Raw genomic sequence first — 52,763 nt, forward strand, 5'->3', positions numbered from 1 at the left:
GTATCGGAACCGAGGTACCAGCCGACATCGCCCATCGGGCCGAACAGCATCAGCTTGAACAGGTAGTTTTCGGCAACGGTCGTGCCGCCCGAACGGGACGGCTTGACCACCACCACCAGGTTGACGGCCGGATTGTCCAGCGCGTTCATCTTGGCGATGTTGTAGGGCGTGCGCTTGCGGTCGTATGGGACCAGCGCACCGCCCTCGGTCGTGCGGAACTTGCGGTACTGTTCCGCGCATTCGACCGTGGAAATCTTCTCCGGCGGGCGGAGTAGCGCCAAGCCTTCCGCGATAAGGTCTGCCGGGTTCTGGAGGAATTCACCTGCCGATAGCGCTTCGATCTCGCGAAGCAGACTAGCCGGACCGAGCAGCGCCTCCATTCATGTTCCTCAGACAGCGTTGCGCCGCCCGTTCCTGCGCCAGCAGAATCGAACGCGACACGTTTTCGACATTTTCGCGAACCTCGACCGGCCATTGCCCGGTCGGATCATGTTCCTGCACAGCCCGAAGCGCGGCCTGCTGCATCTCCGAGAACACCCGTCGCAGCATTTCGAGCAGACTGCCCGCCTCGACCAACTGGCCCTGGCGCTCCCGACTTTCCTGCACCCGCATCGAGAGTGCGAACATCTTGTTCATCTCGTCGATGCTGTAGTCGTCAGGGACCGCATCGAGCGCGGCCCCTGCAATAATCCGCTTGGTCCGGCGCGACCGGGCGGCGGCTGTATCCGCCAGCGTCTTGAAGTGCTTCAGCAGGTGATCGACCGTCTTGCGCGGCCGAAATGTGTATTCGATCCCGTTGGCCCCGCGTTCGAACGCGCCCGACTGCTCGAACCCTTCGACCTCGTCGCACCAGCCGCGCAGGACTGGCCAACTCACTCCCAAGAACTTGGCCATCGGTTGCGCGGTCATGGTTTCGCCGCGCTTGAGTGCTGCAGCGCGCTCTTTCGCCTTCTCAAGCGAGCGCAGGCGCGCGCGGGCCGATGTGGGAGAAAACTTCGCCACGTCAGGAATTCTGCCGGTTTGCGGAAACGAAAAACCCCGCGCGCGGCGGGGTTGCTTCCCTTCTCAGGGAACTATTACAGGCTCTCAGAATCGCATTGATATTTGTTCCCGTCAAGTCAGTCACCGCACGCCTGCCCAATCGCGACTGATGCGGAGCATGTCCACATCATTAATTTCGCAGAATTCTACAACTTCATCAATGACTTGCTTCAATCTTTGCAAGGCCTTTTCTCGGCGGCAACGAGCAAACCGTATGGCGCGGTAGATCGGGATATCGTCGACCACCACGGCATCGAAATACCGGATATAGAATGCCGTCATGTGCTTGCGGACATCGCGCCAGAGTTGGCGGGCCTCTGCTTCTTCCAGCGTCATGGCGATATGCCCGCCGACTCCGCCGGTGCGACGCGTCCCCGATGTCGGATTGGGGGCGCCGGCACGGCTGATCGAATAACGACCCTCAAGACCGGCGCGCTCGAACATCTTGCGATACCAGACGCAGGCCGCCGCCTGTGTCTCGTCAATCGCGCCCTTACGGTGAAGGCGCTCGATCATCGGTGTCACCACCCGCCGCACCGTGCGCACCTGCCGCACCGTCCCGTCCGGTTGCTTCGGCGTGAATCCGATCACATCACCTTTTTCCAGCCACTCCGGCGTGGGTTCGATCACCGTATCGGCCAGATTGACGAATACGCCGTCGCGCACCTGCAACTCGGCAGCCTTGCGGTCCCGTTCCTTGCTGGCGTCGGCCCGGTCGCGCTTCAGCATCGCTTTGACACGGGCGGCTTCGGCTTCGCTCGCGGTCAGCTTCCCGCCTGCCCGGATAAACGCCAGATCGAGATCCGAACCGATGCGCGCCGCCTCCCGCTCGTCGAAGGCCTTATTGAACTTGTCGTCTTCGTCCGTCATCGCGTCCCTCGCCGCCCGTAGTGTTTGTTGGCAAATGCCTCGGTCCATTCCTTGTCGAGCCCATGCACGTCGCCGGGAAACACGACGATGATCCCCATTTCGTGCCAGAGCGCACGGGCCGCGCGGAACTTCCCGGCCGGGTCGGGATCGCGCATCGATGCCGCGAAGCGCCCCAGAGAACTGCGGAAATCGCTCATTCTGGCCGCTCCACCATTTTGCTGCTCGGCTTGCGCACATCGACCAGTTCCATGCCCAGGCCGTGATCCTGCGCGTTCTTCCAGCGCCACCGGACATCGTTGCGCCCCTTGGCGGCCAGCGCTTCGTTGCGCTCCTGCACCAGATCGCGAAACAGGTCGTTCACGCCGCTTCCCCGAGATCGCGGTGAGAGGGAAAGCCCGCGGCCGTCCGCCCGGTGATGTCATGCATGGTCTCGTCTTCAGACACTGGCAGCGCTGGCCGGGCGCGCAGCGTGTAGGTTCCGTCAGCGTGCTTGCGCAGCAGCGATCGCGTCTCGAAGATATCCCGCCAGCGCTCCGGCAGCGCGTCGATTGCGGCCTGATCCATCGTCCCTGCGCGCAGGGCGGCGCCAGCATCGTCCATCCGCGCTTCGCGTTCACGGCGGGAAAGGCACTTGGCCAGATGGCGTGATTCAACCGCTGCGTCGAAGCGCTGCCATTTCCCGGCAATCGCGATGCATTCGGCCGGTGACGGGAGCCAGCGGCATGTGCGGATGGCCTCCGTCACCATGAATTCGATCTGGGGGCGCGGGAACTTACCCAGGACCATCGCGTATCCCTCGGCTTTCAAGGCACCATCCACGCCGCCGGCGGCCTGCTTGGGCAATGTTGACAGCAGCAGCAGCAGTTGTTCGTCCAGATCGCCACGATCAATCGGAGCCAGAGGGCGCAAGGGGGAGTTCGCCAGCGCATCCAGCCGAGCCAGCGTCTGATCGTCGATCCGCTCTGGCAGATTGCGCAGCTCGGTTAGCTTCGACTCTGCGAGCGAGGTGGGCGATTGCCCCGTCACCGTTGCGGGCAGGTTGGTGTTGCGATCCTGTTCCATTGCGCCGTCCCTTGAGTTCGAAAATTCCAGTCCAGTTGTTCATCGTGGATTCGTTGAGCACCGCGCCCGGATCGCAGCCGGAGCGTCGAAGCTTGTTGAGTTTCTTGATCAGCAGCTCGACAGCGTGAGCCGTGGGCCATGCGCCCTTCTCGTTCCTCATCGCGAGGAAGGCGTTCCACGGCTCAACGGGCACCCAGTCGGGGATCTCCGGCCAGCCGTCATCTCGGGTGTGCGAGGGGGCTGGATCAGCAGGCTCGTCATCGTCTGCGGGGGGTAGGGGGGAATCTACTATATCTATTGTTCCCTTGTTCCCTTGTTCTTTTATGTCCCGCTGCTGTCCCGCTGCTGTCCCGATAGGTGTCTCGCTACCTGTCCCGCTTTCGTCACCCGAAGATTGGTATTTCTCATAATTACATATGGTTATGATGAGGCGGCCTGTCCCGCTGTCTGTCTCGATCATTGTCTCGGTTTTTAAACGGGTGATGAATCGCTCGGTCGCGGACTTTTTCCACCCCCAAGCATCCGCCAACTCACGGATAGAACAGCAAAATTGGCCGCGATTGAGAGTGACGGTCTTGCCATGAACGTTGAACCGGGTGGGCTTCCAGCACGCCTTGGCAATCATCCAGAACCACGCGTAAAAGCGTGCAGGATCGCCACCAATGATATGGTGATCGAACGCATCACGATCGAGGCGAACGAAGCCGCTCACATTGCACCCCGCCAGCGTTTGCAGGTTGAGGCAGTGTGGCGGTCATACGGCACGCCACAGTTGAAGCAGGGATCGCGTTTCTCGATCCTGATTGCACTTGCCGCGATGTCCGCATCACGCTTCGCCTGAACGCGCGGAACGGTACGCACCGGATTGACGATCCGCTTGCGCGGTGTGGGCAGCGGGGCGGTCACTTTACCTGTGCTTAGGATGGTTACGATCCGGCCGTTTGTCCGGGTGTCAATGTCGATCCATCCCTTGCGAGCGATGGTCCCCATCACATTGCTGATATTGGTCGCGCTGTGGCCCAACCGGTCGGCAATCCTGGTGTTCGATGGGCATTTCGCGCCAACGTTGGCTGCCTCGACGAGTATCTCGAAGATTGCCGTCTCCGTGGCGCTGAGCGGCTTCCTGGTCACAGCGCGCACTCCTTCGCAGCGCGGCGCACACGCATACCGAACGTGGTGAGAAAGCGACCAGCAGGACCAGCTTCGACAAGGCCGAGCAATTGCAGGTCGCGGATGAGCGCACGGTCGGTAACGGCGAACACGCCGCGCATGTCGATGGCATCGCACAGCGCGATCAGGTGGCGACCGTCCAGAAACCGGGCGAACATGACCGGATCGGGGATGGCGCGGAGCGATCGCAGCGCATCTTCGTAGGCGCGCTGCCATTCCTCGGCCTCGCTGAGTGCTGGCGCAGGCTGCTGTTGCGGATTGGCAGATTGTGGGGCGGTCATGCGGCGACACTCCCAGCCTGAACCTCGTCCCAAGCCTTCGAGATGCGCTCCACAGCGGTCAGATAGTGGTGCTTCTGCCGCTCTATCCCGACGAAGCGCTTGCCCGCCTTGATCGCGGCAACGCCGGTGGAACCGGTGCCCATGAACGGATCGATGATGCTCTCGCCGTTCACGTTGCGGACGATCTTGTCCATCACCGCGTCGGGCTTGACCGTGGGGTGGCCGAATTTCAGTTCGCCGCGTGGAGAGAAAGCTTCAATCTGGCGATCGAGGTCGGCCAAGCTTCCGGCAGGATGGAACCCCTTGCTCCATGCATGGATGTAGAATTCGTTGACTGGGCGATAGTGCTTGTTCGCGACCGGCTGCGGGTTGGTCTTGCGCCATGAGCAGAGAGCAAACCGCTCAAAGTTACCGTCGATATAGGGTAGCAGCTTTGGCAATTGGTCGTTGTGGCAGAACACCACCACGGAACCGCAGAGCAGCGGATTGATAATCGCGTGCTCGAAACCATGGTGGAGACCTTCGTCTATGATCTGGTCCATGCCCTTTCGGGCCGCGCGATACATTCCGCCACCTTCCGCTCGGAATTCGTATGGCGGGTCCATCACATCCGCATCGAAGCGGCCGAGAGCAGGACGGATGACGTAGGCGTCGCCCAAGTAGAGCGTCGCCGGGCCGATGTGTGACATCGCTTCGATCATGCTGTGGCACTGCCGAACATCGGCCGAAGCGTCTCATTGGCGAGCCACGGCGGCATTATGTGGTTGAGTTGCAGCGCGTAAGTCAGGATGCCGATGGCATCGCCTTCGTCGTCCTTGCGGGGCGCCATGCCGAGCTGGCGGCACCGCTCCATCGTCAGCGCCTTGAGTTGGTCTCTAGCCGAGACCTTCTTGCCCAGAGCCTTGGCGCGCTTCCGGGCATCGGCAGAGGTTTGCCGCGCGATGTCCTCACCAATGAACGCTTTTCGCCATAGGCCGACATTGATCGCCTTGGTGCGGCAACCCATGGCATGGCCGAAGCTTTCGGCATGGGATGATAGGCCGGTAGCCAGGCGGATCGCGTGGATATTGGTCGCGCCGCTGAGATTGGCGGGATGGATCGGCTCTTCGAAGTAGATCCAGTCGAACCGGGCCATCATGCGCAGTTCGGACAAGCACTGGTGCAGCTTCGCGAATACGCCGCCATCCGTGGTGTATTCGCTGCCCAGCCGCCAGTGGCCGTACCGGGGACGATCGGTCTCGCCATCCCAATAACACCAGCCCGTCGATGCCTTGCTGAGGTCGAGTGACAGAAGCCGCATATCAGGCTTCCGAGTGAAAGCCGGAGATCACAAAGCGTCCGCGCCGCGTGATCCCGGTTGCGACGTAGAGGATCGTTGGCCCAAGACCGCCATAGATATGGCGAACCGCTTCGATGCGTTCGGCGCGCTTGCGTTCGATCGCTTCGGCCTGGCGCAATCGACGCGCGATCTCGCGCTTGCCCTGATGCGGCATATACCGGCCATCGCCGACATGTTTCCAGCCGGGGGCATAGCGAGTGCGGCCCATATGATGCGGGGTGCGAATGCCCATGCCGACCGAGGCTGCGGCTGCGGCGACGAGTTTTCCAAGGAAGCTCATGTATCCTCCAGATCCAGTGTCTATCCTCGGGGCGGCGGCTACGGGGCATGGGCCGCCGCCCTCCGGGAGAAACTGGAACGTCAGTGGGTTGACGCCTCGCTTCCCACAGCGCCGAGCCCGTCGCCCGGGCCATCCGGGATCAGGTCGGCGGTGTCACTGAAATCTTCGGGATCGGCGTCGTCATCGTCGAAATCGTCATCGTCTGGGGTGTTGAGTGTCGCCAACTGGCTGCGCGAACGCGATCCGATGGGAATGACGCTGCCGCCGTCCTGGCCCTGTGCTTTCGTGACCAGATCAGTTGGAAGTTCGACACCAGACACCTCAAACAGCATGTTGAGGGTCAAAAGCCGATGATCGCGTTTTGCGTCTTCTTCGTCGAGTAATCCAATTACGAATTCCAGGTCCTTTCGAAGCACGTTGCAATCGTCTTTGATGCGTTTGTATGGGTCCGACAGATCGCCTTTGATTGTCGCCATGTGCGTCTTTTTCGGCGCGATCTCGTTCTTGTAGATCTTGAGCGCGCCGGCGGCGTCAGGACGCTTGTACTCGCCGCTGATATCGCCGCTGTCTTCGAACTCTTCTTTATTCGCTCGGGCCATGTTGCCCTCCTTTTCTGTGGTGGTGAGGCGGGGGATGATTTCGCTGCGTGCGGTTGAATGGGGAGAGTTGCCCCCGCATCCGGATCAGCGTGCGGAGGCGTCAGCCAGCCCCATCATCCCTTTTTCGCAGCCGCCTTGGCCTGCGCCGGATTGGATTTTCGGCTGCCCGCACGGGCTTGCCGGGCCGCATTGGCCTTGCTCAGCGCGGAGGCACGCTGCGCCTTGATCGCTGCCAGTTCGTCGATTTGGGGCCGAAGCGATTGGATTTGCCGCATTAGGCTGAAGTTCGCTGCTTCGACGCTTTGCGCCCGCATCGAGGCCGCCGTCTGGGCTGTGGCCGCTTCACGCCGGGCCACCAGTGCCCAGGCCGTGACGGCCCAGGAAATGACGATGATCGCGATGATAAGAATATCCATTGTCCCGTCCTTATTCTGTGGTTTCAGGGGATGGCCCGCAGCCGCACTTCGTCGCGGCGCTGGCGGAGAAAGTCGGCGACCTTGAGAATGGTATCGATCGAGCCATTCGCTTCGAGGGCGCGCACGTCGCGGTCGCGGCAATCGCCATCGCACAACAGGTCGATAAGCTGGGGCAGGGTGGCGGCCAGTTCGGAGGGCACCCGCGCCACATCGAGCATCATCGCCGTGTCCTGCACCGCACGCATGCCGAGCAGCGCGAGCACGGTATTCAGGCCATCGGGCCCGAACCGTTTGCCCAGCTTGAGCCAGTTCATCAGCGATAGGTCGTGACGCTTGTTCTGGGCGTTGTTGACCGTCCCGGCGGAGACGCCCCATTCGTCGGCCATGTCCTGATCCGACCAACCGTTGCGCAGCGCGGCGACGGATGCGGCGACAGCAACCTGCACAGAGGTTTGATTGAGCGAGGGAATATCCCTCAACCCATTATTGACCGACATCGGTATCTCCGTTGGCATGGAACGTGGAATTGGAAACGGTGTGGGGCTTCGGCGCCCGGGCGTGGTGGTGCCGCCAGTGGGTCAGCGCCGCCGTGCGCAGAACGGCGCTGCGGGGGCGGCCGGCCGGCAGGGGGCGGATGCCGTCTTGTGTCACGCCGCCTCCGACGAGGGGGTGGGGGGGGATTCCAGCAATTCCTCAAGCCGCTCGGGAAGTTCGTTTCCAGAAGCTCTGGCTGCCAACCGGATGTGCGCCATCCGAGATGCGGGAATACCAATCGACCGCCAGCTATGGACGGTTGATGTGGGGGCCTCAATCATATTGGCAGTGGCAGTGGTGCCACCAAGATGATCGATAACGGCGTTCGCAATTCTATCCATGGAAATGGATATGCGATAATCGGAAGTTTATCGCAAGTCGAAACTTCCGATAATCGCGATTGCGAAAATCGGAAATGGCTCTTCAATAGGCGTATGGTTCAAGGATCGAAATTGCAGCCTGAGGTGGCAGATGTGTTCCGGCGTTTGGATGCTTTGAATCTCAAACAGAGATCGCTTGCAGAGGCGATTGGTATTGAGGAAAACAAGGTATCCAAGGCGCGGAGCGGAGAGCGCCAGCTCAAGGCGCCCGAACTGCTTGCGGCAATTTCTTGGCTCAGCGACATGGAGGCCCGGCGGCATCGTCCGGTCGCCGATCTGCCCGTTGCCCCACCCGAGCAAGCTTATGTGCCCGTCGAAGTGCTACCAACTTACGGTGGCGCTGGCGGTGGCGGAACTGGCGACGGGGACCGCGAAACAGCTTTGGTTCCACGCGCGCTGATTGTGGATGTCCTGCGCGGAAAGCCAGCGGATTTCCTGCTTATCAATGTGCGCGGAGACAGCATGGAGCCCGATTTCCATCACGGCGATCAGATATTGGTGGACCAGCGAGACAGAAGCCCCGCGCAGCCAGGTCCTTTCGCCCTTTGGGATGGCGAGTGGGGCGAATATGTCGTCAAGAATGTTGAACGTGCACAGGACGGACATGTCCGCATTTTCTCAAGTAATTCCAAATATCGCGAAGTGATTGTGGAGAGTGAGCAGACGCGCATCATCGGGCGGCCGGTGTGGTTTGGCCGGAGGCTGTAGGTCATTTGCAGTTGGGGGGCATATGAGTTTGAAACGTGCACTTCGAAAAATCGATTCACTTCACACTAAAATCTATCAAGAAATAGATCGCTTCGAGAATCTGGAAGATCGAATTGAGGATTGCGTAGATAACTGCGAAAATCTCGATTTAGATAAGATCCGGGATGTTGATTATATAGTTGCAGCCTCTGCGCACAAAGCTGCCTGCGATGCGTTGCGAAATATATCGCAAGCGCACGCTGAGATAGTGAGCAAGATGCAGGAAATCGCCTGGGCATTGGATGACGCCACCGATCATATTAATTCAATGACCGCGTAGTATCAGGAGACACGGAACATGCGTTGGCGCACACATGTTGCATTCGTTGTAGCTGCTTATGGGGTAGCGGCTCATGGGCAGGAACCAGTAACACTGTGGCGTGACATCCAGGTTGGGATGTCTGCAGCAAAGGTGTGGGAATTATATCCTGAACAAAAAGGTGCGGTTCATCACAAGCCCAAGTTGACCCTCATTGAGGGTGTGCAAGAAGTCGGCCGCTGCCATCCTGATGTGCATGTTGATCATCCGAATGGGGTTGTAGACAAGGTTATCATTTACAGCCGCTATCGAGGCTTCCCAAAAGAAACGTGCGGGGGCGAAGCCTACAAGGCTTTGCTCGGAAAATATGGCTCGCCTCACGGAGACGATGAGGCCGGGCGTCCGACCGGCGGCGTCGTGTCGTCCGGGCTATTCAGGGGGCTGGACACTCGCCGCATCCAGCGGGACACAAAGCAGACCTGGGTGAGCAATGGTGTGCTGATCACGTTTGAGCGTTGGGATGCTGGCGGCAATGATCGGTGGTTCATCACTTACGAAGCGTCGCGGGACATTGGGCTTTGAGGACACTGTGGCCGCGAGCGTCGATCCTGTCACGGTCCTAGGCAGTTTGGGCTGAACCAGCGGAGGGTAAATGGCAATCGAATGGAGTGCGGCAGCGCTTTTTGCGCTGGTATTCGTTGGGGCAGGCGTGGCGCTATCAATTGATAATCTGGCGCGGAAAAATGAGGGGGCCGCATGGCACGTCCTTCGGCGGATTGGCGTCTGGCTCTTCTGGATAGGCGTCGCCGTGTTCGCGTTGGCCTTCTTCATCCCTGATACCATCCCCGAAGCGCCGCGTAGCAGTTACGGAGAGTCGATCGATCTCGATGCTTACCGCGCACAATTGCAAACCGCGCAGAATTACGCCCGCATAAGCGCGCTGGCGAACTGGCTTGCGAACAAGGCGATTGCCGGCGGCTTTCTGATGTGGCTCGCTGGTCGCGTAATCGACGCGTTCCGCCATCCGGAACATTACTGAATGCGGCTCGGGCTGCTGGTGATCGCGCTCGCCGGGATCGTCTCAATTGGTGCGGCGCCAGTGTCACCACGGCAAGATGAACGCGCCGCCGAGCATGGAGAGCGCAAAGACTCCACCGGTGAGAAAGAGAAACCTCCCGTAGCGAGGTTCGGGATCGCCAACGTCCCCCAGCGTCCAGTCGAACCAGCGGGCGAAGATCGCAAAGGCGACAGCATTCAGGAACAATCCGAACGCGATACCGATCCAGCGTGGGTATCCGCTAAAGCCGCCCGTGATGCCGCTGATTATGCTTTCTGGATGAACTGCATCAGCCTCAGCGGTCTTGTTGTTGGCGGCCTCACACTCGCTGCTGCTTGGCGTGCCGCTCATTGGGCCAAGGTGGCCGCCAGTCATACCGAAATTGCTGCTGAGGAAGCGAGAAGGGCTGCCGATGAGGCGAGTGATGCCAATCGCATTACAGTTCAGTCGCAGCGCCCATGGATCGCGATCAGTTTCGAACCGATCTTCGCGGGTTGCCGGGATGGCATTTTTTCCGTCGAAGTTGCTGTAAAATTTCACAACGCGGGGATGAGTCCCGCCATCGCCACGTTTTTCGCTGCTGATCTTTTGCACACGACCGGCTCTTATCGTGATGAGATCGAAGCGTGGTTCAACAGCAACCGGAAGGTTGACTACAGTTCGGAAAGCGCAATTCTTCCCAACGAAACGGTCGAGCGACGCATCAGCTTTATGGAGAAGGTTGAAAATGTCTCTTACTTCCGGGATGCTCAAATGAGCGGCGTGTTCTTGGCGGCCCTTGCTTCGGTTGAATATGGCCCGGTCGGAGAAGGGATTGAAGGCAGAAGCGAGGCCGCTCGCGCTGCCATTCTTCAAAGGCGTGTTCGCATGAAGGGACGAGCGGATGAGGGCAATATTCTGTCCTCCTTTCCGGTAGGGGAGTTCACTTGCCAACGGGAGGAACTTGTAATCGACATGTTGGCCCACGATCGGATCGGTTGAATGACCAAGCGCAGCCATCGCGAGCGAGAGAAGGATAGAGAGCAGGGGCATGAACTGCTTCTTGCATGCTGACGGTCCATGATCGCAACATAAAATTCCGATAATCGCATTTTTAAGTTGTCAGACTTCCGATAATCGCACATAGCTTCTCCATCAACCGATGGAGAGCGGCGTGCCCGATTCCTCACAATCACAATCTCACCAGCGCTTCGACGGCAGCGTCGTTCGCAGTCTGGCGCCTTGCAAAGGCTGGTCGCTGTGGTCGTTCGACGACCAGGACAGCGATGGCTTTTGGACGAAGCGGTATTTCGCGCGCTCGGCGGAGCGGGACGAGCTGCTTGCCGTTGACCGGTTCGAATTCGATCCGACGCAGGAACGGTTCGATTGGCTCGTTCGCAGCGGGTTTCCGGCTCCCCGGTTAAGCCCGGTCACGGGCGCACAGTGCCCGTGGAACAACGTCACCATCGACGCACTGATCATCGACGCTGAGATTGAAGCGTCGAGGGCGGCAGCATGAGGCGCGCGCCCTTGGCCTACATCGTCATCGAGACGCGCGGCGAGCCGATCAAGCACGCGGTAGCCGACACGGTCTCTCAGGCACAGTTCGAAGCCGATCTGCGGATTCTGTCCGCCTACGACAAGGCGGCGGCGCTCGCCCGCATCCTCGATCGCGTGGCATTCTGGGGCTCGATCGTGCTGGCGGTTGCCGTCACGGCGTACCTCGGCGTCCACGCCATTCTCGGGCTCGCCCGGCAGGGGGTGCTCCCGTGGTGAGCCCGGTTTCCTTGACCCGCCGTCAGCAGGACTTGCTGCGCTTCATCGCTGGCTACCAGCGTGCGTATGACGGGATTTCTCCCAGCTATGCTGAAATGTGCGGCGCGTTGGGTCTTGCCAGCAGGCAGAATGTCATTCGCCTGATAAACGGCCTGCAGGAACGTGGCCACGTTCACCGACTGACGGGCCGGGCGCGCGCCATCCAGATATTGACGCCAGTTGCCGTGCCGTGCGCGCCAGACGGTGCGCCTCTCTTTGCCGTGCCTATGCCGGAGGCGCGCTGGTGAACGACAATGACCTCCAATCTGTCGTCGAGGACCATGTCTATACCTGTTGGTGCAACGGTCTGGGCATCAAGGCGACGATCATCGCGATCAAGCGCGTCTGCGGCGTTCCGCTCACATTCGATCAGATTCACCGGCGCTTTGTCGTCTTTTCCCGGAGCGAAGCCGCATGAACATTATCCAATCGATCACCGCCCCTGAACCTATGCGCGAAGGCGAATATCCAATCATGCATATCGTCGGGATGAAGTCCGGTGGCCACGTGGTCACCAATATCGAGTACCGCGTGGAAAACTACGGCGACCATGGTTTGGCTTGGTATGATGTTTTCGCCGGAGACATCCTGATCGAAAGCATGGCCGCCCGCGATGTCGGCTCGATCAGCTATCAGACTCCGCAGGTGCCAGAATGACGGCACTTCTCATCCATCATCATGGCGCGCCCGAAACCATGTTCGGTCATCGCCGTTTCATCGGTTCACCGTCTCCCCGCAGTGCAGCCATCCCTCCGGCTGCACCCGGCCACCGCTCGCGCATGGGCGGTGGCCGGACATCCCCGGCGATCGACAATCAGGCGGCGCTGGTGCCGCAGGTCATTGCGGAAAGAGTGCGGAGGCATGCGGCGGCCAATCCCGATCTGGTGCGCGACCTCTACGCCAACTGCGAGCGCGCGCCGCTCGGGTGGGAGACACGGTGATGACCGAAGAACTAAAATTCGCCGTTCGCATAGCAATCGAAGGTTGCGATGACAGGACCGTCATCGACTTGGAAGTGTCCGCATCTGAGCGGGATTTCCTTGAGCGCCTGTCGGGTCTTTCAAAGGAAGCCAGCACCTACATTTGCCAGCCAACGCTGGGGCTCGCCCACCGCCAAGCCGGTGATGTAGCGTGATGCTGTTCGCCTCGATCGTTGGTGCCATCATGGCCGTCACATCCGCAATCTGTGCCATCCCGGCCATGTTGAGGCTCGTCCTGTGACTGGCCGCAAGTCCATCATCTACGGCGAAACCGAAGTTCGGCCAGTCCATGTTCCCGGTGCCGTCGATGTCACGACGCCGGTGGCCGGATACTACCGCTACCGGCTGCGCGCAGGCGCGGTTAAGGGCGGCGTCAAGCTTTGGTACGGCCCGCCGCTCGATCCCGTCACCGGCGAGGAACTGGACCGTTCGTGGCGGTGGCAGGCTCAGTTTGAGGGCGAATACGTCGACTTCGACCGAGTCTGGCCCGCCTGCGCTGGCGATCCGATCACGCCCGCCGAATACGATCAATACATCTCGCGCAAGCGCTGGGCCGAGAAGCACGCGCCCGGCAGCGCCTACGCGAACCGCGCCAAGCGGATCGACCTTCTTTCCCCTGACGAACCCCTGCCTTTTTAGGAGCCGACACAATGCAAACCAACACGGCCAACCCGCCCATTCTTCTTAGCAAGATCGACGCGCTCTCATTTGCAGCGCAGCAATTGGACGAAATGGTGATGAGGATCGGTGTGGCATCCCAAATGCTTGATCTCATCGAATCTATAGCGGCGCAAGCGCCGGGCAAATCCGACGAAGCGTCCAAGCTGCTCGATCTGCGGTCCAAGATTCCCGAGCCTGAAATCCAGCGCAGGGCGATCGGTGATGCTGCGAAGGCGATCCGTGATCTCGTCCTTGAAGAGCGCCTGATCGCTGCTCACGCGATGTCCACTCTCTGAAAGGATCGTCATGCCCATCACGACCAAATCGAAGCCCGAGGCGGAAACCGCTCGTCTGCCAGGCGAAGCGCCTGCCAGCATGGGCCACAACAGGCCTCCCCTGGATGAGCAGGTGAAGGCAGAGTTTCGCGAGGAATTGCTGCGCGATCACCCGCAGTTCATGGATACGTATTCGGCGCTGATCGCAGCCGCTGAGCGAGCCACCGCGACCGATGACGAAACGCTCGGCAAATGTGGCGACCTGGTCCGGCGGTGTCGCGCGCTGATCACGCACATCAATGACACGCATAAGCTTGTGAAACAGCCGTATCTCGATGGCGGCCGTGCGGCCGATGCCGAAAAGAATGCGCTGATCGTTGATGTCGAAGCCGCGAAACGCACGGTGGAAGGCGTCGGCAACGCTTTCGTTGCGAAGCGAGACGCGGAGCGCCGGGCCGAGCAAGAGCGTATCGCCGCCGAACAGCGCAAGGCGGCCGAGGCGGCAGCGGCTGCCGAGCGAGAAGCCGAACGGGCCGAACAGGCGCGGATCGAGGCTCAGCGCAATGCCGCCAACGATGAAGAGCGCAGGGCTGCGGAAGAAGCTGCCGATGCAGCAGCTATTGCTGCCGAAGAGGCGATGTCGGCTGCTGCTCTTGCTCCGGCTGCCGCGACCACGCCCGAGCCGGTGCGTTCCGATGCTGGTGCTGTCGTGTCGGGCAAGAAGGAATGGAAATCCGAAGTCACGGATTACGAAACCGCGTTCATCGCCGCCGATCTGGCGAACGATGAGAACGTCCGCGACGCCATAGACAAAGCCATCGCACGCCGCGTCCGCGCCGGCACCCGCGAGATTGCCGGTTGCCGCATCTGGCCTGTCGCCAAAGCCAATTTTCGCTGAATTTCGCAGAAGGATACACATTGATGAATACCGCTCGCAGCCGCGCCATCGCCAACGAGAGCGCGCAGATCGAAGCCAGCCAGTCACGCGCCATCGCCGCGCGCGAAGAGAACCGCAGGCCGCGCAATGCGCTTGAAGCGATGGCCCAGCGCCTCAACATCTCTGCTGCCGGATTGAAGAACACGCTGAGTTCGACTGTGTTCAGTGCTTGCCGCTCGGAAGAAGAGTTCATGGCGCTGATCGTCGTGGCGAACGAGTACGGCCTGAATCCGATGCTGAAGGAAATCTATGCCTTCCCAGCGAAGGGAAGCGGCATCGTCCCTATGGTTTCGGTCGATGGCTGGATTCGCATTATGAATGAGCATCCTGCCTTCGACGGGATCGAGTTCGAATACACGAACGACGAAGACGGCAATACCGAGGCGATCGAATCCATCATCTATCGCAAGGATCGCGCCCATCCGATCAAGACGATCGAATACATGGACGAATGTGAGCGCAACACTGATCCGTGGAAGAAGTCTCCACGCCGAATGCTGCGCCATCGTGCACTGATGCAGGGCGCGCGAATTGCGTTCGGCTTCTCTGGCATCGCTGCAGAAGGCGATGAGGAAGAGTTGGGCCAGGTAATCGATATTACGCCGCAACAACCGAAATCGCTGCCGACTCAGGCGCAATTGGCAGCAGAGCAGGGGGATCAGGCTGCACGCGTCGATGAAACGACCGGCGAGGTGTTCGAAACTGACGAGCGCGGCATGTCGCAGGTCGATGAGGAAACTGCACGCGCTCTGGATGCAGGCGAACAGCAAACCTATCACCCCGACGCCACATACACCGGTGCGAAGCCTGCGAACGCCGAGGCTGGCGAGACGTGGTTCAACCCGGACGATGGCAACTTGCGCTACGCCCATCAGACGGCGCACGGCATCAAGTGGTATCTCAAGCCGCAGCAGCCCAGCGAAGCGGAGATCGCCGAGCAGACCGCGAAGGACATCGACGGGCCGCTGGACGATAAACCCGCCGAGGATGCCCCGGCATGGCAACCGCATGTCGACCGAATCCGCAATCTGATCGCCGACGCGCAGGACAGGAAGGCCCTGAACGCGGCCGACAGCGAATTCGTGAAGATCAGTGTTGGCCTGCCGGATGATGTTGCCGATCAGATCGAAGGCGAGCTTCGCGAAGCACGCCGGGCCCTTGCTGCCGGAAACGGGGAGGGCTGAGCGATGTCGGTCGGTCCGTTCATCGTCTGGTCGCCCGATGGCCAGAGCAACCCGTCGAAGCAGCACACCAGCCACAAGGCGGCGTGTCACGCGGCTTGGGAGATGGCCAAGGCCAACCCGGGCACCGAGTTCTTCATCATGCAGCGCAAGGGAAAGTCTGCGCTAGTGCCTGCGGATGCCGCTCAAGATGCGGAGTCAGCGAATGTCTGAACAAGAAACCATCGCGGCGGGTGCCATGCCCGATGGCGAATATGCCATCGTAGAAGCCCTCGGGCACCGGACGCTTGTCGGCCGCGTTTGTGAAATCGAACGCTTTGGCACCAAAATGCTCCAGGTAGAGCCGTTGTTTGGCAGCGTGATGCTGGGGCCGGTCCTGCTCGGCGGGGGATCGATCTACCAATTCACCCCGTGCTCGGCCGAAATAGCATTCTCCCGCCGTCCGCAGGCGACCTACCAGCTTCCGGCGACCGTTGCAGCGACGATTCCGCCCTTTGTTTTGCCGTCGAACGAAGAATTACCGACTTTTCTGGTCGAAGGCGGTGAATATTTGGATGCCGAAGATGCCAAGAGGCCGTTCTGATGCCCGGCGGCGATCTTTACACCCTCGCGGGCAAGCAGGTTCTGTGCGGAGGCGAGCACTATGCCGACGCCGCGAACGAGCTGGCCGCGGAGATCATCGTGGGCGCTTTGAACTGCGACGGCAGCGGGATCGTTTCGGTCCTACGCCGGAATGAAGCCGAAACGGTCGCTGCGGATATGCGCGCCAAGCTGCCGACGCTGACCGGGGCGAAGGGTTTACCGCTGCGGGACGATGATCCGGCTTGGGCAGACGTGGTGCAGCACATCGTGCGGCGTGCGGCCGAAGTGGTCGGGGCGAGGGGGCAATCATGACCGATAAGCCCGTGCTCGATACGATCGTGATCGAGAAAACGAAGACGTACCAGCAGACCCGCGCGCAACTTGGGCGGATTGGTCCAATCGTGATGGAAACGCCTCGCGGTCCTGTTGAAGTCGAGGATGCGCCCGGCTTTCTTACGATGCAGGTCGATCGTGAGGGTGCGCCGCATAGCATCGCCGTGCTCGTTTACGAGCCACGGCCCGGGAAGGGCAGGGGGCTCGTTGTCCAGATGGATGCCAACTCTGCGAGGGCTGTAGCGGCTTCGCTAATGATGATGGCTGATCGTCTCGAAGCGGTGGACCTGGACTCATGACATGGCTTGGCAACCCAACCCCGGCCATTGCCCGCCAGAAGCTGACGGCACCGCTGAAGGCAAAGACTTCCGCGTTCATGTCCGGCTGCGCTGTGGCTACGACACCAGGCGCAAAGAGCCCGCTGGCTGGCCCGCAACAGGTCGCGGCGCGTGCCGCTGGACGCTCACGGGCCACCGCTGCGATATCGTTGAATGGGAATTGATCGGATGACAGACCGCCCCGTCACCCCCCCGACCCCCGAAGAACTGGCGCTGGCGAGGAAGATCGTAGGTCGCCAACTCCGCATGGAACCCGAGGACACCACTTGGTGGAATGAACTTCCGGAGGTCCAAGCAGCCCTAGCCGCCATCCAGCAGACAACGGAACTGGCTGTGAAGCTTGCCGAGCAACAGCAGCAGGATTTCCTCTCACCGGAGTATGCGACTGGGCAGCCGCTGTCATCGTTTCAGGAACGGTTTGCCTGTGGCCAGATTGCCGAAGCCCTCCGCACCAACGCCCACCTGAAAGGCGAAGCAGATGACGCCCCTTCCGGGAAGGAGGCTGTGTGATGCGATCGATCCGCTGCCTGTTCGGCTTTCACGATTGGAAGCTGTCGAAGTTCTTCGTTCTTGGAAGCCTGAATCCTTCATTCGCCTGCACACGATGCGGGAAGCACAGGGAGGCTCACCATGCAGACGCCTGAGCAGATCGCTGAGGGGCTGAGCGAGGCGCAGCGCGAAGCCGTCATGTCCGCGTCAGAGACGATCGGTGGTCAGATGGTACTTTGGCACGCGCATCGCGGAACAATGAAGTCTTTGTATCGCAAAGGCATTTGCTGCGAGCCCTGTTGGAGAGGCAACGCAGTCGAAACGCCCCTCGGCCTCTCCGTCCGCGAAATTCTCATCACAAAGGAGGCCCGCCGTGGTCATGACTGACAATAAAACGTCTTGGACAGCAGAGCAGCAGGTCAAACACCTGATCGCTTTGAAGGCTATCAAGTTTGGCAGTGAAATACCCGCCGACCTCCTGTCTGATCCTGATGCCGCATACGAATACCTTGTCGAGAACGACGAGCATTGGGACGCGGTGAGCGAAACCCGTTGCGGTGAGGTGGAGACGGACATCCCTGCCGGTTGGTCGCGACACTATGAAAGCAAGTCTGTGGCGGCCTTGTGCCCAGATGGTTCATGGGTTGGCTGGACCTATTGGTACGGAGGCGGAAAACACGCAGATCCGGAGGCCATAGACTGGATCGATCAGGCATACGCTCTCGACTGCACCGAAGAGCAGAAAACGGTCACGGTACGGACCTTCACGAAGACTGGGGAGGCCCCCCTCCAATGACTGACAACAACGCGCTGGAGCTTGAACGATGGCCGGGTTACACCGAGCAATCTTGGTCAGAGCGGTTTGTTGTTCTGGACCGTCTTTATTCCAATAGCATCGAGATCACGAACGGCTTGGTTCGCCAGATTGCCGCTCTCCGCACCCCAGCGCCTGCCCCTGTGGGTGGTGATGAGCCTGTGGCGTGGATGTACAAAACGCATCTAGGTCAAGATTTCGTCTCGCTATTCCGCCGCACTCATTATGATGGCTTTCCCATCACAGAGGAGGCCCCGCTCTACGCCTCACCCCAATCCCCTCCCGCGCCTGAGACTGTGCTGCATATCTCGGACGATGTGAGGGCTTCCACTGATCGTTTAGCGAAACGGATGGGCGGTCGCTTTGTCTATCATTCGGAGCAAGATGCGGTGGAGCGGCTTGATGGCATAGCCAAGGATGGGATTGAGAAAGCATCTAGTGCGCCTGATGGCTTAAAGGCCGCAATCCTAGCCCAAACTATTGGTGAAATCCGCGCTGCCCTCGCAGCGATGCCGCCGAAGGTGCCGTTTCAGCATCGCGTTGGCGACTGGATGGAGCAGTGCTTCACGCCTGAAATCGTAGCTGACAAGTTGGAGCGTTCTGACCGGTTCGTTGAAGAAGCCTTGGAACTGCTACAGGCTTGTGGGTACGACGCAGCCCGCGCCCATGCGCTTGTCGATTACGTTTTCAGCAGGCCGGTAGGCGAACCATCGCAGGAAGTTGGCGGCGTCATGGTTACGCTGGCCGCGCTCTGCAATCCGCACGGTCTGGACATGGAGCAGGCAGCGGAAACCGAACTGGCTCGCATCCTCCAACCGGAGGTCATTGAGAAAATTCGTGCCAAGCAGGCCAGCAAGCCCACCGGCAGCGCACTGCCTATCCCGGTGGCGAAGGTGGAGGCTCCCGCAGCATTCACTCGCCCCAACGATCCCGACGATAAAGCTTGGAACGAATGGACCCCGCCCTCTCCCGCAGCGGATGAGGTTCGGGAGTTGGTGGAGGCGTTTCGGGCCCTCGGCGGACCAGATCAGGGAATGAACTTTTCCTCGGCTCGTTCCAGTGAGCGGCTATATGACATGCTTACCGGAAAACCTATCAGCGCAAGTGCCCGCCCGGCCGAATTGACCGTGTATGGCAAGCGTGCGCTGTTCCTGAAATCCCTGATCGACGGAAAAGGCCGGAAGTTGGCCGACATGCTCGAACGCTTCTCCCACCCGACAGCAGATGCCGTGGCGGTGGAGCGGGAACGGTGCGCGGGTCTGCTGGATGCGCTGCTAGACAGTCAGACACTCAAGCTATTGGCCGGGGAAATGACGGCACAGGAAGTGCGGACCGTGAAGGCCGTGCTTGCCAACATTGCCGCCGCCATCCGTTCGGGAGGCGCGTCATGAGCGCAAACGAACTGATCGAGCGGTATGCCAAGAAGGCTTTGCAAGCATGGAAATCCCTTCCTGGCGAACAGCGGGAAGAAGAACGCTCATTCATCATGGGCTTCAACGCAGGCTGGGAAGAACATGCCGCCCAGAATGGCGATATGAACAACCGCCTTGAATCCCAAGCAGCCGAGATCGAGAAGCACACCGCCGAGATAGCGGCATTGAAGCTGCCATTGCAGCCAACCGTTGGAGATCGCCATTTGGCGGCGGCTCTACGCGATGGTTTGCTCGATGAAATGGAAACAGAGCTTGCAGCACAGCGCATCGAGCAGGGCCAGTATTACGATTGCGGCGATTTTGGATTGGTCATCGAAAATCAGCGCCTTGAGGCTGAAATCGAGAGGCTGGCGAGCGACGACGCGATAGAGGCCGCCGCCAAAGCGCATTGCGATTATTTCGGAGGCGAAGGCTGGTGGGATTCCGGTTTACTCGCAGACACGAAGCCACGCGCCATAGAGGCAATGCGGATCGCTCTCCAAGCCCTCAAAGGAACAGGAGCCGATCATGGTTGAGAACACGAGCGCGGGCGTCAACGTTGCCGATCTGCGTGAGCGCGTTCGTCAATTCCAAACGATGGAACTGCCCGGACAGCCCATGATGTTGCACATGGGCACGAGCTATCTCGTCAATGATCTGTGGTCAGCCGTCAAACTCCTAGCCGAGCGGCAGAAAGGCGGTGACGCGTGAGCAGGTACGCCGAAAACACGTCCGTATCGGTCTCCAACAGCAAGGCCGAAATTGAACGACTGATCGAGCGCTATGGCGCATCCGGCTTCATGTCGGGCTGGGATGCTACCCGCGCCGTGATCGCGTTCGCGATGAACGAGCGGCAGGTCAAGTTTGTGCTGCCGATGCCAGCGCGCGATGAAAAGCGGTTCACGCACCATAGCCGAGGCATGCGCACAGCGGACGCGGCGCTAAAGGAATGGGAGCAGGCCTGCCGCCAACGGTGGCGGGCGCTGGCGCTGGTGATCAAAGCCAAGATGGAAGCCATCGAAAGCGGGATCAGCGAGTTTGACGACGAATTCATGGCGCACATCGTCCTGCCGAACGGTCGCACAGTCAGCGAAGAAGCTAAGCCGCGCATCGCGCATGCATACAAGACTAGGGAAATGCCCGCGCTGCTACCTGATTATTCGGGGGATTCCACATGACCAAAGCAGACCTCATTGCGCTCGCAGAACGGGTAGAGAGGGCCGAGGGGCCAAGCTTCACGCTCGAACTGGAAATATTCAGGGCAATCAACCCGCAGGCCACAAGTCACAGCATCCCGAACAATTACACCGCCTCGCTCGACGCGGCGATGACGTTGGTGCCGGAGGGCCATCGAATCTGCACGATCAGCCAAGCCATGTCAGGCCGAGAGTGGTTCGCTAAACTGGCATTCATTGGCCGTGAAGGCGGGCTGCCAGCATCTGGCGCGTCGTCCCCATCCCTCGCCCTCACAGCCGCCAGCCTCAGGGCTATCGCAGCCGAAACCTACACCCACATTGCCCAGGCGATACAACATGACGAATGATGACACCCCCTGCGAATCGCTCGTTCGGCTCGATCGAAAGGTATCGCGGGCTTTGAGCAACGGCCGTGGAATAAAGTTCACGGCTGAGGAACTGGCGTTGCTGGCCTCGCTCGGAATGATCGAGCAGCTCTCCGAAGCGAAGGCCAAGGCATTAAAGGAGCAAGCAAGGTGTCAGCAGTTAAGGGTGGTGTCTATCAACGAGGGCCATACTGGCTCGATCTCGTACGAGGCGCAGATGGGAAGCCCGTCAGCGACCGGTGGTACATCTGGTGGTATGATTCCGCCGCCGGACGGCAGCAGAGGCGAAGCACGCGCACAGCAGATGTTCGGCTAGCCTGCGATAAACTCGATGAGCACTACTTGGCTAACCATCGAGCGACGCCAAGCGAACAAGAAACCTACGGCGTAGCCGATGCCATGGCAGACTATTGGATCGAGCACGGCCAACATCTCCCCAGCGCAGATCCGATCAAGGCCCGCCTGGCATTGTTCAACCGCTTTCGCGTGATCGAACAGGGCGCCGGCAGGATGCCGCAGCCACTTTTGCCGGACCATTTGGACGATCGAATGATGGATCGTTTCCGCAAGTGGGGCATCGCAGATCCGATTGTCGCCCGGAAAAAGGATGCCAACGGCAATTGGGTCGAGGGAAAGAAGCGACAGCGCGCCGCATCGACCGTGGAAGAAAGCGTCATTCAGCTTAAGGCGGCACTCAACTTTGCCTACAAGGCTCGCCGAACCCGCTATGTGCCTCCGTTGGCTCATAAGTCGCGCGACCAAGTCTCAGTTCAACGGACCTTCCGCCTGTCCGTCGCGGGTCTTGGAGAGTTGCTGGACTACAGCATCCGCGGCGCCGGAAACTATGCTGGCCATGCGGATAGACTACTGCCGCTCCGTCGCTATGTCATTGCGGCCATCTGCACGCTCGCACGCCCAGACGCTATCTTCGATATGAGCGTGGCGCCTCAGCGTGAGCAATGGATGCAGAACGCAGGACTGTTTGCTTTGAACTACGCTGGCCGCGTCCAGACGAAGAAGGTGAGGCCAATTGTCCCTGTCGTTGGCCTGCTACAGTCATGGCTTGAGGCGACCGACGAATGGTTCGTCTGCAAGGAGCGGACCAAGTTCGACTCTGAGCAAAAGGTCGATGTCGTCGAACAGATTGGTGTGGGCGGGATTCGCTCAGCCTGGGACGGTGCGCGGGACCAACTTGGCATCCCGGAGGGTTTTGGGCCGAAACTGATTCGCCACAGCATGTCGACCATCCTGGCAAACCGCGGCGTGGATCTCGTCCAGTTGGAAATCGCACTCGGGCACCGGCCGCTCAAGAAGACAACAAGCCGCTACGCCATCTTCGATCCATCATACCTGAACACGATCAAGAGCGGCATTGAAGACGTGGTGGCAGACCTGACCAAGGCTGCCGGGCCAGCAATTCACCCAAAACTCACGCAAAAGGACGCGAACGTTGCCGTACTACGAGCATGAAAAAACCTGCCGTATCCGTTTGGAAAGGCGGGCTTTTCGAATGGTGGGCGTAGCAAGGATTGAACTTGCGACCCCTACGATGTCAACATAGTGCTCTACCACTGAGCTATACGCCCGCACCATTCGATGTGCCGCGCCCTGCGGCGGCGGCTGGGGGCCATGTAGCGACAGGCCCGTTGCCTTGCAAGACGGATTTCGTGAATTTTTGAAACCCCGGAAAACGCCCCCCGCGATCAGACTTTGATGCTGATCTGGGTGTCGAACAGAGCCTCTATCTCGCGCACCAGTTCGCGCAGGTGAAACGGCTTTGAGAGGATCTTGCTATACGGCTGTTCGCGGCTGCCACGCATGGCCACGGCGGCGAAACCGGTGATGAAAATGATGTTGGTGCGCGGCGAGATTTCGGCGCAGCGCTGGGCCAGCTCGATCCCGTCCATGCCGGGCATGACGATATCGGAGAGCAGCAGATCGTAATCGCTGTCTTCCAGCAGCGGCACCGCATCGAGGCCGGTACCCACGGCGTCCACCTCATAGCCCGAATTTTCGAGCGCAAGGGCCAGATAGTTGCGCATCGCGTCATCGTCTTCGGCGAGGAGAATACGGATCATGAGCGGGGCCTTTCTTTCTGGTGCCCCGGGCCTAGAGCGAATCGTAAACAAATTCTTGCTGCGTTTCCGGCCTGCCCTGCTTTGACACAGCTCGTTTCCAAGGCCAGCTTGGCACGATGGAGCGCACGACGCGGACGAGGGGCGATTCGCAGCCCGAAACAGGCGGAAAAATTCCGGGCAGCGATGGCCATGCGGCCTTTTCGCTCGACGCGCGGGAGCCTTCGCTTCTGCCGATATTGCTCGCCGTGCCGCATGCCGGGCAGGTCTATCCTTCTTCCTTGCTGGCGATGATGCGCGATCCCCGGCGCAACGCGGTGCGGCTGGAAGATCGCCATATCGATCGGGTTGCCCGGTATGCGGCGGCGGAAACCGGGGCGGGGCTGCTGGTCGCCCACGCGCCGCGTGCGATGATCGATCTGAACCGGTCGCCCGACGATGTCGATCACGACATGATCCGATATGGACGCGATTCCGCGCCGCGCCGCACGCCGCCCGGCTGGCGCACGCGCAACGGCCTCGGGCTGGTGCCACGCCGCTTGCCGGATGTGGGGGAATTGTGGACCGGCCAACTGGGGGAAGCCGATCTGGCCGCGCGACTCGACGGGATACACACCCCCTATCATGAGGCGCTGGGCGCGGTTCTGCGCCGGATGCGCGATCGCTGGGGGATGGCGCTGCTGCTCGACATTCATTCGATGCCGCCGCTGACCCCGCGCCCGGCAGGAACGCCCGCGCCGGTCTGCGTGCTGGGGGACCGCTTCGGAGCAAGCTGCGATGCCGGGCTGGCCAACGCCGCGCAGGAACATCTGCGCGATGCCGGGCTGACGGTTGCCGCCAACCGCCCTTATGCCGGGGGCTATGTGCTCGACCGTCATGCCGCGCCGCGCCAGGGCATTCACGCATTGCAGATAGAATTCTGCCGTTCGCTCTATCTCGATTCCCGACTCATGGAGCCGACGGAGGGGGTGGCTGCGACAGGCGCTATTCTCGCTGGCCTGATCCGGCGGCTGAGCGATGAGGTGGCTCTGATCGGGCAGGGGCGGCGCTGGGATCTGGCGGCGGAATAGGCCGGAAATCCGGCATTCCACACCCCCAATGAAAAAACCACCCCGTGCGGAACACGGGGTGGCCAAGGTTCAGGGAGGAGGTGCATTCGCATGCACCTGCTCAGCAGGCCATGAGGGAAAACCTGCCGAACCTCTGTAAGGTAAGTATTCCTCGCCAATCTTGCAAGCTTTTCGCAGGCTTTGCGGCAACCGGCGAGGAAATCGCGCCGGAGTGTTCCGGTTCTGCCTGAACCGGCTCCACTTCCGGATCATCTTTTGTTTGGCGCGATTTCCAGGTCGGCAGGTTTCCACCTGCTTCGAAATCGCACCAGGCGATCAGGCCGGAAGCTGCGGACCCTTGCCTTGCGCCACCTGGCGCGAGAACACCGCACGGATCAGATCGAGCGAAAACAGGTGGGCATAGACCAGAGGCAGGAAGCCGTTGCGGTTCCAGGTGCGCAGCTTGTCGCCGCGCACTTCACGCAGCTTTTCCTCGTTGATCATCTGGAACCCGCGATAGACGAACGGCTTGTCTTCCGCGCCTTCCTGACGGATCGCGACTTCGCCTTCCATCAGCAGATCGTTTTCCTGCAGTTCCTTGATGAACGCGCCCGTGCGTGCGCCGGCTTCTTCGAAGCGCTGGCAGAACGTCAGCATTTCCTGTGTCACTTCGCTGGGCTGGCCGTCTTCGAACAGGGCGTTGCCTTCCTTGAATTCGCCGACGAGGCCGCTCGACGGATCGAAGCACAGCGAGAGTTCTTCGCTTTCGCGGCTCAGCTTGGCGAGCAGGAAAGGATAGCGGCGGGCATAAGCGGGCAGGTAGAGCCCTTCTTCCACCGTGCCGTCATCGCCGACAAAGGCGTTCACGCCTTCGTTCAGGCCCATCAGCGCCAGCGGAACGGGGGTGTCGCCGCTGCTGAACACGATCGGGAAATGGCGCTGCGTCATCGGGAATTCTTCGACCGTCAGCGGAATCGCGTGCTGGCCGGCGAGCCAGGAAGCCTTGTCGGCGGCGCGGGCATGCCACGTGCCGTGGTCGCGGCTGTTGAGCGGCATGAGGTCGTTGTAAAACAGGGGCAGGGAAGCTTGCGGCGCGCTGGCCATGGATCACTCTCCGAAATTGCGGCAACTTGCCGGGGCATATGCCCGAAAAGACGAGGGGCGGGCTTTAAGGCGTCGAACGGACGGGTGCAAGCGGCACAAGCTTGCCGGGATTGAGCAGATTGGACGGATCCAGAGCTTTCTTCACCGCCTGCATCATGTGCAGGCGGACCGGATCGGTCAGCCGGGCCAGTTCCGCCAGCTTCGCCTGCCCGATCCCGTGTTCGGCGCTGATCGACCCATCCCAGGCGACCACGCAATCGTAGATCAAGGCACTGATCTTCTTGCCGGTGGTCTGTTGCCATTCGCCCGGAACCGCCCCCGCCGGAGCGAGAATATGGAGATGGACATTGCCATCGCCGAGATGGCCGTAAGCGATCGCCCGGGTGCCGGGGAAGCGCGCTTCGACTTCGGGCATGACGAAATCGATGAACGCGGGCATGCGTTCCACCGCCACGGATATGTCATGCTGGACGGCGGGGCCGCGCGCCCGCTCCGCCGCGGAAATCGATTCGCGCAGCAGCCAGAAGGCTTCGGCCTGCGATTCGCTGGCGGCGATCGTGGCGTTTTCGATCAGCCCCGCCGCGAACGCGGATGTGAGCAGGTCTTCCGCCTGTGCTGGCAGCGCGTCCGCCGCGCCCAACGGGGCGGCCAGTTCGATCAGCACATGCCAGACGTGTTCCGTATCGAGCGGGGCCCGGCTGCCGGGCAGGTGATGGAGAACGGCGGCCAGACTGTAGGCGGGAATGATTTCGAACCCTTCCATCGCCGTGCCCGCCCGCGCTTCGCAATGGAGCAGCAGCGCGCGGGCCTGTTGCAGCGACGCGACCCCGGCCCAGAGCACCGCCCGCCCGCCCAGCGCGGGGGCAAGACGCAATGTCGCGGCGGTGACGATGCCCAGCGTGCCTTCCGAACCGATCAGCAATTGCTTGAGATCGAACCCGCGATTGTCCTTTTTCAGCGGCGCCAGCGCATCGAACCGGCTGCCGTCGGCCAGCACCGCTTCCAGCCCCAGAACCTGCGCGCGCATGGTGCCGTGGCGCAGCACCTGCGTGCCGCCCGCATTGGTGGAAATCAGCCCGCCCACCGTCGCCGAGCCTTTGCCGCCGAGCGTGAGCGGAAAGCGCAGGCCCTGCGCCGCAACCGCTTCGTGCAGCGTTTGCAACACCACGCCCGCATCGCAGGTGATCTGCATCGCTTCGGCATCGAGAGCGCGGATCGCGTTCATCCGGCGGAGCGAGAGAATCACCTGCTGCCCGCTCGCATCCGGTGTCGCGCCGCCGCACATGCCGCTGTTGCCGCCCTGCGGCACGATGGCGATGCCATGGCGCGCGCACAGCCGGACAAGAGCGCTGACGTCTTCGGTCGAGGCCGGCGAGGCGAGCGCCAGCGCGGCGCCGGTATAATGGCCGCGCCAGTCGGTCAGCCAGGGCTCAATCAGTTCCGGATCACGGGTCAGGCCGCGCGGGCCCAGCAGGTGCGCCGCTTCTTCAAGGAAAGCGGTCTGTTCGGGCGTGTCGTGGGCATGGGTCTGCATGATGTGCCCCATTATGAACCCGTGGGAGGGCGATTGTCACCATTTGCAAGTTTTGCAATTCGGGTTAAGCCGCCATTCAAGCGCCGCACCTATGCATCGGAGGGCAATTCGGATGCCGTGTGTGATCGTTTCGGGGAGCTGATTTCGCCTTGTCATGAACAGCCTGGCCAACCTGCTTTTCCCTGCCATTCTGCTTGCGGTGCCGGAACCGGCCACCCCCGATCCGGATACGGCGGCCATGCTTCCCGCCGTGGAGGATACCGTGCCTGCCGCCAGCCCGCCGGCGACGGCAGAGGTATGGGACGGTCTTGCCGGCGCCTTCCGGCCGCAAGTGCAGAATCAGGTGCGTATCGAACGGCGCGTGATTATCCGGATCAATCCGCGGCGCACGGCTGTGGCGCCCGATCTGCTGAGCGCGCTGCCGCAGGGCGAATTGCCCCCCCGCTACAAGGAGCGCAAATTCGGCAAATGCGTGGAAGCACGCTCCATCGCCGGGGTGCAGGCCCAGCCCGACAACCGCCTGTTGCTGTTCCTGCGCGACCGGCGGATTCTGCTGGTCACTCTGGAAAAATCCTGTCGTGGGCGGAATTTCTATTCCGGCTTCTATGTCGAACCGGACAGGGACGGGAAAGTCTGCACTGGCAGGGACAAGCTGCATTCCCGTTCGGGCGCGAATTGCGAACTGGATAAGTTCCGCGAACTGGTGGCCAGCCGGCACTGACGGTATTTGCGGGGCAACCGCTCTTTTCTTGACTTTCCAGCCCATATCGGCAAATGCCCCGGCGATTGGGACGGGGTTTCCCATTCCTCGTGAAATGATCGGACGGCCGAAGTCGACCGCCCCCATCCGGACAATCAGGACGCCTATGAAATTTGCCGATCTCGGCCTGTCTGATGAATTGCTGCAAGTGGTCGAAGCATCCGGCTACTCCGAGCCGACCCCGATTCAAGCTCAGGCAATCCCTCAGGTCCAGATGATGAAGGACCTCATTGCCATCGCGCAGACGGGCACCGGCAAGACCGCGAGCTTCGTCCTGCCGATGATCGATATCCTGTCGCATGGCCGCCGCCGTGCGCTGATGCCGCGCTCGCTGATTCTGGAGCCGACGCGCGAACTGGCCGTGCAGGTCGCCGAGAATTTCGAGAAGTACGGCAAGAACCACGATCTCAAAATGGCGCTGCTGATCGGCGGCGTGCAGATGGGCGATCAGGTCAAGGCGCTGAACGATGGCGTCGATGTGCTGATCGCCACCCCCGGCCGCCTGATGGATTTGTTCGAACGGGGCAAGATCCTGCTGACCGGCTGCGATCTTCTGGTGATCGACGAAGCGGACCGGATGCTCGACATGGGATTCATTCCCGATATCGAAACGATCTGTTCCAAGCTGCCCGCGAACCGGCAGACGCTGCTGTTTTCGGCAACGATGCCCGCGCCGATCAAGAAGCTGGCCGACAAGTTCCTCACCAATCCGAAATATATCGAAGTCGCCCGCCCGGCGACGGCGAATATCAACATCACCCAGCACAAGGTGTTTGTGCAGGCGCGGCGCAAGCGTGAAGCGCTGCGCGCGCTGCTGCGCAGCGACAATGTGACCACCGCCATCGTCTTCGCCAATCGCAAGACGACGGTGCGCGAACTGGCCAAGAGTCTGAAGCGCCATGGCTTTGCCGCCGGGGAGATCCATGGCGATATGGATCAGCCCGCGCGGCTGGCGGAGCTTGACCTGTTCAAGAGCGGTGCGGTCAACATCCTCGTCGCGTCCGATGTCGCCGCGCGCGGGCTCGACATCAAGGGTGTCAGCCACGTGTTCAATTTCGACACGCCGTGGCATCCCGATGATTACGTTCACCGTATCGGCCGTACGGGCCGGGGCGGGGCATCCGGGCGCGCCTTCACGTTCGTGACCAGCGAAGACGCCGAAGCCATCGCCAATGTCGAAAAGCTTACCGGGATGACCATTCCGGTGCACGAAATGGCGGTCGAGGACGAAGCGCCCAAGGAAGACAGGGCCCGGGAAGACCGGTCCAGGGAAGATAGGCCTCGCCGTGCCCGCACGGAACGGGTGAGCGATGAAGAACCTGCGCCCGCCCCCCGGCGGCGAGAGCGGGAAGAGCGCAAGCCCCGTGGCGAACGCAAACCCGAACGCCAGCGCGACCGCTATCGCGACGACGCGCCGGATGATGGCGGCTGGAACGGCCCGATCCCCGCATTCCTGAGCGTGACGCTGGGTTGATTAATACTCCCACCCCCGTTCGGCCTGAGCCTGTCGAAGGCCGCGCGCCGAACGTCTGACCAAGTTGTCGTTATGCGCGGCCTTCGACAGGCTCGGGCCGAACGGGCATTGGGCTGGCGCAATTCATGTTTGCAAGGATGCAATCGCCTTGATTTCTGGGGCAGATTCCGAAGCCTTCCACCCGCTCTCGCCGCGCCCTTATTCCGGCAGGGAAACGAAACTGTCGAGCACGCGCTTGGTCCCGGCGTTTTCAAACGCGACTTCGAGCTTGTTGCCTTCCTGCCCGGTGACTTCGCCGTAACCGAACTTCTCGTGGAAGACGCGCATGCCGATGGTGATGTCGGTGCGCGGCCTGGCGGCGAAACTGGCGGCGCTGCGGGTCGATTCCTTCACCGGGCGCGGGGCCGGATCGAATGGTGCGGCGGCCGCGCGCTGCCAGCCGGGGCCGCGAGTCTGGGCGCGGTCGGGCCGGTCGCGGGCGACATGGGCGAAAGGATCGTCATGCTCCGACCAGTTGGCGCGCCATAGCGATGCACCGCCGCTCAGCGTGGTTTCCTGATCGGTGTGATCGTCGGGCAGTTCGGCAATGAAGCGGCTGGGAATGGAACTGGTCCACTGGCCGTAAATTCGCCGGTTGGCGGCATAGTAGATCGTGCAGCGCCGCCGTGCGCGAGTGATCGCGACATAGGCGAGGCGGCGTTCCTCCTCCAGGCTGGCAAGGCCGCCTTCGTCGAGCGCGCGCTGGGAAGGGAACACGCCATCTTCCCAGCCGGGCAGGAAAACATGATCGAATTCCAGGCCCTTGGCGGCGTGAATTGTCATGATGGTGATCTTCTCGCCGTCGCTGGCGGCATCGTTGTCCATCACCAGGCTGACATGTTCGAGGAAATCGCCCAGCGTGGGATAGTCTTCCATCGCCCGCGCCAGTTCGGACAGGTTTTCCAGCCGCCCGGCGCTTTCGGGGGAATGGTCCGCCTGCAGCATCGCGGTGTAGCCGGATTCTTCCACCACCAGCCGCAGCAGTTCGGCCGGGCTCAGCGTTTCGCTCTGTTCGCGCCAGCGCGCGAAATCGCCGACCAGCGCGGCCAGCGTGTTGCGCGCGCGGGCGGGCAGATCGCTGCCTTCGGCCAGCGCGCTCATCCCCACGAACAGCGGCTGATCCAGTTCGCGGGCCTTGCGGTGCATCGTTTCCAGCGCCTTGGCCCCCAGGCCGCGCTTGGGCTGGTTGTAAATGCGTTCCAGCGCCAGATCGTCCTGCGGCTGGGCAATGACGCGCAGATAGGCCAGCGCATCGCGGATTTCGGCCCGTTCGTAGAAGCGGAACCCGCCAATGATCTTATAGGGCAGACCGATCTGGATGAAGCGGTCTTCGAATTCGCGGGTCTGGTACTGGGCCCGCACGAGGATCGCCACGCGATCGAGCGGGGCGCCTTCGCGTTCGAGCCGTTCGATCTCGTCCCCGATCCGGCGGGCTTCTTCGGGCGCATCCCACACGCCGACGACGCGGACCTTGTCGCCGCCCGATGCCTCGGTCCACAAGGTCTTGCCGAGGCGCTGGCTGTTTTCGCCGATCAACCCCGATGCCGCGCCGAGGATATCCGGGGTGGAGCGATAATTCTGTTCCAGGCGGATCACTTTCGCGCCGGGAAAATCCTTTTCGAACCGCAGGATATTGGCGACTTCCGCGCCGCGCCATGAATAGATCGACTGATCGTCGTCCCCCACCACGCAGATGTTCTTGCGCGCCTGCGCCAGCAACCGCAGCCAGAGATACTGAACCGCGTTGGTGTCCTGATATTCGTCCACCATGATATATTTGAAGCGCTGCTGATAGTGCTCCAGCACATCGCGATGCTGGCGGAAAACGTTCAGGATGTGCAGCATGAGATCGCCGAAATCGCAGGCGTTCAACGCTTTCAGGCGGGCCTGATAGAGCGTGTAGAACTGCTGCCCCCGGCCATCGGCATAAGCTTCGTTGTCCAATGCATCGAGATCGTCGGGATTGAGGCCGCGGTTCTTCCACCTGTCGATCAGCCCGGCGAGCTGGCGGGCGGGCCAGCGCTTTTCGTCCAGCCCTTGTTCGACGATCAACTGGCGCAGCAGGCGGAGCTGATCGTCGGTATCGATAATGGTGTAATTGCTTTGCAGCCCGGCCAGTTCGGCGTGGCGGCGCAACATCTTGGCGCACACCGCATGGAACGTGCCCAGCCAGGGCATCCCCTCCACCGCCGGGCCGATCAGGTGCCCCACGCGTTCACGCATTTCCCGCGCCGCGCGGTTGGTGAACGTGACACAGAGGATTTCGCTCGGCCACGCGCGCCGCGTGGCGACGAGATGGGCGAGGCGAGTCGTCAGCGCGGCGGTTTTCCCGGTGCCCGCGCCAGCCAGCATCAGCACCGGGCCTTCGGTCGTCAGCACGGCTTCGCGCTGCGGCGGGTTGAGCCCTGCGAGATAGGGCGGCTCGCTCTCGCCGGGGAGAGCGGGATTCAAGGCATTGTCAGGGGTGGTCACCGGTGAACAACTAGGGAACATCGGCCCGGGGTTCAAGCCGTCAAAACCGGGCGGCCGGAACCGCAGCCTGTGCTGGCCGTTCGACTCCGTGTGAAACAATCGAAGGAGTGCCCCATGAAAACCTTGATGTTGAGCACGCTGGCCGTGCTTGCCAGCGCAAGTTTCGGGTCTGCCGCCATCGCACAGGATATGCCGCCTCCGCCCCCGCCACCATCGGATGGGATGCCTCCGCCGGCTGATCCCACTGGAACGGGCATGCCACCCGAAGCGCCCCCCGCGCCGCCTCCGCCGGTGCAGGAACAGGCCAATCCGCAGGGTTCGGGCCAGCCGACCGCCACGCCGCCCGATCCGGCCACGGCCAACGATCCGGTGCCGCCGGCGCAGCCCGCCGATCCCAATTACAACGCCGGGCCGTACAAGGGGGCGCTGACCGCGCCGCCACCGCAGGAAATGAACAAGACCTATCCGGTGTGCACGAAGAAGATTCAGGACAGCTGCCGCAATCCCGGCGGCAAGTAAGCGCCGTTCCGCCAGCGAACGGGTGGAGTGATGGACCTTCGGAAGGAGGTCTATCACGTTCCTGCTTGACGTGAGGCGCGTTGTGCCCAAGCAAGCGCGCCATGAGCCCCTATATTCAGCACCGCCGCGTTCTGGCCGCCGCCCTGTCGGGTACGGCGGTCGAATTCTACGATTTCTACGTCTATGCCACGGCCGCCGCGCTGGTGTTCGGGCCGTTGTTCTTCCCATCGGAAAGCGCCTCGGCGCAATTGCTGCTCAGCCTGATGAGCTTCGGGCTGGCGTTCATCGCCCGGCCGGTGGGTGCGATCGCGTTCGGCCATTTCGGCGACCGGGTGGGGCGCAAGTCGACGCTGGTTGCCTCGCTGATGCTCATGGGTATCTCGACGCTGCTGATTGCCTTCCTCCCGACATACCACATGGTCGGCTGGCTGGCCCCGGCGCTGCTGTGCGTCCTGCGGTTCGGGCAGGGGTTCGGGCTTGGCGGCGAATGGGGCGGGGCCGCGCTGCTGGCAGTGGAAAACGCGCCAAAGGGCTGGGAAGCGCGGTTCGGCACCGCGCCGCAGATCGGCGCCCCGGTGGGGTTTCTGGCCGCGAACGGGCTGTTCCTGCTGCTGGGGCTGGGCCTGTCGGAAAAGGATTTCCTCGAATGGGGCTGGCGCTTGCCGTTCCTGCTCAGCGCGGTGCTGGTCGCCCTGGGGCTGTGGGTGCGGTTGCAGATCGGCGAAACCCCCGCGTTCCGCGAGGCGCTGGAGCATGAAGCACCGCCGATGGTGCCGCTGGGCCGCCTGCTGCGCGAACACTGGGCCCCGGTGATTACAGGCAGCGCCGGGGTGATCGCCTGTTTCGCCATCTTCTATCTCGCAACGGCTTTCGCGCTGGGGCATCTCACCACAGCGCGGCATATGGACCGCGAAACGGTGCTGGGCGTGCAACTGATGGCGAACACTTTCCTGGCCATCGGGATCGTCGTGGCGGGCGTGTGGGCGGACAGGACCAGCCCGCGCCGGGTGCTGACGGTGGGGGCGGTGGCCACGGTCTTGCTGGGGTTTGTTTTCGGCCCGGTGCTCGGTTCGGGCTCGCTGCCGACAGTCTTCGTGATGCTTTCGGCCAGCCTGTTCGTCATGGGGCTGGTCTATGGCCCGCTGGGGGCGTGGCTGCCGACGCTATTCCCGCCGTTCGTGCGCTATACCGGCGTGTCGGTGGCGTTCAATGCGGGCGGGATCATTGGCGGTGCGGTGGTCGCGGTCGAAGCGCAGCGGATTGCGATGATGGGCGGTATCGCGATGATCGGCCTGTTCCTGACGATTGCCGGGCTGCTTACGCTGGCCGGAATCTGGCTGGCCCGCCCGCCGCACGCGGATGCGATGTCGCATCCGGTGTGAGGCAGCCGTCCGGTTTGTCAGGCGGGGCGGAGCAGATGCAGCCGCGCCTTGCCCGAATCGCGCGTGACTTCGACCGTGAAGCCTTTGACATCGAGCGTTTCGGTGCGCGCGGTTTCCACGCTGATCCACGCGCCCGGCGCGATCCAGCCGAGCCGGTTGAGCTTGTCCAGCGCCACCGCGCCCGCGCCGCTGCCATAAGGCGGATCGAGCAGCAGGAGATCGGGCGTGCGCCGCGCCGGGCCGAGCGCCAGCACGGAAGCTGCCCGCACATCGCAGCGATCCTGCGCGCGCAGATTGGCGATATTGGCCCGCAAGGCCCGCAGTGCCGCGGCATCCTGTTCGACGAAAATCGCTTCTGCCGCCCCGCGTGACAGCGCCTCCAGGCCCAGCGCACCCGATCCGGCGAACAGATCGGCCACCACCAGCCCGTCAAAACTGCCGAGGCGGCTGGTCAGCATGGAAAACAGCGTTTCGCGTGTCCGGTCGGCCGTGGGCCGGGTGGTGTCCCCTTGAGGCGCTTTCAACGGGCGGCCGCGCCATTCCCCGGCGATGATCCTCATGCCCGGCTTTCCCGCGCCAGTTGCTTGCGGAACCGTTCGACATCCGCCTGCTTGATTTCAGCCGCCGCCCCGCGCGGCAGATCGCCGAGGGTGAAGGGGCCATAAGCGGTGCGCAGCAGGCGCGAGACCTGGAGCCCGAGATGTTCGAGCACCCGGCGCACTTCGCGGTTCTTGCCTTCGGTCAGCGTCAGTTCGATCCACTGGTTGCGGCCGGTGCGGCGTTCGAGATGGGCATCGATCGGGCCATAGCGGACCCCTTCGATCGTGATCCCTTCGATCAGTTCTTCCAGCTGCGGCTGGGTGATATCGCCGTGCGCGCGGGCGCGGTAAGTGCGCGGGATGCCGCTGGCGGGCAGTTCCATCGCCCGCTTCAGTTCACCGTCGTTGGTCAACAGCAGCAGCCCTTCGGTGTTGAGATCGAGCCGCCCGACCGGCATCAGCCGCGGGGTATCCTTGGGCAGGGCATTGCGCAGCGCGTTGTAGATCGTCGGCCGGCCGCGCGGATCACGCTCCGCCGTGATCAGGCCTGAGGGCTTGTGGAAACAGAACAGCCGCGCCGCCTCCGCCCGGGCGACGGGATTGCCGTCCACGGTCACGCCCTTGAGATTGGGCAGCACCGTGGCAGGGGTGTCGAGCACCGCGCCGTTGAGCGCGATGCGCCCTTCGCCGATCATCCGTTCGACCTCGCGGCGGCTGGCGACACCGGCGCGGGCGAGCAATTTGGCGATCCGTTCGCCTTCGCGCGGCGGGGCGGTCGCGCCGCCCTTGCGGGGGGTGGACGGTGCGCCCCTGGAATGTTTTTCGGCCATGAAAAGCCCTTAGCGATCCGCCGCGCGGTGGGAAAGCGGGGACAGGATGTTTCTCCCGCCTTTCCATGTGAGATTTCGGCGCTAGTTTCACATCTCATTCGCGTGACGAGGAGTGAGGGATGAGCGAGGCGGCCGAAATCAGCGGCAAGCCGGGGTGGCGTAAGGTTCTGGCTTCGCTCGGGAATCGCAAGACGGGATTCATGGCGCTGTTCGGCTTTTCCAGCGCGCTGCCCTATGCCCTGCTTCTGGGCACGCTTTATGCGTGGCTTTCCGATGCCAAGGTCGATCTGGAAACGATGGGTGTTTTCTCGCTTATCGGCCTTGCTTATTCGTTCAAGTTCCTCTGGTCGCCGTTGCTCGACCGGGTCAACCTGCCGGTGCTGCGCCGTCTGGGGCGGCGCAAGCAATGGATTCTGACGGCGCAGGTCCTGCTCGGCACCATTCTGGTGGTCCTTTCGACGCTCGATCCCGTGGGGGCGATCGGCTGGTTCTCGCTGCTGGCGGGGATCGGCGCGTTCGCCTCGGCGACGCAGGATGTCGTGGTCGATGCCTGGCGCGTCGATGTGGCGGACGAAGTGGCGACGATCGACATGCTCTCCACGGTCTATCAGCTTGGCTACCGCTCGGCGGTGCTGGTCGGTGGCGCGCTGGCGCTGTTTCTGGCCGAAGGACTCGGCTGGCCGGCCGTCTATGCGCTCATGGGCTGTCTGATGCTGGTCATCGCCGTGGCCAGCCTGTTCGCACCGGAAGGGCGGCCGACCAGCGCGGTTATTGCCGCCGATGCCGCAACGCTTTCGGAACTGCGCCAGCCGGGCGAACTGGAACCACGCCTGCGCGCGTTCGCGCTGCTGTTCGTCGGTCTGTTGTGGGCCTGGGCGCTGATCACCGTGGGTATATTCATGGTCCGCTCGCTCGGCAGCGATCCGGGGTCGCGCCCCGATTCCGTTGCTTTCGTAGCCCAGCAGGGGCCGCTGATCGTGATTGCGACAGTGGTGGTGCCCGCGATCATAGCTGCTTGGCTGGTGCGTCAGAAACGGCATGGCCGCTATGTGCTGACCCAGCCCGTGCCCATGACGCGGCGGCGCGATGCGCTGCTGGATCATGGCTATCGCGCGCTGATCCTGCCTTTGACCGACATCGTCGGGCGGTTGGGCTGGGCGACGATTCTGGTGCTGGGGCTGGTGCTGACGTACCGCATCACTGACACGATCTGGGGCACTTTCGCCTATCCGTTCTATCTCGGGGAACTGGCCTATTCGAAGGAAGAAGTGGCGATTGCGTCCAAATTCTTCGGGGTCGGCGCGCTGATGCTGGGCATTGCGCTCGGCGGAATCCTGTTCACGTACATCGGCCGGATGGCGGTGATGACGCTGGGCGCGCTGACCGCGGCGCTGACCAATCTGCTGTATGCCGACCTGGCGGCGGGCGGGGCGGTGATGGCTGCCTGCGCGCGCGTGACGGGGTTCACTTTTCTGGTCGAACATCTCGGCGGGGACGAACGGCTGGCCAAGCTGATGTTCGCCATCGCGGGCGAGAATATTGCGGGCGGGATCGCCGGGGCGGCGTTGGTCGCTTATCTCTCGTCGATCACATCGAAGAAATACAGCGCGGTGCAATATGCCCTTCTGTCATCGCTGACGTTCCTTGTCGGGACGCTGGGGCGCGGCGCGCTGGGCAAGATGATCGAGACGCAGGGGTATTATGCGGTGTTCATCCTGACCACCGGCATCGGCCTGATCGCGGTGGTGCTGTGCGTGATGGAATGGGTGCGGATCAAGCGCCTGGGCAGGCGCGCGGGGCTGGACAGCGTGGCGCTGGCAACGGCCTGACGCCTGAGCGAATGCCCTAGTCGGGTATTTCCCCGTTCAATGCCAGTATCTTGCCCGCCAGCCGCAGCGCGCCGGTGATCAGCACGGTCTGGTGCCGGTCGTCATGCTCGTGCGCGAGAGTGGCCGAGATATCTTCCAGCGCCTTGCGGATATCGGTGGCGGGCCGCACGAGAGGAATGCCCAGCTTGTTCGCGACGGCGCAGATGTGTTCCGGCGAGTGGGATTCGTTCCCTTCGATAGGGATGGCCCACAGCCTTGTGATAAGAGGCGCCAGCGGCTTGAGAAAATCCTCGACCTGCCGGTTGGCAAGCATGCCCATGACGACATTGAGCACCGGCTTGCCCGCCATCGCGGTGGCGATGACGCCTGCGGCATCGGGATTGTGCCCGCCGTCAAGGATCACTTCCGTACCGGGCACGATCGCGGTGAGCGGGCCGGGAGCCAATGTTTGCATGCGCGCGGGCCAATGGGCCGCCAGCAGGCCGCGCGCCATCGCGTCGCTGGCGACAGCGACTTCGCGCTGGTGACGCAGCATGGCGATGGCCAGCGCGGCGTTGTCCGCCTGGTGCAGGCCGGGCAGGGCCGGCAGGGGAAGCGTGAGCGACCCAGCGGCATCGCGATATTCCAGCACATCGCCCGCATGCGCGACCCATTCCTGCCCGCGCATCGCCACCCGGGCGCCTGCCTGCTTGGCGATCTTGAGGATTTGCGCGGTGGCTTCGGGCGGATAGGCCTGCGTCACCAGCGGCGATCCCCGCCGCGCGATATTGGCCTTTTCGAACGCGATGCGCGCCAGCGGATGATCGGGCGCGGCCGGATCTTCGCGCAGGAGGAACGCTTCGTGATCGATCCCCAGCGAAGCGATGCCGCAGGCCGCCGGATGTTCGAGCACATTGGTGGCATCGAACCGGCCGCCAAGGCCGACTTCGATCACGCAGGCATCGGCTTCTATATGGGCGAAAGCGAGGAACATGGCGGCGGTCGTCACTTCGAAGAAGCTCGGATGCAGATCCTCGCACTTGTCGAGCACTTCGCCCAGCAGGTCGGCCAGCAGGCCATCGTCGATCAGCTTGCCTGCCACACGGATACGCTCATTATAGCGCACCAGATGGGGCTTGGTCGCGGAATGGACCGTCAACCCCTGTTCTTCCATCATGAAGCGCAGGAAGGTGCAGGTCGATCCCTTGCCATTGGTGCCCGCGACATGGAATGTCGGCGGCAGCAATTGCTGCGGATTGCCGAGCCGGGCAAGCATCGCCCGGATCGTGTCGAGGCCGAGGCGGCCCTGCGGCAGCGAGAGCCGGGCAAGCCGCTCCAACTGCGCCTGCACCGCCGGATCGTCCGATGTGGCGAAATCCTTCACGGCCGCCCCGGCAAAATCGTCAGGCAGCCCGGGCAGGCTGGAGATAGTCGAGCAGCCGCGCCAGCGTGCCGCGCAGCGATTTGCGATCGACCACCATATCCACCATGCCGTGTTTGTGGAGATATTCCGCGCGCTGGAACCCGTCGGGCAGGCTCTCGCGGATGGTATTCTGGATCACCCGCTGCCCGGCAAAGCCGATCAGCGCACCGGGTTCGGCGATATGGATATCGCCCAGCATGGCATAACTGGCGGTGACGCCGCCGGTGGTCGGATCGGTCAGCACCACGATATAGGGCAGGCCCGCTTCCTTGAGGCGGCGGGTCATCACTGTGGCCTTGGGCATCTGCATCAGGCTGAGAATGCCTTCCTGCATGCGCGCGCCGCCGGCGGCAGTGAACACGATATAGGCGCAACCTTCATCCAGCGCGCGCTGCGCGCCGTTCACGAAAGCCTGGCCCACGGCCATGCCCATCGATCCGCCCATGAAAGTGAAATCCTGCACACCGACCACGGCCCTGTGCCCATCGATCGAGCCCAGCGCGACCTGGAAGGCATCGGTATGCGGGCTCTTGGCGCGGGCTGCCTTGATCCGGTCGGCGTATTTCTTGCTGTCGCGGAATTTCAGCGGATCTTCTGCGACCTGCGGTTCGGCGAGCAGCGCGAAACCGGGATCGAGCACCTGCGCCAGCCGCACATCTGCCCCGACGCGGCCATGATGGTCACAGCGCGGGCAGACGAAGAGGTTCTCCTCGTAATCGCGGGCGAACAGCATTTCGCTGCAATTGGGGCATTTGACCCACAGGTTGTCAGCCGTTTCCCGCTTACGGCCAAACGGGATCGATTTACGGATTTGGGTAAGCCAGCTCATGCAGGCACCTTTCGCGCATTATGCACCGCTTCCGCAAGGGCGCTGGTCAATTCTCGCACAGATGATGGGGCGGATGCGCCATGCTGGCCGATCAGTTCGACCAGCGCGGACCCGACGATGACGCCATCGGCGATCCTGGCGATAGCGCTGGCCTGTTCGGGCGTGCGCACGCCGAAGCCGACGCCCACGGGCAGATCGGTGGCGGCTTTGAGCTGGCCGACCGCCTGTTCGATCGAATCCAGCGCGGCCTGCTGCTTGCCGGTGATCCCGGCCACCGAAACATAATAGAGGAAGCCCGACGAGCCATCGAGCACGGCGGGCAGCCGGGCGGCGTCGGTGGTGGGCGTGGCGAGGCGGATCATCGCCACGCCCGCTTCGCGCAGGCTGGGGCCGAGATCGGCATCTTCTTCCGGCGGAATGTCGACGCAGATCACCCCGTCCACACCGGCCTTGGCGCATTCGGCGGCGAACCAGTCGGCGCCCCGGCGCGTCATCGGGTTGGCGTAGCCCATCAGCACCAACGGCACCTGCGGATGGCGCTGGCGGAACGTGGCGGCGATGGCGAACACGTCCGCCGTCGTCGTGCCCCTGGCGAGCGCGCGCAGATCGGCGGCCTGGATCGCGGGGCCATCGGCCATCGGATCGGTGAACGGCATGCCCAGTTCGATCACATCCGCACCGCCCGCGATCAGCGCATCGAGATTGGCGGCGGTATCGCCGTCACCCGCGGTGATGAAGCAGATGAGCGCGGCATGGCCTTTGGCAAAAGCGCTGGAAAGGCGGTTCGCGGTCTGGGTCACAGGGAAACTCCCAGAGCATCGGCAACGGTGAAGATGTCCTTGTCCCCCCGGCCGGAAACATTGACGACGAGCAGGCGGTCGCTGCCCATCTGCGCGGTCAGTTCGGGCAGCGCGGCGAGCGCGTGCGAGCTTTCCAGCGCGGGAATGATCCCTTCGAGCTTGCAGCAGAGCTGGAAGGCTTCGAGCGCCTGATCGTCGTTGATCGGGATATAGCGCACGCGCCCGCTTTCATGCAGCCAGCTGTGTTCCGGCCCGATGCCGGGATAGTCGAGCCCTGCGCTGATCGAATGGGCTTCGGTGATCTGGCCGTCCTCGTCCTGCAACAGATACGTGCGGTTGCCGTGGAGAATGCCGGGCGCCCCGCCGGTGAGGCTGGCGGCGTGCTTGTCGGTATCGACGCCATGGCCGCCCGCTTCGATGCCGACCATTTCCACGGCCGGATCGTCAAGGAACGGGTGAAACAGGCCGATCGCGTTCGATCCGCCGCCGACCGCGGCCACCAGCATATCGGGCAGGCGGCCTTCGGCGGCGAGAATCTGTTCGCGGGTTTCCTCGCCGATCACCGATTGGAAATCGCGCACCAGTTCCGGATAGGGGTGCGGACCGGCGGCGGTGCCGATGATGTAGAACGTGTTGTGCACGTTGGCGACCCAGTCGCGCAGCGCTTCGTTCATTGCGTCCTTCAGCGTCTTCGCGCCGCTTTCCACCGGGATCACTTCCGCGCCCAGCAGCTTCATGCGGAAGACGTTGGGCTGCTGCCGGGCCACGTCGGTCGCGCCCATGTAGATCACGCAGGGCAGGCCGAACCGGGCGCAGACGGTGGCCGTGGCGACGCCATGCTGGCCCGCGCCGGTTTCGGCAATGATCCGCGTCTTGCCCATGCGGATGGCGAGGAGAATCTGGCCGATGCAATTGTTGATCTTGTGCGCGCCGGTGTGATTGAGTTCCTCGCGCTTGAAATAGATTTTCGGCCCTTTGCCTTCGGGCGCCAGTTCGCGGAAATGCGCGGTCAGCCGCTCGGCATGATAGAGCGGGCTGGGCCGCCCCACGAAATGCTTCATCAGATCGTCGAACTGCGCCTGGAATGCGGGATCGGCTTTCGCGGCCCGGTATTCCTTTTCCAGATCGAGGATCAGGGGCATGAGCGTTTCGGCGACATAGCGGCCGCCGAAGGCCCCGAAATGCCCGCGTTCGTCGGGCTGATTGCGGAGCGAGTTGGCTATGGGTTTCGATGCAGACATGGCCTGTCGCGATTGGCAGAGCGGGCACGCGAAGTCCAGCGTTCAGACGCGGCGCGAACCACGGAAGTGCAGGGGCGCGGCATTCTGCCTGAAACGCCATTGTTGCTAAATTAACACATAATAGGGGTGATATGTTGCATGAACGCACTATTCATAAGGGCGCAAGCTTGCGAATCCTAATTATCCCCTGACCCCAAAAGCACACATCAAACCACACAGGGGCCTGTTTTCAGGAGGTTGAATATGCGTAAAGGACTTCTCTCGGCTGCCGCCATCGCTCTTGCCGCCACGACGTTCGCCGCCGCGCCGGCCATGGCCAACGAAGCCCGCGTCGAGGCGCGCGGCGGCGTGATCTGGAACGGCAGCGATAGCGAAGCCATCGCGGGCGTTGCCGCCGGTTACGATGTCGATGTCGGCCAGAAGACTTTCGTCGGCGTGGAAGTGTCGGGCGACAAAATCCTGACCGACCATACCCGCGTTTCCTTCGGCGCTTCGGCACGCGCCGGGGCCAAGCTGGGTGAAGCGGGCAAGCTCTACGCCGTTGGCGGCTATGCCACCAAACCGTGCCGGTTCTGCGAAGATTCCTTCAATCTCGGCGCGGGTTACCAGCACAATTTCGGCCGGAACTTCTATGGCAAGGTCGAATATCGCCACAATTTCATCGGCGATGGCGTGAAGGACAACGACGTTGCCGGTGTGGGGCTGGGCGTGCGCTTCTAAGCCTGCCTCCACCGCAGCATGCGGGAAGGGCGGTCCCTCGCGGGCCGCCCTTTTTGCGTTATGCGCGGATCAGCCTGCGCGGACGGCGGCGCAGAAGGCCGCGATCCGGGCCGCGTCCTTGACCCCGGGCGCGCTTTCGACGCCCGAGGAGGTATCGACCAATCCCGTGCCGGTGATCCGGATCGCATCGCCGACATTGGCGGGGTTCAGGCCCCCGGCAAGGCCCCAGCGCCCCGGGTGGCCATATCCGGCGAGCAGAGACCAGTCGAACACCAGCCCCATGCCGCCGGGCCGGGTGGCGTCGGTGGGGGTCTTGGCGTCGAACAGGATCAGATCGGCGGCAGTGTGATAGCCCAGCGCCCGCTCGACATCATGGGCGGAGGCGACCGGCAGCGCTTTCCACACCGGCCGGGCGAATCGGGCTTTGACCTGCGCCACCCGCTCGGGCGTTTCGTTGCCGTGGAGCTGGATCGCATCGAGATTCGCCGCCTGCACGGCATCGGCGATGTCCCTGTCGTCGGCATCGACGAACAGCCCCACCTTCTTTGCGCGGCCGCCCGTGCGCGCGGCCAGCGCTTGCGCATCGCTCGGCGTCACGTTGCGGGGGGAAGGGGGGAAGAACACGAAACCCACGAAATCGGCCCGGGCCACGATGCTGGCGTCCAGTGCTGCGGGCGTTGCAATGCCGCAGATCTTGATGAGGGGGGCGTTCATGCCGCTCACATAGGCAAAAGTGAGCCGCTGGCAAGACGCAGGGTCGCGTCGCCGAAAGGAAGCGGGCCGGGCGATCGCGCCGCCCGGCCCGCCGATCCGGTCAAATCTGTCAGGGGGCGAGTTCGAACAGCACGGTCACCGATACGTTCATGTCCACCTGCCCGGGGGCGATGGGCGGCGGTTCGGCGGCCATGCCCGCCGCGCTGGCGCGGGCATACATGACGGGCATGGGCGGGGCATAGCCGCCGCCTTCGCTGATCGAGAGTATCCGCAGCACTTTCAGCCCGGCCGCACGCGCATAAAGGTCCGCGCGGGCGCGGGCCTTGGCCATCGCCTGCATCCGTGCCTCGTCCAGCGCTGCATCGGGATTGTCCATCATGAAGCTGGGGCCGTTGACCTGATTGGCCCCTGCCGCAACCAGCGTGTCGATCACTTTGCCGAACTGGGCGAGATTGCGCTGCTTGACGGTGACGGTGTTGTTCGCCTGATAGCCGATGATCGTCGGCTGTTCCGGCTCGACCGTGCCATCGGGCAGTTGCCGCTGCGGCGCATAGATCGGGCTGAGATTGAGATTGCTCGTCTGGATATCCTTGTCGGCGATCCCGGCGGCCTTGAGCGCGGCAATCGCGCGGTTCATGCTGGCCGAATTGGCGGCCATCGCTTCGCCCGCCGTCTTGCCCTGAGTGGTCACGCCCGCATTGAACACGGCCATGTCGGGCTTGCGGGACGAGCGCCCGTCAGCCGAAATGTTGAGCAAGGTATTGCCCGGGGCCACCACCGGCGTGGAGGAGAGATCATGCGCGGCGGCCATTGCGGGCAGCGCCATGGAAGCCAGGGCCAGAGAAGCGAGAGCAGGTGATTTCATCAGGCAACTCCTTGAAGAACCGGGCACCCCTTGCGCCTGTTCCGCTTTCCGGCGGCTGAACCGGCGATAGGCGGCGGCGCGCCTGCCCAGCGCCCGCATCGCTGCCTTAGAGGGTGGCTTCGATTGCCCGGGCTGCCGCAACGGGATCGTCCGCGCGGCTGATCGGGCGGCCGATCACCAGCACGCTGGCCCCGTCGTCCCGCGCCCGGCGGGGGGTGACGATTCGCTTCTGGTCTCCCACCTGGCTATCGGCGGGGCGCAGGCCCGGCACGACGAAGAAGCCATCGTGCCATTGGCGGTGGATGGCGCCGACTTCATGGCCGGAACACACGATTCCGTCGAGCCCCGCCGCATGGGCGAGTTCGGCAAGGCGGAGAGCCTGATCGTGCGGTGTTCCGCCGATTCCGGTGGCGGCCAGATCGCCGTCATCGAGGCTGGTCAGCACGGTCACGGCCACCACTTTGCAGTGTTCGCCCGCCGCCGCTTTCGCTTCTTCCATCATCGCGCGGCCGCCCGCGGCATGGATCGTCACGATCGCGGGTTCGAGCACGTGGAGCGACTGCATGGCCGAAGCGACAGTGTTGGGAATGTCGTGAAACTTGAGATCGAGAAAGATCGGCAGCCCGGTGCGGGCCATTTCGCGCACGCCGTGATGGCCATGGGCGCAGAAGAATTCAAGGCCGAGCTTGAGCCCCCCGACGTGGGTCTTGACCTTGTCCGCCAGCGTCAGCGCGCCATCCAGCGTGGGAACATCGACAGCGAGATAGACGGGATTGCTCATGAAGCCTCGGTTGCAGGCGGGGTGGGGGTGGCGCCCGTGGCGGCGGGGCGCGCTTCCCCGGTGGGCTGTTCGGTATCGCCGGCGGTTTCGGCGGGCAGGGCCGCCGGTGTGGCGGTGGCCGCGCGCATCGCGTTTTCCAGCGTGCCGATGCGCCGTTCAAGCCGCCATTTCGCCCCGCGATGGAGCAGCCACATCGGAATCAGCCCGGCCAGGAATGCGATGATGACCAGCGCCGGAATCTTGGTTTCGAGAATGAGACCTTCCCAGATCTTCACCGAAACCGGAGTCCAGTTGGTGATCGTGAAGATCAGCAGCGCAACCAGAATCAGAACCCAGACGATCGTACGTATGATTTGCATGGCCTGATTGCCCTCCTGTCCTCGTCAGTCCGGTAACGCTAATCCGGCAGTGCCGATCCGCCGCGATGGTACGGCGATTGCGTCACGAAGGAAAGAGTGCGCCAATCACCCGAAAACGCGGTCGAAAATCCGGTCCACCTGCTTGAAATGGTAATCCAGATTGAACTTGTCCTCGAGCTCTGCGGGCGAAAGCGCGGCGGTCACTTCCGGGTCCTGCTTCAGCAGTTCGAGCAGCGAAAGCTGGCCATCGGATTCCCACACTTTCATCGCATTGCGCTGGACCAGACGATAGGCGTTGTCGCGCGTGACCCCGGCCTGCGTGAGCGCGAGGAGGACGCGCTGCGAATGGACCAGCCCGCCCATGCGGTCGAGGTTCTTCTGCATCCGTTCGGGATAGACCACCAGCTTGTCGACCACGCTGGTGAGGCGCGCGAGCGCGAAGTCGAGCGTGATCGTGGCATCGGGGCCGATGAACCGTTCGACCGAGGAATGCGAGATATCGCGTTCGTGCCACAGCGCCACGTTTTCCAGCGCCGGGGTGACGGCGGAACGGACCACGCGGGCGAGGCCGGTGAGGTTTTCGGTCAGCACCGGATTGCGCTTGTGCGGCATGGCGCTGGAGCCCTTCTGGCCGGGCGAGAAGTATTCTTCCGCTTCGAGCACTTCGGTGCGCTGCAGGTGGCGCACTTCGGTGGCGAGGCGTTCGATCGAACTGGCGATCACGCCCAGCGTGGCGAAGAACATCGCGTGGCGGTCGCGCGGGATGACCTGCGTGGACACCGGCTCCACCGTCAGGCCCAGCTTTTCCGCCACGTATTCTTCGACCGAGGGATCGATATTGGCGAAAGTGCCGACCGCGCCCGAAATCGCGCAGGTGGCGATTTCGGCGCGGGCATGGACGAGGCGCGCACGGCAGCGGGTGAATTCGGCGTAGGCTTCGGCCAGCTTCTTGCCGAACGTGGTCGGTTCGGCATGAATGCCGTGGCTGCGGCCGATGGTCGGGGTATACTTGTGTTCTTCCGCCCGGCGCTTGATCGCGGCCAGCAGCGCGTCGATGTCTTCGAGCAGAATGTCGGCCGCGCGGGCGAGCTGCACCGCCAGCGTGGTGTCGAGCACGTCGGAGCTGGTCATGCCCTGATGCATGAAGCGCGCTTCAGGGCCGACCTGTTCGGCCACCCAGTCGAGGAAGGCGATCACGTCGTGCTTGAGCACGGCTTCCTTGGCGTCGATCGCGGCGACATCGATGGCCGGACCGGTCGCCCACCAGTCCCACAGCGCCTTGGGCCCGCTGGCGGGCACCACGCCCAGATCGCCCAGCTTCTGCGTGGCATGCGCTTCGATCTCGAACCAGATGCGGTAGCGGGCTTCGGGTTCCCAGATCGCGGTCATTGCAGGGCGGGCGTAACGGGGGACCATGGTCGACTCCGGTGATGTCTAATGTTTAGTGTCTAGTGTCGCGCCGCGCGCTAGGGGCAGGGGGCGGCAATGGCAAGCCCTATGGCGTGGGAGACTGCCCGACCCGCTCCGGCGGATGGGCCGGGAAGGCCCCGTGATCGCGGGGGGGTGACAGGGGTGACACAGTTGCACCCCCGAAAAAGGTGGGGGTCTGGCCCGTACCATGTCTGCACATCAAAGATATTGATGTGCAATATCAGTAAAGATTCGTCGCGGGCCGGATCCATCGGCAGGCGTCAGGCCGTGGGCCAGCGGAAGGCGAGGACGGTTTCGCCGGTCAACCGGCCTTCGGCGTCGAAGCGGCGTTCGGCGATTTCGCCTTGCCCGTCCCGCGCGATGGCGATCACGGTGCTGCACCGCGTGCCATAGACCGGGTTGCGGATGAACACCGGGCTGAACGGCGTGTCGGGCCCGTCGCCACCATGAGCGGATGCATCGGGTTCGGCATCGTCGCGCAGCGCATCGAACAGAGCGGCGCGGTTGCCGCTGCCGCGGGCCAGCCATTGGCCGAGTGCGCCCGTCAGCCGCCGGGTCTTGGGCCAGGGGCGGGTGAAATCGCCGTTGGACAAGCCGTGGATGCCCGCCGGCAGCGGCAGGCGGCTTTCGCCGGGATAATTGCTCCACACCGCCGCGCCGCCGGGGTGGGCGATCAGCAGATTGAATGGATTGTAGCGGTCCAGCGCCTCGGGCGCCCGCCCGGTGAGCATATCGGTGACCAGCGCCCCGCGCGAGGTGCGATCGGGCTGCGGGAAACCGGGCGCGCGGAAATTGGTGACGAGCGCGAACCGCCCCGCTTCCGAAATGCCCAGCCAGGTGCCGCCCGCTTCGAGATCGCGCCCGGCGATGATCGCGCTGTCATCCGCCCATGCGGCGAGCGCGGCGGCCGGGCGGGCATGGTATTCGTCGCGGTTGCCCGCCAGAATCATCAGCCAGTCGGGATGGGCGTCCCACGCGATCGCGGCGATGCACATCAGACCAGCCCTTTCGCCCGCAGCGACACGTGGCCATCGCGCCCGATAATGACGTGATCGTGGACCGTCACCCCCAGAAGGCGGCCCGCTTCGGCGATGCGACGGGTGATCTGGATGTCCGCGCGGCTTGGCTCGGGCACGCCGGATGGATGGTTATGGACCAAAATCAACGCGGTGGCGCCGATATCCAGCGCCGAGCGAATCACTTCGCGCGGATGGATCGCGGCTTCGTCCACCGATCCGTTGCCCACGAGATGATCCTTGATCAGGCAGTTCTGCGCATTGAGATAGAGCACGCGGACGCGCTCCACCGTCAGATGGGCCATGTCCATATGGAGATAGTCGAGCAGCGTGTGCCAACTGCTCAGCACCGGCTGGCCCATCGCTTCCCTGATTTTCATTTCCCGCGCGGCCACGCCCACGATCCTGAGCGCGGCGGCGCTGACTTCGCCCATGCCAGGGACGGCAATAAGCGCCGGAGGCGGGGCATCGAGCACCCCGGCGAGCGAGCCGAAACGGTCCAGCAGCGCCTTGGCCAGCGGCTTGGTGTCGCCCCGGCTGTTGGCGGCGAATAGCAGGTATTCGATGATTTCATAATCGGCCAGGCGGTCCGTGCCGTCCTTGAACAGCCGCTGCCGCAAACGGGCGCGGTGCCCTGCTGAATCGTGCGGCTTCGCCTTTTCTCCGGCCACAGGAACTTCCTTTGCGCTCGACCATTCATGATGAAGCAATTGCCGCCATGCATTGCCTTTGTGCGGGCATGCGCGCAAGTGTGGGTGGCAATGGCGGAACACGACGACGACGGGGAATCTGTGCCAAAGGGGGCTGTCGCTGTTTCATCGGGGCGCTGGCGGCGCGTGCTGCTGTGGCTCTTCGCGGCGGTTCTGGTGCTGTTCGGCATCATCTGGCTGGCGCGCGACCGGATTGCCGACAATATCATTGCCAGTCAGCTTAAAAGCTATGGCATCCCCGCGACTTACAAGATCGAGCAGATCGGCCCTTCGACGCAGATTCTGACCGATATCGTCATCGGCGATCCGCGCCGCCCCGATCTCACGGTCGAACGCACCGAAGTGACGATTTCGCAGCGGTTCGCCATCCCCTATGTGGCGCGGATCAAAGTGGTGCGGCCGCGCCTGTTCGGCTCCTACCGCAACGGCAAGCTCAGTTTCGGCGCGCTCGATCCGCTGCTGTTCGACGACAGCAAGAAGGAACCGTTCAAACTCCCGGCGTTCGCGCTCGATTTGGAGGATGGGCGCGGGCTGATCGAAACCGATTTCGGCCCGGTCGGGCTCAAGGCGGAAGGGCGCGGGGGGCTGCGCAACGGCTTTTCCGGGATTGTCGCCGCGTTCGCGCCGCAACTGGCGATGCAGGGCTGCACCGCCGGGCGGACCAGCTTCTACGGCAAGATCACCATCGCCCGCGCGCAGCCCAGAGTGGAAGGGCCGGCCCGGCTCGAATCGTTTGGCTGTCCCGGGCAAGGTCTGGCGCTTGGCCGGACGGGGCTGACAATCAAGGCACAGAGCGACGAGGCTTTCACCCGGATCGCGGGCGATTTCTCCCTGCGCGGGGCCGGGGGCGCATTCGGCGAATTCAGGCTCGGCGGGGTCAACGGCGCGGGTGCGATCAGCCTTCAGGGCGATGCGCTGGCCGTGCGCTACGACGCGGTGATGCGCGGGCTGACATCGCCTTACGCGGCCTCTCCGGTGATGACCGGGCAGGGGCGACTGCGCGGCGATCTGGGCGATGGGCGCTACAACTGGGACGCGGATTGGGAAGGCAACGGCGTGCGGCTGGGCGGCCAGATCGATGGCGCGCTCGGCACGCTCGCCACCAGCACCGAAGGGACTTTGCTGGCCCCGATCCTCACCCGCGTTCGCCTTGCTCTCCAGCGCGAAGGGCGGGGCAGCCGCCTGCTGGCGCAAACCATGCTGCGCAAGGATGCCAAGGGGATGCATCTGGTGATCCCGCAGGCGAATCTGCGCGGCGGCAGCGGCTCCACGCTGCTGTCCTTGTCGCGCGTGCAATATGCGCAATCGGGCACGGCGCCCGCGCGCCTGCTCGGCAATTTCGACACCGCCGGGCCGGGTCTGCCGCGTATCAGCGGGCGGATCGAACAGCAGGCGGGCGGCAAGGCGGTGATGCGGCTGGCCATGCCCGAATACCGCGCGGGCGGCGCCGCTCTCGCCATTCCCACGATGGTCGCGGTGCAGAACGCACGCGGTGGGCTGGGCTTTGCCGGTTCGGTGCGCGCCGATGGCCCGTTGCCGGGCGGCGCGGCCAGCGGGCTGGTCCTGCCGGTCATGGGGGACTGGTCGCAGGCGGCGGGCTTCGCGCTGTGGCGGCAATGCGCCGATGTGCGGTTCGACAGGCTGACTTTGGGCGGCGCGCGGTTCGAACGGCGCGGGCTGACGCTGTGTCCGCCGGCGGGCGGCGCGATTGTCCGCAGCGATGGCAAAGGCACGCGGATCGCCGCCGGGGCCAGCCAGCTCGATCTGGCCGGGCATATCGGCGACAGCCCTGTGCGCATCCGCAGCGGGGCGCTGGGCTTTGCCGTGCCCGGCACGCTGGCCGCGCGCGATCTCGATGTGCGGCTGGGGCCGCCCGACACCGAATCCCGCTTCACTCTGAAGCAACTCGAAGCGCGAATCGGCAAGACGGTCGCGGGGCGCTTTTCCGAAGCCGATGTCGCGCTCAGCGCGGTGCCTCTGGATGTGACCGGCGCGGCGGGGGACTGGCGTTACGAGAACGGGCGGCTGCTTCTCGCCAATGCGCAATTGCAGGTGGCGGATCGGACGAAGCCCGGCCGCTTTCAACCGCTGATGGCGCGGGGCGCGGATCTCACGCTTGCCGATAATGTGATTATTGCCAACGCCTTGCTGCGCAATCCGGAGAGTGAGCGCGAAGTCGTGCGCGTTGCGATCAGGCACGATCTCGGCACGGCTGCGGGCCATGCCGATCTCGCGGTGGGCGGCCTGCTGTTCGACGACAAGCTGCAACCCACCATGCTCACCGATCTCGCGCGCGGGGTCATCGCCAACACCAAAGGCGTGGTGACGGGAACGGGCGTTATCGACTGGAACGAATCGGGCGTGACCAGCAGCGGGCGCTTCTCGTCCTCCGGGCTCGATTTCGCGGCTGCGTTCGGGCCGGTGCAGGGCGCTTCCGGGACGATCGTCTTCACCGATCTTCTCGGCCTGCGGACCGCGCCCCGGCAGCAGATCAAACTGGCGGCGATCAATCCCGGTATCGAAGTGCGCGACGGGGTGTTCAACTTTGAGATGAAACCCAATTATGTGCTTGATATCAATGGTGCCAAGTGGCCGTTCATGGATGGCACGCTGACGCTGGAACCGACCCGGATGCGGCTGGGCGAGGCGGAAACGCGCCATTATGTCCTGAATGTGGATGGGCTGGATGCGGCGGTGTTCGTGCAGCGGCTCGAACTCGGCAATATCATGGCCACCGGCCGTTTCGACGGCACGCTGCCGCTGGTGTTCGACGAGGATGGCGGGCGGATCGAAGGCGGCTATCTCGCTTCGCGCGCGCCGGGCGGCAATGTCGCCTATTTGGGAGAATTGACCTATAAGGACTTGTCTCCCATGGGGAATTTCGCATTTTCGGCGCTGCGCTCGGTCGATTACGGTTCGATGCGGATCGACATGAACGGATCGCTGACGGGCGAAATCGTGACGCGGGTCAGCTTCGACGGGCTGAGCCAGGGGGAAGGGACTTCGAAGAACTTCCTCACCAAGCAGGTGGCCAAATTGCCGATCCGCTTCAACGTCAATATCAGGGCGCCGTTCTTCAGCCTCTTCGGATCCTTCAAGTCGCTTTACGATCCGACGCTGGTGCCCGATCCGGCCAAGCTGGGCCTGGTCGGCCCGAAAGTCGGCCCGAAAGGCGCACCCGCATCGTTCAGCGGCCAGTCAGTGAGGCAATGAGATGACAAGCGTGGAATTGACCGAACGCAAACCGGCTGCAACATGCCGTGCCAGGCAGGGGAGGCAGCAGGCGATGCACAGGTCGTTGGGTGGCACGATGGGTGCCGTGGCATTGTTGATCGGGGGCGCGATGGCGATGACGGGCTGCGTTTCGGTTTCCGCACCGGACAAGCCGATCGTGATCGAACTCAATATCAACATCAAACAGGAAGTCGTTTATAAGCTGGACAAGGGTGTTCAGGATATGATCGACCAGAACGCAGGGATTTTCTGATGTCTGCCTATACCATTGCTCGCACTTTCGGATTGGCCGCGCTGGCCGCCGCCATGCTCGTTCCGGGCTCGGCCATGGCGCAGCGCGATCCCGCTTATGCCGCCGCGCGCGCCGCGGGGCAGGTCGGGGAAAAGGCCGATGGCTATCTCGCCGCGCTGGGCGGCGGGGCGGCGGTGTCCTCATTGGTGGACGATCTCAATATCAAGCGCCGCGCCGCCTACACGGCGGAGGCCCGCACCCAGTCGGTGACAGTGGATCAGGTCGCGTTCGTCGCGGGCTGCCGCAATATCCTGCGCACCGAAGCGGGCGAAAAATATCAGGCGCCCGATGGTTCGTGGAAAACTCGCACCGCCGCCGCGCCCACGCGGGATTCGCGCTGCCCCTAGGGCCGCCGGGGAAAAGCACGATTCGAAGCCGCTCCGGCAACGCTTGCCGGGGCGGCTTTTTCTTTTGCCCGGGTCCCGATTTGCCGCCTGTCGCGGTTGACTCGGGTAATCGCGTTGCCTAAGGGGGCGGCGCCTTCGGCGGGCAGGTCTTTGCCTGTGCCAAGCTGCAATGTTATGGAGCATGGCATGAGCGAGGAAGAGTCCGGCCGGAAACCCATCGGTGAAGATGCGCGGATCGACGCGTTGCACGAACGGCTTCAGGCCGCGCGTGAACGGGAAGATCAACGCAATCGGCCGCAGGTGCAGGGCGCTGATGCGAATTATCGTCTCGGCAGCCGTGTTCTGGCGGAATTGCTGGGGGGGATCGGTGGCGGCGCCTTGATCGGTTGGGTTATCGACCGGTTCGTGGGGACTGCGCCCTGGGGTCTGTTGGTGATGATGTTTCTTGGGATCATCGTCGCCTTCAGGAATATCATCCGGATTTCGAACCGGCGCTCCGACTGATCCCGATACGGGGGTTTGAGGGGCGCTGTCTGTTCAAGTGGCGCAGGGATTAAACGCAAGTGGCAGCCGAGCAGGCCAAAGTCGACCCGATGCATCAGTTCGCGATTGAGCCGCTGTTCGGCTCCGCGAACTGGGAAATTGCCGGTTACAATATCGCTTTCACGAATTCCGCGCTGTGGATGGCGATTGCCGCCGTGGCGCTGTGGGTTTTCGTGGCGGGCGGCATGAAGCGGCAGCTGGTTCCCGGCCGGTGGCAGATGGCGGTGGAAAGCTTCACCGGCTTCATCGACGATCTGCTCGAAGCCAATGTCGGCAAGGAAGGCAAGAAGTACGTTCCGTACATCTTCTCGCTGTTCATGTTCATCCTGTTCTCGAACGTGCTCGGCCTGGTGCCGCTGCCGCTGACGATTGTCGGGATTCATCCCTTTACCGCCACCAGCCACTTCACGGTGACCGGCGTTCTCGCGATCATTTCGTTCCTGATCGTGCTGCTCGTCGGCTTCTGGAAGCACAAGCTGCAT

The 52,763-nt window shown here is 63.0% G+C and carries 74 protein-coding genes, 1 tRNA gene and 1 pseudogene (2 of these 76 only partly in view); 42 read left to right on the forward strand and 34 right to left on the reverse strand.

The window, feature by feature from the left end:
* The 16 genes and pseudogenes from K5X80_RS08725 to K5X80_RS17295 form a co-directional block, all read right to left on the reverse strand.
* Positions 1–380: the 5' portion of a terminase gpA endonuclease subunit gene (locus K5X80_RS08725; protein ID WP_222557363.1), read on the reverse strand. Its footprint begins 1,831 nt before the window's first position; the window shows 380 of its 2,211 coding nt (coding positions 1–380); the start codon lies at positions 378–380; the stop codon falls past the left edge of the window.
* Positions 355–1,002, reverse strand: coding sequence for a hypothetical protein (locus K5X80_RS08730; RefSeq protein ID WP_222557364.1), 648 nt, complete (start codon positions 1,000–1,002; stop codon positions 355–357). Before K5X80_RS08730 ends, K5X80_RS08725 begins: the two co-directional genes overlap by 26 nt.
* Positions 1,003–1,122: 120 nt before the next feature.
* The gene (locus tag K5X80_RS08735; protein WP_222557365.1) at positions 1,123–1,911 is read right to left on the reverse strand and encodes a hypothetical protein; all 789 of its coding nucleotides are present in this window, start codon (positions 1,909–1,911) and stop codon (positions 1,123–1,125) included.
* A complete protein-coding gene (locus K5X80_RS08740; RefSeq protein ID WP_222557366.1) occupies positions 1,908–2,108 on the reverse strand; it encodes a hypothetical protein in 201 nt (66 codons plus the stop codon). Before K5X80_RS08740 ends, K5X80_RS08735 begins: the two co-directional genes overlap by 4 nt.
* Entirely contained in the window at positions 2,105–2,272 is a 168-nt protein-coding gene (locus K5X80_RS08745) for a hypothetical protein (protein WP_222557367.1), read from the reverse strand. The genes K5X80_RS08740 and K5X80_RS08745 overlap by 4 nt, the downstream gene beginning before the upstream one ends.
* Positions 2,269–2,973 carry a hypothetical protein gene (locus tag K5X80_RS08750; RefSeq protein WP_222557368.1) on the reverse strand — a complete coding sequence of 235 codons (705 nt, stop codon included), beginning with the start codon at positions 2,971–2,973 and terminating at the stop codon, positions 2,269–2,271. Before K5X80_RS08750 ends, K5X80_RS08745 begins: the two co-directional genes overlap by 4 nt.
* Before the next feature lie 37 nt (positions 2,974–3,010).
* Positions 3,011–3,598: pseudogene (locus tag K5X80_RS17290) on the reverse strand (phage replication initiator YdaU family protein); the annotation flags it as partial.
* An 83-nt stretch (positions 3,599–3,681) separates the two neighbouring features.
* Positions 3,682–4,104: a hypothetical protein gene (locus tag K5X80_RS08755; RefSeq protein WP_222557369.1), complete on the reverse strand. Its 423-nt coding sequence runs from the start codon at positions 4,102–4,104 to the stop codon at positions 3,682–3,684.
* Positions 4,101–4,424, reverse strand: a complete 324-nt coding sequence (locus K5X80_RS08760) for a hypothetical protein (RefSeq protein WP_222557370.1) — start codon at positions 4,422–4,424, stop codon at positions 4,101–4,103. The genes K5X80_RS08755 and K5X80_RS08760 overlap by 4 nt, the downstream gene beginning before the upstream one ends.
* Complete coding sequence (locus K5X80_RS08765) at positions 4,421–5,125, reverse strand: DNA methyltransferase (RefSeq protein WP_222557371.1); 705 nt, start codon at positions 5,123–5,125, stop codon at positions 4,421–4,423. The genes K5X80_RS08760 and K5X80_RS08765 overlap by 4 nt, the downstream gene beginning before the upstream one ends.
* A complete protein-coding gene (locus K5X80_RS08770) occupies positions 5,122–5,724 on the reverse strand; it encodes a hypothetical protein (RefSeq protein ID WP_222557372.1) in 603 nt (200 codons plus the stop codon). The genes K5X80_RS08765 and K5X80_RS08770 overlap by 4 nt, the downstream gene beginning before the upstream one ends.
* Position 5,725: 1 nt before the next feature.
* Complete coding sequence (locus tag K5X80_RS08775; protein ID WP_222557373.1) at positions 5,726–6,043, reverse strand: hypothetical protein; 318 nt, start codon at positions 6,041–6,043, stop codon at positions 5,726–5,728.
* Positions 6,044–6,123: 80 nt separating this feature from the next.
* Positions 6,124–6,642: a hypothetical protein gene (locus K5X80_RS08780; protein ID WP_222557374.1), complete on the reverse strand. Its 519-nt coding sequence runs from the start codon at positions 6,640–6,642 to the stop codon at positions 6,124–6,126.
* A gap of 113 nt (positions 6,643–6,755) precedes the next feature.
* Positions 6,756–7,058 carry a hypothetical protein gene (locus K5X80_RS08785; protein WP_222557375.1) on the reverse strand — a complete coding sequence of 101 codons (303 nt, stop codon included), beginning with the start codon at positions 7,056–7,058 and terminating at the stop codon, positions 6,756–6,758.
* A gap of 23 nt (positions 7,059–7,081) precedes the next feature.
* The gene (locus tag K5X80_RS08790) at positions 7,082–7,555 is read right to left on the reverse strand and encodes a hypothetical protein (protein WP_222557376.1); all 474 of its coding nucleotides are present in this window, start codon (positions 7,553–7,555) and stop codon (positions 7,082–7,084) included.
* A 150-nt stretch (positions 7,556–7,705) separates the two neighbouring features.
* Positions 7,706–7,933, reverse strand: coding sequence for a carph-isopro domain-containing protein (locus K5X80_RS17295; protein WP_502778224.1), 228 nt, complete (start codon positions 7,931–7,933; stop codon positions 7,706–7,708).
* Here K5X80_RS17295 and K5X80_RS08795 point away from each other — a divergent pair.
* The 30 genes from K5X80_RS08795 to K5X80_RS08940 all read left to right on the forward strand — a co-directional run bounded on the left by K5X80_RS08795 (position 7,901) and on the right by K5X80_RS08940 (position 22,861).
* The gene (locus tag K5X80_RS08795; protein WP_222557377.1) at positions 7,901–8,680 is read left to right on the forward strand and encodes a S24 family peptidase; all 780 of its coding nucleotides are present in this window, start codon (positions 7,901–7,903) and stop codon (positions 8,678–8,680) included. The two genes, K5X80_RS17295 and K5X80_RS08795, sit on opposite strands and share 33 nt — an antisense overlap.
* A gap of 22 nt (positions 8,681–8,702) precedes the next feature.
* Entirely contained in the window at positions 8,703–8,999 is a 297-nt protein-coding gene (locus K5X80_RS08800) for a hypothetical protein (RefSeq protein ID WP_222557378.1), read from the forward strand.
* An 18-nt stretch (positions 9,000–9,017) separates the two neighbouring features.
* Positions 9,018–9,560, forward strand: coding sequence for a hypothetical protein (locus K5X80_RS08805; RefSeq protein WP_222557379.1), 543 nt, complete (start codon positions 9,018–9,020; stop codon positions 9,558–9,560).
* 70 nt (positions 9,561–9,630) lie between these two features.
* The gene (locus K5X80_RS08810; protein WP_222557380.1) at positions 9,631–10,017 is read left to right on the forward strand and encodes a hypothetical protein; all 387 of its coding nucleotides are present in this window, start codon (positions 9,631–9,633) and stop codon (positions 10,015–10,017) included.
* On the forward strand, positions 10,018–11,016 hold the full coding sequence (locus K5X80_RS08815; protein ID WP_222557381.1) for a hypothetical protein: 999 nt from the start codon (positions 10,018–10,020) through the stop codon (positions 11,014–11,016). It abuts the gene before it with no gap.
* Positions 11,017–11,188: 172 nt separating this feature from the next.
* Complete coding sequence (locus K5X80_RS08820) at positions 11,189–11,533, forward strand: hypothetical protein (RefSeq protein WP_222557382.1); 345 nt, start codon at positions 11,189–11,191, stop codon at positions 11,531–11,533.
* A gap of 11 nt (positions 11,534–11,544) precedes the next feature.
* Positions 11,545–11,790, forward strand: coding sequence for a hypothetical protein (locus K5X80_RS08825; RefSeq protein WP_222557383.1), 246 nt, complete (start codon positions 11,545–11,547; stop codon positions 11,788–11,790).
* Positions 11,791–11,801: 11 nt separating this feature from the next.
* On the forward strand, positions 11,802–12,077 hold the full coding sequence (locus K5X80_RS08830; RefSeq protein ID WP_222557384.1) for a LexA family protein: 276 nt from the start codon (positions 11,802–11,804) through the stop codon (positions 12,075–12,077).
* Entirely contained in the window at positions 12,074–12,247 is a 174-nt protein-coding gene (locus tag K5X80_RS08835; protein WP_222557385.1) for a hypothetical protein, read from the forward strand. The genes K5X80_RS08830 and K5X80_RS08835 overlap by 4 nt, the downstream gene beginning before the upstream one ends.
* Positions 12,244–12,486, forward strand: a complete 243-nt coding sequence (locus K5X80_RS08840; RefSeq protein ID WP_222557386.1) for a hypothetical protein — start codon at positions 12,244–12,246, stop codon at positions 12,484–12,486. The genes K5X80_RS08835 and K5X80_RS08840 overlap by 4 nt, the downstream gene beginning before the upstream one ends.
* A complete protein-coding gene (locus K5X80_RS08845) occupies positions 12,483–12,770 on the forward strand; it encodes a hypothetical protein (RefSeq protein WP_222557387.1) in 288 nt (95 codons plus the stop codon). Before K5X80_RS08840 ends, K5X80_RS08845 begins: the two co-directional genes overlap by 4 nt.
* The gene (locus K5X80_RS08850; RefSeq protein ID WP_222557388.1) at positions 12,770–12,964 is read left to right on the forward strand and encodes a hypothetical protein; all 195 of its coding nucleotides are present in this window, start codon (positions 12,770–12,772) and stop codon (positions 12,962–12,964) included. Before K5X80_RS08845 ends, K5X80_RS08850 begins: the two co-directional genes overlap by 1 nt.
* An 82-nt stretch (positions 12,965–13,046) precedes the next feature.
* On the forward strand, positions 13,047–13,448 hold the full coding sequence (locus K5X80_RS08855) for a hypothetical protein (protein WP_222557389.1): 402 nt from the start codon (positions 13,047–13,049) through the stop codon (positions 13,446–13,448).
* An 11-nt stretch (positions 13,449–13,459) separates the two neighbouring features.
* Entirely contained in the window at positions 13,460–13,765 is a 306-nt protein-coding gene (locus tag K5X80_RS08860) for a hypothetical protein (protein WP_222557390.1), read from the forward strand.
* Between the two features lie 10 nt (positions 13,766–13,775).
* Positions 13,776–14,642 (forward strand): hypothetical protein, encoded by an 867-nt coding sequence (locus tag K5X80_RS08865; RefSeq protein ID WP_222557391.1) that lies wholly within the window; start codon positions 13,776–13,778, stop codon positions 14,640–14,642.
* A gap of 23 nt (positions 14,643–14,665) precedes the next feature.
* Complete coding sequence (locus K5X80_RS08870) at positions 14,666–15,865, forward strand: recombinase RecT (protein ID WP_222557392.1); 1,200 nt, start codon at positions 14,666–14,668, stop codon at positions 15,863–15,865.
* Between the two features lie 3 nt (positions 15,866–15,868).
* Positions 15,869–16,075, forward strand: a complete 207-nt coding sequence (locus tag K5X80_RS08875) for a DUF2188 domain-containing protein (RefSeq protein WP_222557393.1) — start codon at positions 15,869–15,871, stop codon at positions 16,073–16,075.
* Positions 16,068–16,445, forward strand: coding sequence for a hypothetical protein (locus K5X80_RS08880; protein WP_222557394.1), 378 nt, complete (start codon positions 16,068–16,070; stop codon positions 16,443–16,445). The genes K5X80_RS08875 and K5X80_RS08880 overlap by 8 nt, the downstream gene beginning before the upstream one ends.
* A complete protein-coding gene (locus tag K5X80_RS08885; protein WP_222557395.1) occupies positions 16,445–16,756 on the forward strand; it encodes a hypothetical protein in 312 nt (103 codons plus the stop codon). The genes K5X80_RS08880 and K5X80_RS08885 overlap by 1 nt, the downstream gene beginning before the upstream one ends.
* Positions 16,753–17,076 carry a hypothetical protein gene (locus tag K5X80_RS08890; RefSeq protein WP_222557396.1) on the forward strand — a complete coding sequence of 108 codons (324 nt, stop codon included), beginning with the start codon at positions 16,753–16,755 and terminating at the stop codon, positions 17,074–17,076. The genes K5X80_RS08885 and K5X80_RS08890 overlap by 4 nt, the downstream gene beginning before the upstream one ends.
* Before the next feature lie 192 nt (positions 17,077–17,268).
* Positions 17,269–17,625, forward strand: a complete 357-nt coding sequence (locus K5X80_RS08895; protein ID WP_222557397.1) for a hypothetical protein — start codon at positions 17,269–17,271, stop codon at positions 17,623–17,625.
* A gap of 120 nt (positions 17,626–17,745) precedes the next feature.
* On the forward strand, positions 17,746–17,991 hold the full coding sequence (locus K5X80_RS08900; protein ID WP_222557398.1) for a hypothetical protein: 246 nt from the start codon (positions 17,746–17,748) through the stop codon (positions 17,989–17,991).
* Positions 17,984–18,400, forward strand: a complete 417-nt coding sequence (locus K5X80_RS08905; protein WP_222557399.1) for a hypothetical protein — start codon at positions 17,984–17,986, stop codon at positions 18,398–18,400. The genes K5X80_RS08900 and K5X80_RS08905 overlap by 8 nt, the downstream gene beginning before the upstream one ends.
* Entirely contained in the window at positions 18,397–19,809 is a 1,413-nt protein-coding gene (locus tag K5X80_RS08910) for a hypothetical protein (RefSeq protein ID WP_222557400.1), read from the forward strand. Before K5X80_RS08905 ends, K5X80_RS08910 begins: the two co-directional genes overlap by 4 nt.
* Positions 19,806–20,366: a hypothetical protein gene (locus tag K5X80_RS08915; RefSeq protein ID WP_222557401.1), complete on the forward strand. Its 561-nt coding sequence runs from the start codon at positions 19,806–19,808 to the stop codon at positions 20,364–20,366. Before K5X80_RS08910 ends, K5X80_RS08915 begins: the two co-directional genes overlap by 4 nt.
* A complete protein-coding gene (locus tag K5X80_RS08920; protein WP_222557402.1) occupies positions 20,359–20,541 on the forward strand; it encodes a hypothetical protein in 183 nt (60 codons plus the stop codon). The genes K5X80_RS08915 and K5X80_RS08920 overlap by 8 nt, the downstream gene beginning before the upstream one ends.
* Positions 20,538–21,008, forward strand: a complete 471-nt coding sequence (locus K5X80_RS08925) for a hypothetical protein (RefSeq protein ID WP_222557403.1) — start codon at positions 20,538–20,540, stop codon at positions 21,006–21,008. Before K5X80_RS08920 ends, K5X80_RS08925 begins: the two co-directional genes overlap by 4 nt.
* Complete coding sequence (locus K5X80_RS08930) at positions 21,005–21,373, forward strand: hypothetical protein (protein WP_222557404.1); 369 nt, start codon at positions 21,005–21,007, stop codon at positions 21,371–21,373. Before K5X80_RS08925 ends, K5X80_RS08930 begins: the two co-directional genes overlap by 4 nt.
* Positions 21,363–21,707, forward strand: a complete 345-nt coding sequence (locus tag K5X80_RS08935) for a hypothetical protein (protein ID WP_222557405.1) — start codon at positions 21,363–21,365, stop codon at positions 21,705–21,707. Before K5X80_RS08930 ends, K5X80_RS08935 begins: the two co-directional genes overlap by 11 nt.
* A 26-nt stretch (positions 21,708–21,733) precedes the next feature.
* Positions 21,734–22,861, forward strand: a complete 1,128-nt coding sequence (locus tag K5X80_RS08940; protein ID WP_222557406.1) for a tyrosine-type recombinase/integrase — start codon at positions 21,734–21,736, stop codon at positions 22,859–22,861.
* 41 nt (positions 22,862–22,902) lie between these two features.
* On the opposite strand, the gene K5X80_RS08945 is transcribed toward K5X80_RS08940, so the two are convergent.
* Positions 22,903–22,977: transfer RNA gene (locus tag K5X80_RS08945), tRNA-Val, on the reverse strand.
* Positions 22,978–23,094: 117 nt separating this feature from the next.
* Positions 23,095–23,469 (reverse strand): response regulator, encoded by a 375-nt coding sequence (locus K5X80_RS08950; protein ID WP_222557407.1) that lies wholly within the window; start codon positions 23,467–23,469, stop codon positions 23,095–23,097.
* A 116-nt stretch (positions 23,470–23,585) separates the two neighbouring features.
* Here K5X80_RS08950 and K5X80_RS08955 point away from each other — a divergent pair, with 116 nt between their 5' ends.
* Complete coding sequence (locus K5X80_RS08955; protein ID WP_222557408.1) at positions 23,586–24,536, forward strand: N-formylglutamate amidohydrolase; 951 nt, start codon at positions 23,586–23,588, stop codon at positions 24,534–24,536.
* A gap of 315 nt (positions 24,537–24,851) precedes the next feature.
* Here the strand turns inward: K5X80_RS08955 and K5X80_RS08960 are convergent, their stop codons facing one another.
* Together K5X80_RS08960 and K5X80_RS08965 are read right to left on the reverse strand one after the other, a co-directional pair.
* Positions 24,852–25,619 (reverse strand): SapC family protein, encoded by a 768-nt coding sequence (locus K5X80_RS08960; RefSeq protein WP_222557409.1) that lies wholly within the window; start codon positions 25,617–25,619, stop codon positions 24,852–24,854.
* Between the two features lie 64 nt (positions 25,620–25,683).
* Complete coding sequence (locus tag K5X80_RS08965; RefSeq protein ID WP_222557410.1) at positions 25,684–27,165, reverse strand: FAD-binding oxidoreductase; 1,482 nt, start codon at positions 27,163–27,165, stop codon at positions 25,684–25,686.
* A gap of 142 nt (positions 27,166–27,307) precedes the next feature.
* Here K5X80_RS08965 and K5X80_RS08970 point away from each other — a divergent pair, with 142 nt between their 5' ends.
* Positions 27,308–27,874, forward strand: a complete 567-nt coding sequence (locus K5X80_RS08970; RefSeq protein ID WP_222557411.1) for a hypothetical protein — start codon at positions 27,308–27,310, stop codon at positions 27,872–27,874.
* A gap of 145 nt (positions 27,875–28,019) precedes the next feature.
* Positions 28,020–29,387: a DEAD/DEAH box helicase gene (locus K5X80_RS08975; protein ID WP_222557412.1), complete on the forward strand. Its 1,368-nt coding sequence runs from the start codon at positions 28,020–28,022 to the stop codon at positions 29,385–29,387.
* A gap of 198 nt (positions 29,388–29,585) precedes the next feature.
* Here the strand turns inward: K5X80_RS08975 and K5X80_RS08980 are convergent, their stop codons facing one another.
* On the reverse strand, positions 29,586–31,919 hold the full coding sequence (locus tag K5X80_RS08980) for an ATP-dependent helicase (protein ID WP_222557413.1): 2,334 nt from the start codon (positions 31,917–31,919) through the stop codon (positions 29,586–29,588).
* A gap of 93 nt (positions 31,920–32,012) precedes the next feature.
* On the opposite strand from K5X80_RS08980, the gene K5X80_RS08985 reads away from it, so the two are divergent.
* On the forward strand, positions 32,013–32,417 hold the full coding sequence (locus tag K5X80_RS08985; RefSeq protein ID WP_222557414.1) for a hypothetical protein: 405 nt from the start codon (positions 32,013–32,015) through the stop codon (positions 32,415–32,417).
* 101 nt (positions 32,418–32,518) lie between these two features.
* Positions 32,519–33,799 carry an MFS transporter gene (locus tag K5X80_RS08990; RefSeq protein WP_222557415.1) on the forward strand — a complete coding sequence of 427 codons (1,281 nt, stop codon included), beginning with the start codon at positions 32,519–32,521 and terminating at the stop codon, positions 33,797–33,799.
* Positions 33,800–33,816: 17 nt separating this feature from the next.
* Here the strand turns inward: K5X80_RS08990 and rsmD are convergent, their stop codons facing one another.
* Positions 33,817–34,359 carry a 16S rRNA (guanine(966)-N(2))-methyltransferase RsmD gene (gene rsmD, locus K5X80_RS08995; RefSeq protein ID WP_222557416.1) on the reverse strand — a complete coding sequence of 181 codons (543 nt, stop codon included), beginning with the start codon at positions 34,357–34,359 and terminating at the stop codon, positions 33,817–33,819.
* The gene (locus K5X80_RS09000) at positions 34,356–35,168 is read right to left on the reverse strand and encodes a pseudouridine synthase (RefSeq protein ID WP_222557417.1); all 813 of its coding nucleotides are present in this window, start codon (positions 35,166–35,168) and stop codon (positions 34,356–34,358) included. Before K5X80_RS09000 ends, rsmD begins: the two co-directional genes overlap by 4 nt.
* Positions 35,169–35,287: 119 nt before the next feature.
* Here K5X80_RS09000 and K5X80_RS09005 point away from each other — a divergent pair, with 119 nt between their 5' ends.
* On the forward strand, positions 35,288–36,997 hold the full coding sequence (locus K5X80_RS09005) for an AmpG family muropeptide MFS transporter (RefSeq protein ID WP_222557418.1): 1,710 nt from the start codon (positions 35,288–35,290) through the stop codon (positions 36,995–36,997).
* A gap of 16 nt (positions 36,998–37,013) precedes the next feature.
* Here K5X80_RS09005 and K5X80_RS09010 read toward each other — a convergent pair whose 3' ends face one another.
* The 4 genes from K5X80_RS09010 to trpB are packed head-to-tail and all read right to left on the reverse strand — an operon-like array spanning position 37,014 to position 41,269.
* The gene (locus K5X80_RS09010) at positions 37,014–38,360 is read right to left on the reverse strand and encodes a bifunctional folylpolyglutamate synthase/dihydrofolate synthase (protein ID WP_222557419.1); all 1,347 of its coding nucleotides are present in this window, start codon (positions 38,358–38,360) and stop codon (positions 37,014–37,016) included.
* Between the two features lie 19 nt (positions 38,361–38,379).
* Positions 38,380–39,228, reverse strand: coding sequence for an acetyl-CoA carboxylase, carboxyltransferase subunit beta (gene accD, locus K5X80_RS09015; protein ID WP_222557420.1), 849 nt, complete (start codon positions 39,226–39,228; stop codon positions 38,380–38,382).
* Positions 39,225–40,028, reverse strand: a complete 804-nt coding sequence (gene trpA / locus K5X80_RS09020) for a tryptophan synthase subunit alpha (protein WP_222557421.1) — start codon at positions 40,026–40,028, stop codon at positions 39,225–39,227. Before trpA ends, accD begins: the two co-directional genes overlap by 4 nt.
* Positions 40,025–41,269 (reverse strand): tryptophan synthase subunit beta, encoded by a 1,245-nt coding sequence (gene trpB / locus K5X80_RS09025; protein WP_222557422.1) that lies wholly within the window; start codon positions 41,267–41,269, stop codon positions 40,025–40,027. The genes trpA and trpB overlap by 4 nt, the downstream gene beginning before the upstream one ends.
* Before the next feature lie 243 nt (positions 41,270–41,512).
* Between trpB and K5X80_RS09030 the strand changes: the two genes are divergently transcribed.
* Entirely contained in the window at positions 41,513–41,989 is a 477-nt protein-coding gene (locus K5X80_RS09030) for an outer membrane protein (protein ID WP_222557423.1), read from the forward strand.
* Between the two features lie 69 nt (positions 41,990–42,058).
* Here the strand turns inward: K5X80_RS09030 and K5X80_RS09035 are convergent, their stop codons facing one another.
* The 7 genes from K5X80_RS09035 to radC form a co-directional block, all read right to left on the reverse strand.
* Positions 42,059–42,703 carry a phosphoribosylanthranilate isomerase gene (locus tag K5X80_RS09035; protein ID WP_222557424.1) on the reverse strand — a complete coding sequence of 215 codons (645 nt, stop codon included), beginning with the start codon at positions 42,701–42,703 and terminating at the stop codon, positions 42,059–42,061.
* A 109-nt stretch (positions 42,704–42,812) separates the two neighbouring features.
* Positions 42,813–43,568 carry an SIMPL domain-containing protein gene (locus K5X80_RS09040; protein WP_222557425.1) on the reverse strand — a complete coding sequence of 252 codons (756 nt, stop codon included), beginning with the start codon at positions 43,566–43,568 and terminating at the stop codon, positions 42,813–42,815.
* 106 nt (positions 43,569–43,674) lie between these two features.
* A complete protein-coding gene (gene pyrF / locus K5X80_RS09045) occupies positions 43,675–44,349 on the reverse strand; it encodes an orotidine-5'-phosphate decarboxylase (RefSeq protein WP_222557426.1) in 675 nt (224 codons plus the stop codon).
* Positions 44,346–44,708 carry a hypothetical protein gene (locus K5X80_RS09050; RefSeq protein ID WP_222557427.1) on the reverse strand — a complete coding sequence of 121 codons (363 nt, stop codon included), beginning with the start codon at positions 44,706–44,708 and terminating at the stop codon, positions 44,346–44,348. Before K5X80_RS09050 ends, pyrF begins: the two co-directional genes overlap by 4 nt.
* A gap of 105 nt (positions 44,709–44,813) precedes the next feature.
* The gene (purB, locus tag K5X80_RS09055) at positions 44,814–46,124 is read right to left on the reverse strand and encodes an adenylosuccinate lyase (protein WP_222557428.1); all 1,311 of its coding nucleotides are present in this window, start codon (positions 46,122–46,124) and stop codon (positions 44,814–44,816) included.
* Positions 46,125–46,399: 275 nt separating this feature from the next.
* A complete protein-coding gene (locus K5X80_RS09060) occupies positions 46,400–47,134 on the reverse strand; it encodes an NRDE family protein (protein ID WP_222557429.1) in 735 nt (244 codons plus the stop codon).
* On the reverse strand, positions 47,134–47,826 hold the full coding sequence (gene radC, locus K5X80_RS09065) for a RadC family protein (protein WP_222557430.1): 693 nt from the start codon (positions 47,824–47,826) through the stop codon (positions 47,134–47,136). Before radC ends, K5X80_RS09060 begins: the two co-directional genes overlap by 1 nt.
* 165 nt (positions 47,827–47,991) lie before the next feature.
* On the opposite strand from radC, the gene K5X80_RS09070 reads away from it, so the two are divergent.
* The 5 genes from K5X80_RS09070 to K5X80_RS09090 form a co-directional block, all read left to right on the forward strand.
* Entirely contained in the window at positions 47,992–51,078 is a 3,087-nt protein-coding gene (locus K5X80_RS09070; RefSeq protein ID WP_222557431.1) for an intermembrane phospholipid transport YdbH family protein, read from the forward strand.
* Between the two features lie 73 nt (positions 51,079–51,151).
* The gene (locus K5X80_RS09075) at positions 51,152–51,352 is read left to right on the forward strand and encodes a YnbE family lipoprotein (protein ID WP_222557432.1); all 201 of its coding nucleotides are present in this window, start codon (positions 51,152–51,154) and stop codon (positions 51,350–51,352) included.
* Positions 51,352–51,738 carry a YdbL family probable chaperone protein gene (locus K5X80_RS09080; protein WP_222557433.1) on the forward strand — a complete coding sequence of 129 codons (387 nt, stop codon included), beginning with the start codon at positions 51,352–51,354 and terminating at the stop codon, positions 51,736–51,738. Before K5X80_RS09075 ends, K5X80_RS09080 begins: the two co-directional genes overlap by 1 nt.
* Positions 51,739–51,924: 186 nt before the next feature.
* Positions 51,925–52,242, forward strand: coding sequence for an AtpZ/AtpI family protein (locus K5X80_RS09085; protein WP_222557434.1), 318 nt, complete (start codon positions 51,925–51,927; stop codon positions 52,240–52,242).
* 89 nt (positions 52,243–52,331) lie between these two features.
* Positions 52,332–52,763, forward strand: partial view of a F0F1 ATP synthase subunit A gene (locus tag K5X80_RS09090; protein WP_283249300.1) — the 5' portion only. The gene runs 333 nt beyond the window's last position; only the first 432 of its 765 coding nucleotides appear in the window; its start codon is at positions 52,332–52,334; its stop codon lies off the right edge, out of view.

It is taken from the genome of Caenibius sp. WL (assembly GCF_019803445.1).
Taxonomy (GTDB): Bacteria; Pseudomonadota; Alphaproteobacteria; order Sphingomonadales; family Sphingomonadaceae; genus Caenibius.

Coding starts and splice junctions, on each gene's coding strand:
- K5X80_RS08735 (WP_222557365.1), bottom strand. CDS start 1,911: ATGACGGACGAAGACGACAAGTTCAATAAGGCCTTCGACGAGCGGGAG.
- K5X80_RS08740 (WP_222557366.1), bottom strand. CDS start 2,108: ATGAGCGATTTCCGCAGTTCTCTGGGGCGCTTCGCGGCATCGATGCGC.
- K5X80_RS08750 (WP_222557368.1), bottom strand. CDS start 2,973: ATGGAACAGGATCGCAACACCAACCTGCCCGCAACGGTGACGGGGCAA.
- K5X80_RS08760 (WP_222557370.1), bottom strand. CDS start 4,424: ATGACCGCCCCACAATCTGCCAATCCGCAACAGCAGCCTGCGCCAGCA.
- K5X80_RS08765 (WP_222557371.1), bottom strand. CDS start 5,125: ATGATCGAAGCGATGTCACACATCGGCCCGGCGACGCTCTACTTGGGC.
- K5X80_RS08770 (WP_222557372.1), bottom strand. CDS start 5,724: ATGCGGCTTCTGTCACTCGACCTCAGCAAGGCATCGACGGGCTGGTGT.
- K5X80_RS08775 (WP_222557373.1), bottom strand. CDS start 6,043: ATGAGCTTCCTTGGAAAACTCGTCGCCGCAGCCGCAGCCTCGGTCGGC.
- K5X80_RS08780 (WP_222557374.1), bottom strand. CDS start 6,642: ATGGCCCGAGCGAATAAAGAAGAGTTCGAAGACAGCGGCGATATCAGC.
- K5X80_RS08785 (WP_222557375.1), bottom strand. CDS start 7,058: ATGGATATTCTTATCATCGCGATCATCGTCATTTCCTGGGCCGTCACG.
- K5X80_RS08790 (WP_222557376.1), bottom strand. CDS start 7,555: ATGTCGGTCAATAATGGGTTGAGGGATATTCCCTCGCTCAATCAAACC.
- K5X80_RS08795 (WP_222557377.1), top strand. CDS start 7,901: ATGATCGATAACGGCGTTCGCAATTCTATCCATGGAAATGGATATGCG.
- K5X80_RS17295 (WP_502778224.1), bottom strand. CDS start 7,933: ATGGATAGAATTGCGAACGCCGTTATCGATCATCTTGGTGGCACCACT.
- K5X80_RS08800 (WP_222557378.1), top strand. CDS start 8,703: ATGAGTTTGAAACGTGCACTTCGAAAAATCGATTCACTTCACACTAAA.
- K5X80_RS08805 (WP_222557379.1), top strand. CDS start 9,018: ATGCGTTGGCGCACACATGTTGCATTCGTTGTAGCTGCTTATGGGGTA.
- K5X80_RS08810 (WP_222557380.1), top strand. CDS start 9,631: ATGGCAATCGAATGGAGTGCGGCAGCGCTTTTTGCGCTGGTATTCGTT.
- K5X80_RS08815 (WP_222557381.1), top strand. CDS start 10,018: ATGCGGCTCGGGCTGCTGGTGATCGCGCTCGCCGGGATCGTCTCAATT.
- K5X80_RS08840 (WP_222557386.1), top strand. CDS start 12,244: ATGAACATTATCCAATCGATCACCGCCCCTGAACCTATGCGCGAAGGC.
- K5X80_RS08845 (WP_222557387.1), top strand. CDS start 12,483: ATGACGGCACTTCTCATCCATCATCATGGCGCGCCCGAAACCATGTTC.
- K5X80_RS08850 (WP_222557388.1), top strand. CDS start 12,770: ATGACCGAAGAACTAAAATTCGCCGTTCGCATAGCAATCGAAGGTTGC.
- K5X80_RS08860 (WP_222557390.1), top strand. CDS start 13,460: ATGCAAACCAACACGGCCAACCCGCCCATTCTTCTTAGCAAGATCGAC.
- K5X80_RS08865 (WP_222557391.1), top strand. CDS start 13,776: ATGCCCATCACGACCAAATCGAAGCCCGAGGCGGAAACCGCTCGTCTG.
- K5X80_RS08870 (WP_222557392.1), top strand. CDS start 14,666: ATGAATACCGCTCGCAGCCGCGCCATCGCCAACGAGAGCGCGCAGATC.
- K5X80_RS08875 (WP_222557393.1), top strand. CDS start 15,869: ATGTCGGTCGGTCCGTTCATCGTCTGGTCGCCCGATGGCCAGAGCAAC.
- K5X80_RS08880 (WP_222557394.1), top strand. CDS start 16,068: ATGTCTGAACAAGAAACCATCGCGGCGGGTGCCATGCCCGATGGCGAA.
- K5X80_RS08885 (WP_222557395.1), top strand. CDS start 16,445: ATGCCCGGCGGCGATCTTTACACCCTCGCGGGCAAGCAGGTTCTGTGC.
- K5X80_RS08890 (WP_222557396.1), top strand. CDS start 16,753: ATGACCGATAAGCCCGTGCTCGATACGATCGTGATCGAGAAAACGAAG.
- K5X80_RS08895 (WP_222557397.1), top strand. CDS start 17,269: ATGGGAATTGATCGGATGACAGACCGCCCCGTCACCCCCCCGACCCCC.
- K5X80_RS08900 (WP_222557398.1), top strand. CDS start 17,746: ATGCAGACGCCTGAGCAGATCGCTGAGGGGCTGAGCGAGGCGCAGCGC.
- K5X80_RS08905 (WP_222557399.1), top strand. CDS start 17,984: ATGACTGACAATAAAACGTCTTGGACAGCAGAGCAGCAGGTCAAACAC.
- K5X80_RS08910 (WP_222557400.1), top strand. CDS start 18,397: ATGACTGACAACAACGCGCTGGAGCTTGAACGATGGCCGGGTTACACC.
- K5X80_RS08915 (WP_222557401.1), top strand. CDS start 19,806: ATGAGCGCAAACGAACTGATCGAGCGGTATGCCAAGAAGGCTTTGCAA.
- K5X80_RS08920 (WP_222557402.1), top strand. CDS start 20,359: ATGGTTGAGAACACGAGCGCGGGCGTCAACGTTGCCGATCTGCGTGAG.
- K5X80_RS08930 (WP_222557404.1), top strand. CDS start 21,005: ATGACCAAAGCAGACCTCATTGCGCTCGCAGAACGGGTAGAGAGGGCC.
- K5X80_RS08935 (WP_222557405.1), top strand. CDS start 21,363: ATGACGAATGATGACACCCCCTGCGAATCGCTCGTTCGGCTCGATCGA.
- K5X80_RS08950 (WP_222557407.1), bottom strand. CDS start 23,469: ATGATCCGTATTCTCCTCGCCGAAGACGATGACGCGATGCGCAACTAT.
- K5X80_RS08955 (WP_222557408.1), top strand. CDS start 23,586: ATGGAGCGCACGACGCGGACGAGGGGCGATTCGCAGCCCGAAACAGGC.
- K5X80_RS08960 (WP_222557409.1), bottom strand. CDS start 25,619: ATGGCCAGCGCGCCGCAAGCTTCCCTGCCCCTGTTTTACAACGACCTC.
- K5X80_RS08965 (WP_222557410.1), bottom strand. CDS start 27,165: ATGGGGCACATCATGCAGACCCATGCCCACGACACGCCCGAACAGACC.
- K5X80_RS08970 (WP_222557411.1), top strand. CDS start 27,308: ATGAACAGCCTGGCCAACCTGCTTTTCCCTGCCATTCTGCTTGCGGTG.
- K5X80_RS08975 (WP_222557412.1), top strand. CDS start 28,020: ATGAAATTTGCCGATCTCGGCCTGTCTGATGAATTGCTGCAAGTGGTC.
- K5X80_RS08980 (WP_222557413.1), bottom strand. CDS start 31,919: ATGTTCCCTAGTTGTTCACCGGTGACCACCCCTGACAATGCCTTGAAT.
- K5X80_RS08985 (WP_222557414.1), top strand. CDS start 32,013: ATGAAAACCTTGATGTTGAGCACGCTGGCCGTGCTTGCCAGCGCAAGT.
- K5X80_RS08990 (WP_222557415.1), top strand. CDS start 32,519: ATGAGCCCCTATATTCAGCACCGCCGCGTTCTGGCCGCCGCCCTGTCG.
- rsmD (WP_222557416.1), bottom strand. CDS start 34,359: ATGAGGATCATCGCCGGGGAATGGCGCGGCCGCCCGTTGAAAGCGCCT.
- K5X80_RS09000 (WP_222557417.1), bottom strand. CDS start 35,168: ATGGCCGAAAAACATTCCAGGGGCGCACCGTCCACCCCCCGCAAGGGC.
- K5X80_RS09005 (WP_222557418.1), top strand. CDS start 35,288: ATGAGCGAGGCGGCCGAAATCAGCGGCAAGCCGGGGTGGCGTAAGGTT.
- accD (WP_222557420.1), bottom strand. CDS start 39,228: ATGAGCTGGCTTACCCAAATCCGTAAATCGATCCCGTTTGGCCGTAAG.
- trpB (WP_222557422.1), bottom strand. CDS start 41,269: ATGTCTGCATCGAAACCCATAGCCAACTCGCTCCGCAATCAGCCCGAC.
- K5X80_RS09030 (WP_222557423.1), top strand. CDS start 41,513: ATGCGTAAAGGACTTCTCTCGGCTGCCGCCATCGCTCTTGCCGCCACG.
- K5X80_RS09035 (WP_222557424.1), bottom strand. CDS start 42,703: ATGAACGCCCCCCTCATCAAGATCTGCGGCATTGCAACGCCCGCAGCA.
- K5X80_RS09040 (WP_222557425.1), bottom strand. CDS start 43,568: ATGAAATCACCTGCTCTCGCTTCTCTGGCCCTGGCTTCCATGGCGCTG.
- pyrF (WP_222557426.1), bottom strand. CDS start 44,349: ATGAGCAATCCCGTCTATCTCGCTGTCGATGTTCCCACGCTGGATGGC.
- K5X80_RS09050 (WP_222557427.1), bottom strand. CDS start 44,708: ATGCAAATCATACGTACGATCGTCTGGGTTCTGATTCTGGTTGCGCTG.
- purB (WP_222557428.1), bottom strand. CDS start 46,124: ATGGTCCCCCGTTACGCCCGCCCTGCAATGACCGCGATCTGGGAACCC.
- K5X80_RS09060 (WP_222557429.1), bottom strand. CDS start 47,134: ATGTGCATCGCCGCGATCGCGTGGGACGCCCATCCCGACTGGCTGATG.
- K5X80_RS09075 (WP_222557432.1), top strand. CDS start 51,152: ATGCACAGGTCGTTGGGTGGCACGATGGGTGCCGTGGCATTGTTGATC.
- K5X80_RS09080 (WP_222557433.1), top strand. CDS start 51,352: ATGTCTGCCTATACCATTGCTCGCACTTTCGGATTGGCCGCGCTGGCC.
- K5X80_RS09085 (WP_222557434.1), top strand. CDS start 51,925: ATGAGCGAGGAAGAGTCCGGCCGGAAACCCATCGGTGAAGATGCGCGG.